Source organism: Streptomyces sp. GLSS-08, assembly GCF_056387915.1.
Window position 1 is genome coordinate 170,514 of sequence record NZ_JBWJAQ010000012.1, and the last position, 56,531, is coordinate 227,044.

A 56,531-nucleotide genomic window follows, 5' to 3' on the forward strand; every position below is an offset into this window, starting at 1 on the left:
AGGGCCCGGGCGATCCCGAAGTCGATGACACGCGGCCCGTCGATCGTGACGAGCACGTTGGACGGCTTGAGGTCCCGGTGGATCAGCCCGGCCGCGTGGATGTCCCGCAGGGCCGACGCGAGCCCGGCGGCGAGGATCCGCACCGACCGCTCGGGCAGGGGACCGTGGTCCTGTCCCACCACCGTCTGCAGGGAGGGCCCCGCGACGTACCCCGTGGCGACCCACGGAATGGCGGCCTCGGTGTCCGCGTCGAGCACCGGCGCCGTCCAGTACCCGCCCACGCGCCCCGCGGCCTGCACCTCCTGCCGGAAGCGGGCCCGGAACTCCTCCTGCTCGGCGAGTTCCCGGCGGACGAGCTTCACGGCGACCGTGCGGCCCCGGCCGGAGCGGGCCAGGTACACCTGCCCCATCCCGCCGGCCCCGAGCCGCGCGAGCAGCCGGTAGCCCCCGATCCTCTGCGGCTCCCCTGCCCCCAGCTTCTCCATCGTTGCGCCGCCTTCCCCCGTACGTGAGCAACAGCCCGAGGATAGTGCGCCGCCACGGGGCGGTGGGCGGGGTGGTCTCTACGGTTGCGTAACAGCGGGCGCCGGCCCCGGTGCCGCCGGGCGGGCGGGCCCGCACCCCCGACAACCTGTCGCGGAAAGCCCCCGACCGCAGACAGGACGCCGATGTCGTGTCCGCACCGCGGACATCTACCCTCGCGGCATGACCCCTCAGCCCAACCCCCAGACCGGCGCCGCCGTGAAGGCCGCGGACCGCGCGCACGTCTTCCACTCCTGGTCCGCGCAGGAGCTCATCGACCCGCTCGCCGTCGCCGGCGCGCAGGGGTCGTACTTCTGGGACTACGACGGCAAGCGGTATCTGGACTTCACCAGCGGGCTCGTCTTCACCAACATCGGCTACCAGCACCCCAAGGTCGTCGCCGCGATCCAGGAACAGGCCGCGACCCTGTCCACGTTCGCGCCCGCCTTCGCCGTCGAGGCCCGGTCGGAGGCCGCGCGGCTCATAGCCGAGCGGACCCCCGGCGACCTGGACAAGATCTTCTTCACCAACGGCGGGGCCGAGGCCGTCGAGAACGCGACGCGCATGGCCCGGCTGCACACCGGCCGCCCGAAGGTGCTGTCGGCCTACCGCTCGTACCACGGCGCCACCTCCACCGCGATCAACCTCACCGGTGACCCGCGCCGCTGGCCCAACGACAGCGGCGCCGCCGGAGTCGTCCACTTCTGGGCGCCCTTCCTCTACCGCTCCCCCTTCCACTCCGACAGCGAGCGGCAGGAGTGCGAGCGGGCACTCCAGCACCTGGAGGACACCATCGCCTTCGAGGGACCGGCGACCGTCGCGGCCGTCATCCTCGAGACCGTCCCGGGGACCGCGGGCATCATGACCCCGCCGCCCGGCTACCTCGCCGGAGTCCGCGAGATCTGCGACCGGTACGGCATCGTCCTCGTCCTCGACGAGGTCATGGCCGGGTTCGGGCGCACGGGCGCCTGGTTCGCCGCGGACCACTTCGACGTGACGCCGGACCTGCTGACCTTCGCCAAGGGTGTGAACTCCGGCTACGTGCCGCTGGGCGGTGTCGCCATCTCGGGCGCGATCGCCGAGACCTTCGCCCGCCGCCCCTACCCCGGCGGCCTCACCTACTCCGGGCATCCGCTGGCCTGCGCCGCCGCCGTCGCCACCATCAACGTGATGGAGGAGGAGGACATCGTCGGGCAGGCCGCCAGGACCGGCGAGAACCTGATCGGTCCCGCCCTGCGCGAGCTCGCCGAGCGGCACCCGAGCATCGGCGAGGTCCGCGGCACCGGCGTGTTCTGGGCGCTGGAGCTCGTCCGGAACCGGGAGACCCGCGAGCCGCTGGTGCCGTACAACGCGGCCGGGGAGGCCAACGCGCCGATGGCGGCGTTCGGGGCGGCGGCGAAGGCCCACGGACTGTGGCCCTTCATCAACATGAACCGGACCCACGTCGTGCCGCCGTGCAACATCAGCGAGGCGGAGCTGAAGGAGGGCCTCGCGGCGCTGGACGCGGCGCTGTCCGTGGCGGACGAGCACACCGTGTGACATCCCGCCCGCACCCCCGGGGGAGGACGAGGCTGTCCGGGCCGATTCTCCTGGGCCCGCGACCCCACCGCGTAAGGTGACGTGCTCGTAGACACAGACGAGCGACGACCACGTACCCGTACGCGATGGGGGAGCCAGACACCATGCCCGGCACCGGCGGCAGCGGCGCCGTAACCCGTAGCACCCTGCGGCAGCAGATCGCGGACGCCCTCCGCGACGAGGTGCTGGCCGGCCGGCTCCAGGCGGGGCAGGAGTTCACGGTGAAGGAGATCGCCGACCAGTACGGCGTCTCCGCGACCCCCGTCCGCGAGGCCCTCGTCGACCTGTCGGCGCAAGGCCTCCTGGACGCGGCCCAGCACCGCGGCTTCCGCGTCCACGCGTACACCCTGGACGACCACCGGGGCATGATCGAGGCCCGGAGCATGATCACGGACGGCATGTTCCGGAGCCTGGCCGACGGCTCCCCGGCCTCCACCGACCAGCCCCGCGCCCTCGCCGCGCTCGCCGGTGTGCGCCGCCGCGGCGAGGAGGCCGCGCGGGCGGCCGTGGCCGGCGACCTGAACATCCTGATCGGCTACGACCTGCGCTTCTGGCGCGAACTGAGCGGACTGTTCGGCAACGCCTACCTCGCCGACTTCCTGCACCGCATGCGCGTCCAGTCCTGGGTCTGCACGGTGCAGCACCTGCGCCGGGTGACCGACCTCAAGGGGCACCTGTGGTCGGGACACACGGAACTCGTGGACGCGCTGACGCGCCGCGAGCCCGAGCAGGCGCACGCGATCGTCACCGCGTACAACGCGCACTCCCTCGCCGTCGTCGAGCGGCTGGCCGCCGGATGAGCGCGCCGCAGTGCACGGACCTCGTGGAGGACAGGCCGGCCGTGGACGTGGACCTGACGGTCGTCGTCCCCGCCTATAACGAGGAACGGCGGCTCGGGCCGACACTGGACGCGATCGTCACGCACCTGAGCGAGAACGAGGGCCGCTTCGGGCAGTGGGAGCTGATCGTCGCCGACGACGGCTCCACGGACGGGACCAAGGACGTCGCCGCCGAGGCCGGTGCCCGCGACCCCCGGGTCCGGTTCGTCACGAGCCCCCGCAACCGCGGCAAGGGCCACGCGCTGCGCCTCGGGGTCGCCGCGTCCCGCGGCCGGCGCGTGCTGGTCACCGACGCCGACCTGGCGGCCCCGATCGAGGAGCTGGAGCACCTCGACAAGGCGCTCGCCGACGGCCGGGCCGCGGCGATCGGCTCGCGGGCCACGCCGGGCGCGTCGATAGAGGCGCACCAGCACCGGCTGCGGGAGCTGCTCGGCCGGGCCGGGAACCTCCTGATACGCAGGGTCGCGGTGCCCGGCATACGCGACACCCAGTGCGGCTTCAAGCTCTTCGACGGCGACCGCGCCCGCGAGGCGTTCGCCGCCTCCCGGCTCAACGGATGGGGCATAGACGTCGAGATACTCCAGCACTTCCGCCGCTCCGGCTGGCCGGTGGCCGAGGTCCCGGTGCGCTGGGCGCACCAGTCCGGTTCAAAGGTACGGCCCCTCGACTACGGCCGGGTCCTCGCCGAACTCTCCCTCCTCAAACTCCGCTCCGCCCGCCCCGCGGACCTGCTGGCCGCCGTCCTCTTCCTCCTCATGTCGGTCGCCCTGTACTCCGGCCGCTGGGTGAACCCCGACGACCGGTACCTCGTCGACTCGCTCCAGGACCAGAACCAGTGGGAGTGGTTCTTCGCCGTCACCGCCGACAGCGTCCGCCACCTGCACAACCCGCTCTTCACGACCTTCCAGGGCTTCCCGGACGGCGTGAACCTGATGGCCAACACGGTCATGCTGGGCCTGTCGGTGCCGTTCACGCCCGTCACCCTGCTCCTCGGCCCGGCGGTCGCCCTCAACCTGGTGATGACGCTCGGCCTGGCCGCCACGGCCGCCGCCTGGTACTGGCTGATCGTGAAGCGGGTCGTACGGCAGCGGGGCGCGGCCTTCCTGGGCGCCGCGCTCGCAGCCTTCGCTCCGCCGATGGTCAGCCACGCCAACGCGCACCCCAACTTCGTGATCCTGCTGATGATCCCGCTGATCATCGACCGGGCCCTGCGGCTGTGCGCGGGCACCCGGGTGGTCCGCGACGGAGTCGTCCTCGGGCTGATGGCGACGTACCAGATCTTCCTCGGCGAGGAACCGCTGCTGCTCGCGTCGATGGGCATGGCCCTGTTCGCGCTCGCCTACGCGGCCGTCCGCCGGGACGTCGCCAGGGCGTCCTGGCGCCCGCTGCTCAAGGGCCTGGGCGTGGGTGCGGCCGTCTGCCTGCCGCTGATCGCCTTCCCGCTGTACTGGCAGTTCGCCGGGCCGCAGAGCTACAAGAGCGTGCTGCACGGCGACAACGCGGGCAACAGCCCCCTCGCGCTGCTGTCCTTCGCCGAGCGCTCGCTGGTCGCCGGGAACGCGGAGACCGCGGGCGCGCTGTCCCTGAACCCCACCGAGCAGAACGCCTTCTACGGCTGGCCGCTGGCCGCGCTCGCCTTCGCGGTCGTCGTACGGCTGTGGGACCGGGCGCTCGTCAAGGCGCTCGCCTTCACCGTGCTGGCGGCGGCCGCGCTGTCGCTGGGCCCGCGGTTCCGCATCCCGCTGACCGACGTGGTCCTGCCCGGGCCCTGGGCGGCGCTGGCCGGCAAGCCGCTCTTCGAGTCGGTCATCGAGGGGCGGGTGGCGATGGTCTGCGCGCCCGCGCTGGGCATGCTGGTGGCGCTCGCGTTCGACCGGCTCGTGCGCACCCGCGCCCTCGCCACGCAGTACCTGGGGATGGTGGCCGTCGCCGCGGCGCTGCTCCCCCTCGTCCCGGCGCCGCTGAAGTCGGTGGACCGCGCGGACGTCCCCGCGTTCGTCGCGGACGGCACCTGGAAGTCGTACGTCGGCGAGGGCGAGTCCCTCGTACCGGTGCCGCTGCCGGACCCGGTCAACGCGGACGCGCTGCACTGGCAGACCACGGCGGACCTCGGCTTCCGGCTGCCCGGGGGTTACTTCAACGGGCCCTTCGGCGAGGAGCGCGTCGGCATCTACGGCGCCGCGCCCCGCTACACGTCCAACCTGCTGCGGGAGATCGCCAACTCGGGCGCCGTCCCGGAGATCGGCGAGAACTGGCGGGCGCAGGCGCGCTACGACCTCGCGTACTGGAAGGCGGGGGTGCTGGTGCTGGCGCCGCAGCCCCGCCAGGACGCGCTGCGGGAGGCCGTCGACAAGCTGGTGGGGCACCCGGGCACGTTCGTGGACGGGGCCTGGGTGTGGGATCTGGACGGCGCCGGGGGCTTCAGCCGGCGAACGGAATGAGCCCAAGTCGCGCGGACCGGGAGTCACCCGGGCGCCGCGCGCATTACGCTTCCCTGACATCGTCGTACCGCTGTCGCGCAAAGAACCAGAGGAGCTGTCTGTTGGCCTGTGACCTGTGGCTGGTCCCGCTCGTCGACGTGTTGTGCCACACCCCCGACAACCCCTTCGCCGAGGAGCTCGCGCTCTACGACAAGGTGCTCGGCGAGGCGAAGCTCCCGCCGGTTCCGGTCTACGCGTACATGCCCGGGCTGACCGGTGAGGTGGCCCCGGTCGCGGGCTTCGACTACGACGCGCTGCACTTCCTGCGGCGGGCGTACCTGCTGCAGATGTGCGGCCTCGCGGTGACGCCGGTGGACGAACTGGGCGGCGACTACGAGCAGCTCCTCGAGATGTTCGAGACGAACGCCCAGCAGTCCCACCTGGTGTGGCACTACGACCACGCGGGCGCGTACGTGCCGGTCGACTTCCCGCACCCGCTGTCCAGCGACGAACTCCTCGCCGGCGGCGGCCCGCTCGGTTCGTCCCACGGCCTGCTGCGGGAGCTGGAGTTCGTCGGGCCGTCCATCGGCATCGACCCCGGCAACCCGCCCCTGGCGCCGGAACCGCCGCACGCGCCCACGGAGTTGGAGGAGCCGGCCGCGCCCGCCCCCTACGACGCGAGCCCGTTCGCCCGGGAACGGCACGTGTGGCTCGGGCTGCACGCGGCGGCCACGCGCAGCCTCGCCCAGGGATCGATGATCATCTTCAGCTGAGGGCGGCCCGGTTCAGTGGAGCTGGGAGAGCCCCTTCTGCAGGTCGTCCGCGTTCATGATGGGGAAGATCTCCACCTTGGCGTTGAGCTGGGTGAAGAACGGTTCACCGACGGGGGGCAGCTGGGAGCTGTCCGTCATGTCGAAGACGAGGTAGCAGGTCCGGCAGCCGCCCTCGGGACCGAAGTACGCGGCCTCCGGCCTCAGGTGCTCCATCGTCTCCTGGAGCAGCTGCGGCATCTTGCCGCTCGTCAGGGCCTCGTTGGCCTTGTCCGTGTCCATCGTGGCTTTGAGCATGACGCGCATCGCACTCACCTTCTCCTGGCTGACGCACGCACTCCTACACCGTTCAGCGTATGCCCGGTCCGTCCTGCGTGCCCCCGCGGAAAAGGGCGCCCCGAGGGGCGCCCTTCCCGTGGTCCTGGGGGACGGTCAGACGAACGAGTTGATCTCGATCGTCTCGTCCCGGCCCGGGCCGACGCCGATCGCGGAGATCGGGGCGCCGGACATGTCCTCCAGCGCCTTCACGTACGCCTGGGCGTTCTTCGGCAGGTCCGCGAAGGTCTTGGCCTTCGTGATGTCCTCGGACCAGCCGGGCAGGGTCTCGTAGATCGGCTTCGCGTGGTGGAAGTCGGTCTGCGAGTACGGGAGTTCCTCGACGCGCCTGCCGTCGATCTCGTAGGCCACGCAGACGGGGATCTCCTCCCAGCCGGTCAGCACGTCCAGCTTGGTGAGGAAGAAGTCCGTCAGGCCGTTGACCCGGGTCGCGTACCGGGCGATGACCGCGTCGAACCAGCCGCAGCGCCGGTCACGGCCGGTGGTGACACCCCGCTCGCCGCCGATGCGGCGCAGCGCCTCGCCGTCCTCGTCGAAGAGCTCGGTGGGGAACGGTCCCGAGCCGACCCGGGTCGTGTACGCCTTCAGGATGCCGATGACCCGGCTGATCTTCGTGGGTCCGACGCCCGCGCCGGTGCAGGCACCGCCGGCGGTCGGGTTGCTGGACGTCACGAAGGGGTACGTGCCGTGGTCGATGTCCAGGAGCGTGCCCTGGCCGCCCTCGAAGAGCACGACCTTGTCCTGCTCCAGGGCCTGGTTCAGGACCAGGACGGTGTCCGCGACGTACGGCTCGAGCCGGTCCGCGTAGCCCAGCAGCTCCTCGACGACCTGGCCGGCCTCGATGGCGCGGCGGTTGTAGAGCTTGGTGAGCAGCTGGTTCTTGACCTCGAGGGCCGCTTCGACCTTCTGCGTCAGGATCGACTCGTCGTACAGGTCCTGGATGCGGATGCCGACGCGGTTGATCTTGTCCGCGTAGGTCGGGCCGATCCCGCGACCGGTGGTGCCGATCTTGCGCTTGCCGAGGAAGCGCTCGGTCACCTTGTCCACGGTGACGTTGTACGGCGTGATGATGTGAGCGTTGCCGCTGATCAGGAGTTTGGAGGTGTCGACACCGCGCTCGTTGAGTCCGTTCAGCTCGGAGAACAGGACCGAGGGGTCGACGACGACTCCGTTGCCGATCACCGGCGTGCACTCAGGCGTGAGGATTCCGGAAGGGAGGAGGTGGAGGGCGTACTTCTGATCGCCCACGACTACCGTATGGCCGGCGTTGTTGCCGCCCTGATAGCGCACCACGTAGTCCACGGATCCACCGAGCAGGTCGGTGGCCTTTCCCTTGCCTTCGTCACCCCACTGAGCACCGAGCAGCACAAGTGCGGGCACAGGCGTACACCCCTTCCGGGCGGGGCATGTCCAGGGTCGAGGACGTACGCTGCTGTCTTTGCTGTACGGCTGCGTACGCCGGCGACCACCTTTGGCCGCGACCGTCGGACCGGATGCCCCGGAATAGACGAAGCCCCTGGCGCAATAGCGCAAGGGGCTCTTGCACAAAGATGCTACCCGAGGAAGCGAGGCAGGACCGAGGTGGCGGCTTCCGACCAGCTCCTTGTGGTCATCGACCCGGTCGCCCGTCGCACCGACGGGGAGTCGGTACGGATCGCGAAAGACGTGCTCAGCGCGGGTGCGGCCACGAAAGTGTGCCTCCCGGACGGGCCCGAGGAATTCGCCCGGGCGCTGGCCCGGAGGGGGTCCCGGCGGGTGGTCGTCATAGGCGACGACCGCGCTCTGCTGCGTGCCGTGTCCCATCTGCACCGGCAGCGGGAGCTCGCGGCGTGCCCGCTGTCCCTGGTGCCGGTGGGCGGGGTGCTCTCGCTCGCCCGTGCCCTCGGGGTGCCCACGGGCGCCGTGGCGGCGGCCCGGGCCGTGCTCGACGGCACCGTACGCCGTCTCGACCTGCTGGTGGACGACAGCGACGGCGTGGTGATCGGCGGGCTGCGGATCCCCTCCCTGCCGTTCGCCGTCGGCCCGGCCGCCGCGGACTCCTCCCCCGCCGACTCCTCGGCCCGGCCGTGGCTGCGGACCTGCCAGTCCCTCGTCCGGACGCTGGCGACGCGGCCCTCGCGGGTGGCGTCGCCGGCGGGGCACGGTCCCACCCGGCTGCGGATCGAGGTGGACGGCGAGACGCTCGTCGATCTCCACCAGCCGGTGGAGGCGGTGTTGGTGACGCCCTGTGCCGGCGGGAGCGCGGAGGTGGAGGTGCGGCGGCTGTCGGTGGGCGCGGAGGCGTCGCCGCTGCGGGCGGTCGGGCGGCGCGTGACGGTGTCGGGAGCGGACTTCCGCTACCGCGCTGACTCGGTCATCACGGGCCCGGTGCGGACCCGGACGTGGACCGTCCGCGAGAACGCGTGGGGCCTGACGCTCCCGGGGTGAGCTGGGCCCCTACAGCTCCGGGCTGACGCTCCCGGGGTGAGCTGGGCCCCTGGGGCTCCGCTCCCGGACCCCGTCGGCCGGCACGGCCTCGTCAGCCGTCCGGCGGGGACGGCCGGCGCCGTCAGACCTCCACGCGCAGGCCGGCCAGGCCCCGGATCACGAAGTTCGGCCTGCGCTCCGGTTCGGACACCGGGCGCAGGGTGGGCGCCTGGACCAGCAGCGCGTCCAGGGAGGCGCCCAGCTCCAGCCGGGCCAGCGGCGCTCCGATGCAGTAGTGGATGCCCGCGCTGAAGGAGATGTGCGGGTTGTCCCGGCGCGCGAGGTCCAGCTTTCCGGGGCCGGCGAACACGGCCGGGTCGTGGTTGGCCGAACCGAAGAGCATCGCGATCTCCGAGCCGCGCGGGATCGTCGTGCCGTCGATCTCGATGTCGTCCAGCACCCAGCGCTCGAAGAGCTGGAGCGGGGTGTCGTAGCGCAACAGCTCCTCCACCGCCGTGGGGACGAGCGAGCGGTCGGCGCGCAGGGCCGCCAGCTGGTCCGGGTTGCGGAACAGCGACCACCAGCCGTTCACCGTGGCGTTGACCGTCGCCTCGTGGCCCGCGTTCAGCAGCAGGACGCAGGTGGAGATCATCTCCTGCTCGGTCAGCCGGTCGCCCTCGTCGTGCGCCGCGATCAGCCCGGAGACCAGGTCGTCGCCCGGCTCCTTGCGGCGGACCTCGATCAGCTCCCGCAGGTACTCGGTGAACTCGACCGACGCCCGGACCGCCTTCTCGGCCGTCTCCCGCGACGGCTTCAGCTCGTACATCCCGCAGATGTCCGCCGACCACGGCCGCAGCGGCGCCCGGTCCGACTCCGGGATGCCCAGCATCTCGGCGATCACCGCCACCGGCAGCGGCTCTGCGACATCGGTCAGCAGATCACCGCCGCCCGCGTCCACCAGGTCGGCCACCAGCCCGGACGCCAGCCGGTGCACGTAGGGCCGCAGCTCCTCCACCGTGCGCGGCGTGAACGCCTTCGACACCAGACGCCGGATCCGGGTGTGGTCCGGCGGCTCCAGGTCGAGCATCCCGTGGTCGTTCAGCACGTGGAACGGCTCGTGCTCCGGCGGCGGCGCCGTGCGCCCGAAGTCCTCGTGCGTGAACCGGTGCCGGTACGTACGCCCGAGGCGCCGGTCCCGCAGCAGCGCCGAGACGTCCGCGTGGTGCGGCACCAGCCACTGGCCGGTCGGCTCGTAGAAGTGCACGCGGCCCTGGGCACGCAGCTCGGCATACGCGGGGTAGGGGTCGGTGAGGAACGCCGGGTCCCAGGGGTCGAAGGCAGTCATGTCCGGACGCTAGCCCGCCGCACCCCCGGCTGACCAGGGGTGTCGGCCCGGGACGCCGTCGCGGGCGCCTGGGGGTCTCACCCCGGGTGCACCAGCCGCGCCTCGTACGCGAACACCGCCGCCTGGGTGCGGTCGCGCAGGCCCAGTTTGACGAGGATGCGGCTGACGTGGGTCTTGATGGTGGACTCGGCGACGACGAGACGGTTCGCGATCTCGGCGTTCGACAGGCCCTGCGCGATCAGCACCAGGACCTCCGTCTCGCGCTCGGTCAGCTCCCCGTACGCCGCCTGCGCTCCGGCCGGGAAGCGGGGCGTCTCCGCGAGCTTGGAGAACTCCGTGATGAGCCGCCTGGTCACCGAAGGGGCGAGCAGCGCCTCACCGGACGCCACCACGCGTACGCCGTCGGCCAGCTGGCGTGCCGAGGCGTCCTTGAGGAGGAAGCCGGAGGCTCCCGCCCGCAGCGCCTGGTACACGTACTCGTCCAGGTCGAAGGTGGTCAGCACCAGCACCTTCGCGGTGCCGTCGGCGGCGACGATCTCGCGGGTCGCCTCGATGCCGTTCAGCTCGGGCATGCGGATGTCCATCAGGACGACGTCCGGCGCCAGCTCGCGGACCCGCCGGACGGCTTCCCGTCCGTTGACCGCCTCGCCGACCACCTCGATGTCCGGCATCGCGCCGAGCAGCACGGAGAAGCCCTCGCGGACCATCACCTGGTCGTCGGCGATCAGTACCCGGATGGTGTTGGGGGCACCGGCGGCATTGGGGGCACCGGGGCCGCCGGTACCTTCGGCTGCGCTCGTCATGCCGTCTCCTCGGTGAGTGCCACGGGAAGGAAGACCGATACCTCGTACCCGCCGTCGTCCGTGCCGCCCGCGGTCATCTCGCCGTTCAGCATCGTGACGCGCTCGCGCATGCCGGTGATGCCGTGTCCGGCGCCGTGCGGGGACTTCCGGAGCGTCGGATGGGGCGCCGGGCCGTTGACTATGCGCAGGCCGAGCCCGCCGAGCACGTAGCCGATCTCTACGCGGGCCGTCGCCCCGGGCGCGTGCCGCAGCGTGTTGCTGAGTGCTTCCTGCACGATCCGGTACGCCGACAGCTCGACCCCCTGCGGCAGCTCGCGCACCGCGCCGGTGACCGCCTTGTCGACGGGCAGGCCGGCCTCCCGCACGTTGTCGAGAAGCGCGTCGAGGTCGAAGAGCGTGGGCTGCGGGGCGTCGGGGGCCTCGTAGTCCTCGGCCCGGACGACGCCGAGGACGCGGCGCAGCTCGGTCAGCGCCGCGACCGCGTTCTCCCGGATCGTGGCGAAGGCCTTCTCCAGCTCGGGCGGCGGGTTCTCCACGCGGTAGGGGGCGGCCTCGGCCTGGATGGCGACCACCGACATGTGGTGGGCGACCACGTCGTGCAGCTCGCGGGCGATGTTCGTCCGCTCCTCCAGCAGCGTGCGCCGGGACCGCTCGTGGGCGGTGACCGTCTGCTGGGCGGTCACCTCCTGCTCGGCCTGGCGGCGCACCTGGCGCACGGTGACGACCAGCAGCGCCAGCGCGGAGACGAACAGGAACGGCATGCTGTTGCTCCCGTAGTGGCCGCCGCCCAGGAGCGTCTCGGCGAGGAAGCCGTACGCCGCCGTCAGCGTCCACATCCACGCCCCGGTGCGCGGACGGGTCCGGGCGGCGACGACCGTCAGGACGACCAGGTGGGCGGCGAAGCCGGCGGGCGCCCAGGGCCACTCGGTCCACGCGTCGCTGAACGCGGCTACGAGCGCGGTGGCACCCAGGGACAGCCAGAAGGCGGCGACCGGCCTGACCAGGGTCAGCAGGACCGGGCCCACCGAGAGGATCACGATCAGCAGATTGGGGATGCCCTCGCCTACGTCACCGGACGCCACGGCGATGAGCAGCACCACCAGGGCCGCCGCCACGACCGTCGCGTGCGGGGTCCAGGCCGCGTACCGCCGGACCCGCCCGGGGAGCCGGCGGTTTGTGCGCATGGGCGCCAGGGGGCGGTAGGCGAAGGCGTCGTGGAACAGGTCCTGCCGCAGCCTCCGCAGGGCGTCCATGGCCAGCCGGAACTCGGGGCTGCGCGGCTCGGCGCCGGGCAACGGCATCGTCTTCGTCTGGGTCGTCTCGGTCACATACGGAACGGTAGGCGGGACGCGGGCCCGCGGTCGTCCCCAGTGAGGGGGGTCCTCCGGGATCCGTCTCAGGTACTACGGGCGGTGCCGGCTCCCCGGCGCCGCCGGAACGACCCGGTCAGCGCCCGGGAACGACCCGGTCGGAGCGCCCTGGGAAGGCCGGGTCACCGGCACTACGGGAACGGCCCGGTCACCCGCGCCCGGGGCAGCCCGGCACGCCCGCGTGCTCACCACGCCAGCTGGGCGATCTCCTCGGCCACCACGGCGCACGCGTCCGCCGCGGGGTCGATCAGCGGGAAGTGGCCGACGCCCTCCAGGAGGGTCAGGCCGACGACCTCGCCCGCCTTCGCCGCCGCGTCCGCGTACGACTCGGCGACGGCCTGCGGCACCACGATGTCGTCGCGGCCCTGGACGAGGGTGGTGGCGATGCCGGTCGGCAGGAGGAGCGCCGGGTCGGCGTACGGCCGGCGTTCCTCGAACCTGTCCGCGCCGCCGAGGAGTTGGGTGGCCGCGCCGGAGCAGACGTCCAGCTTCCCGGCGAGGCCGAAGTCGGCGACGGGGGCGAGCGCGACGACGCCGCGCAGCGGGGCCGGGCGCCCGGTGTACCAGGGGGCGTCGGCGGGGAGCAGGTGCCGGGCGGCGGCCCACAGGGCCAGGTGGCCGCCCGCGGAGTGACCGACGGCGACGGTCCGGCGCAGGTCGGCCGCGGGGAGTGCCTCCCGGGCGAGGCGCGGCAGGGCGTCGAGCGCCGCCGCGACGTCGTCGAAGGTGTCCGGCCAGCGGCCCGCGATCGGGGCCGTGCCGCCCTGCGCGGGGACGGTACCGCCCCGCCGGTACTCGACATTGGCGACGGCGAAGCCCCGGCCGGCCAGGAAGCCGGCGAACGGGGTCACGTGCCGGCGGTCGTGCGGGGCGCGCCAGGCACCGCCGTGCAGGACGACGACGAGGGGAGCGGGGGTGGTCGTCGCGGGGCCGCGCGGGGCGTAGAAGTCGATGACCTGGTCGGGGTGGTCGCCGTAGGCCGCGGTGGAGTCGGGTTCGACGGCCGGGTGCGAGAGGGCGGACGCCTCTTCGGCGGCGTCGCGGGCGACGGCGGCACGGCCTTCGTCATCGCGGGGGACGGCGTCGTCCGGCATGCTCCAACCTCTCAGCGGCGAAACGGAATTGGACGGGAGGACGGTGGGCCGCCGGAAAGCGGCCGACCGTTGGCGGGGACGGTATCAGGCCGGTGACGTGCGCGGACAGGTGGATGTCACGCTTAGTGAGGGTTAAACGGTCCTCCCGTTTCGTTACGCTGAGCGGGCGCGCGTCTCTGCCCACCCGGCCGAGTCCACGGAACCGCACCCTTCAGGAGGCCCCATGCCCGCCGAGCCCGGCACCGTACGCCCCGGGGGCCGCACCGCACGGGTCCGCGCCGCCGTCCTGCGGGCGGCCGGGGACGTCCTGGCCGAGCAGGGGTTCGCCCACCTCGACCTGGCGGACGTGGCCCGCCGCGCGGAGGTGGGCAAGACGACGGTGTACCGACGCTGGGGCAACGTGACCGGGCTGGTCGCGGACCTGCTCGCCGACATGGCCGAGCAGTCGCTGCCCCGCGCGGACACCGGGTCCGTGCTGGAGGACCTGCGGGCCAACGCCGTACTGGTGCAGCGGACGCTGGCCGATCCCCGGCAGGGCGCGCTGTTCCGCGCGGTCATCGCGGCGGCCACCTGTGACGCGCGCACGGCGCAGGCGCTGGCGCGCTTCTACGAGGTGCGGGTGGCGGAGTGGGTGCCGTGCGTCCAACGGGCGGTGGCGCGCGGGGAGTTGCCGCCGGGCACCGACGCGGCGCAGGTCGTACGAGCGGTGTCCGCGCCCCTGTACTACGCCCTGCTCACCACGGGGACGACCCCCGGTCCGGCGGCCGCGGACCGCGCGGCGCGGGCGGCGGTGGCCGCGGCGACGGCCGGGGTGTACGCGGCGCAGCCGTGACCCGACGCCGGAGGCGTACGCGGCCTGACCCGACGACCGAGGTACACGCGGCCTGCCCCGGCCGGGGAGGGCCGCGTACACCCCTGACCGGCCGGGATGCGCACGCGGTTTGACCGGCCGGGACGGGTATGCGGCCTGACCCGGCCAGGGGATACGGGCACACACAGCATGCCCCGCAAGGGGATCCGGGTGCACGCCCGGCCGGGCGGGGGCGTGAGGCCCCCGCCCGCGCCGCCACCGGCGCCCGCTACTCCAGCACGTCCGCCAGGACCCGGGCCGCCCGCTCGACGTCCGCGAATCCGACGTACAGCGGGGTGAACCCGAAGCGGAGGACGTCCGGGTGCCGGAAGTCGCCGACGACCCCCCGCTCGATCAGCCGCTTCATGACCTCACCGGCGTCCGCGCAGCGCAGCGCCACCTGGCTGCCCCGCTCCGCGTGCGCGGCCGGGGTCAGCGACTCGACCCGCCCCTCGGGCACGTACGCCGCGACGCACTCAAGGAAGAAGTCCGTGAGCGCGAGGGACTTGGCGCGCACCGCGTCGACACGGACGCCGTCCCACACCTCCAGGGCGGCCTCCAGGGCGAGCATGGAGAGGATGTCCGGGGTGCCGACCCGGCCGCGCAGGACACCGGAGGCGGGTTCGAACTCGGGCCGCATGCCGAAGGGCTGGGCGTGCGAGGTCCAGCCGGGAAGCGGCGAGTCGAAGCGGTCCTGCAAGTCCGCGCGCACATAGAGGTACGCGGGCGAACCCGGGCCGCCGTTCAGGTACTTGTACGTGCAGCCGACCGCGAGGCCGACCCCGTGCGCGTCGAGCCCGACCGGCAGGGCACCGGCGCTGTGGCACAGGTCCCAGACCGCGAGGGCGCCCGCCTCGTGCACGGCGGCCGTCAGCGCGGGCAGGTCGTGCAGCCGGCCCGTCCGGTAGTCGACGTGGTTGAGGAGCACCGCCGCCGTGCGGGGACCGAGTGCCCCGGGCACCTCGGCGGGGACCACCGGACGCAGGGTGCACCCGGTCATCCGGGCCGCCGACTCGGCGATGTACCCGTCCGAGGGGAACGTCGTGGCGTCGACCAGGATCTCGTCGCGTCCGTCCCCGGCGAGACGCACGGCACCGACGACCGCCTTGAAGACGTTGACGCTGGTCGAGTCGCCGACGACGATCTGCCCGGGTGCGGCACCGACCAGCGGGGCGATGCGGTCGCCGATCCGCTCGGGCGCGGTCCACCAGCCGCTCTCCTCCCAGGACCGGATGCGCAGTTCGCCCCACTGCCTGCGGACGACGTCGTCCAGCCGGCCGGGGACCGGCACGGGCAGCGCGCCCAGCGAGTTGCCGTCCAGGTAGACGGTGTCGTCGAGGACGAAACGGTCGCGCAGAGCGGCGAGTTCGTCGGCCGCGTCCAGTTCCTTGGCCCTGCCGCGCGGCTCAGACATGGGACCTGGCCGTCCACAGCTCCGGGAAGACGTTCTTCTGCGCCCGCTTCTCCAGCCAGGCCACCCCGGCGGAGCCGCCGGTGCCGGTCTTGGCGCCCATGGCGCGGCGGGTGGCGACGAGGTGGTCGTTGCGCCAGCGCCACACCAGCTCGGCGACGTCCGTCAACGCCTCGCCGAGGCGGGCGAGTTCAGCGCTCTCGTCGCCGGCGTAGAGCTCGGTCCACACGGCCTCGACCTCGGGCGAGGGCTCGTACTTCCGCGCGACGTCGCGCTCCAGCACGGCGGCGGGGACCGCGTGCCCGCGCCGGGCGAGCAGCCGCAGCACCTCGTCGTACAGGCTCGGCTCGTGCAGCGCCTTCTCCAGCTCGGCGTGGACGCGCGGCGCGCCGCGGTGCGGGACGAGCATGGACGCGGACTTGTCGCCGAGCAGGAACTCCATGCGGCGGTACATCGCGGACTGGAAGCCGGATCCGTCGCCGAGGGCGCTGCGGTAGGAGTTGAACTGGGCCGGTGTGAGCTGTCCGAGCGGCTTCCAGGAGGCGTTCAGCGCCTCCAGCTGACGTACGGAACGCTTCAGCGCGGCGACGGCGGTCGGCACGTCGTCCCGGCGCAGCGCACCGGCCGCGGTCTCCCACTCGTGGACGATCACCGTGAACCACAGCTCCATGACCTGGGTGGTCACCAGGAAGACCATCTCGCCGGGGTCGTCGGAGAGGGGGTGCTGGAGGTGGGTCAGGACATCCGCCTGTACGTAGTCCTCGTACGGCGTGGTGCCCTGGAAGTCGAGATGCGGGGTCTCGGGCTCCTGAGCCTTGTCGGGCCTGGTCTGAGCCTGTTGGGACATCGCTGTCTCCTGTTGCGTACTCCGGGTAGCGGTCCGCCCCTGCCGTTACCGGCACGGGGGCCCCGGTCCCCACCGGCATCCTCCGCAATCGTCCCCCGAAACCGCAAGGCCCGCCTGGTCACACCAGGCGGGCCCGTCTTCACACGACCGCTAGCCCAGGGTCTGGGCCGCCGCCGGCGAGGAGTCCTTCAGGAACTGGCTGCAGCGCTCGTACTCCTCCTGCTCGCCGATCGCCTGCGCGGCGCGGGCGAGGCCGTGCAGGGCGCGCAGGAAGCCGCGGTTCGGCTCGTGCTCCCACGGCACCGGGCCGTGGCCCTTCCAGCCGCTGCGGCGCAGGGAGTCAAGACCGCGGTGGTAGCCCGTACGGGCGTAGGCGTACGACTCCACGACGCTGCCACGCTCGTAGGCCTCGTCGGCCAGCCGGGCCCAGGCCAGCGAGGACGTGGGGTACTTCGCGGCGACCTCGGCGGGAGAGGTGCCGTTCGCGAGGTGCTCGCGGGGCTCCGGGTCGTCGGGCAGTTCGGTCGGGGGCGGTCCCCCGAGAAGGTTCTCGTGAAGGCTCATGCCCCCAGTCTGCGCCATCCCCCAACTCACGGAACCCCCTCCCCCGGGCGTCGGCAGGTGCCGCCCGCGCCCGCCCTCCCCCGCCACCCCGAGCGGCACGCCCGCCCGTACCGCCATCGGTACGACCGGTCACCCGCCCCTCCCCGCGAGGGCGACCCACCGGCGCCGTGGCGCACCCGCACCGGAGCCGAGGCGCACGGCCCTACTCCCGGCGCGACGACTCCAGCGGCGGCGCCGTCACCCACCCGTGCGTACGGCACTCCGGGCGCCGGCATTTCGGCCCCGGCCTCCGCACCGTCGCGCACGCCACCCCCGCCCCCAGCACCAGCACGCCCGCACACCACGGCATCGCCCGTCGGAACGCCGCGTCGAACTGCTCCGCCGACCGGTACGCCTCCGGACCCATCCCCGCCAGCAACGGCAGCGCCGCCACCGCGACCAGCCCCGCCGCCCGGGCCGCCGCGTTGTTGATCCCGCTGGCCAGCCCGGCCCGCTCGGTCTCCACGGACGCCAGCACCGTGGCGGTGAGCGGCGCGACGAGGCTCACCATGCCCGCGCCCATCACGAGCACCGCCGGCAGGACGTCGGCCACGTACGACGCGTCCGGCCCCACCCGCAGCATCAGCAGCATCCCGGCCGCGCACAGCAACGGCCCCACCGTGAGCGGCACCCGCGGCCCGATCCGCTGGGCGAGATCCCCGGAACGGGCGGAGAACAGCAGCATCAGCACGGTCGTCGGCAGCAGCGCCGTACCCGCCCCGAGGGCCGAGTACCCGGCGACGACCTGGAGCTGGAGCGCGGTCAGGAAGAAGAACCCGCCGAAGGCCGCGTAGACGCACAGGGTCACGAGATTGACCGCCGTGAACTGCCGGGACGCGAAGACGTCGGGCGGCATCATCGGATCGGGCCGCCGTTTCTCGACGAGCACGAAGGCGACGCCGGCGGCTACTCCGGCGACCGCGCTGACGGCGACGACGAAGGACCCGTTCCGCGCCTCGATCAGCGCGTACGTCACCAGGGCGAGCGACAGTGCGCCCAGCACCGCTCCGAGCACGTCGAAGCGCCCGTGACTGCGCCCGTCGGACGACTCGGGAACGTGCCGCACCGCGACGGGCGCGCAGAGAAGGGCCAGCGGCACGTTCAGGAGGAAGACCCAGCGCCAGCCGGGGCCGTCCACGAGCCAGCCGCCGAGGAAGGGCCCTACGGCCGCGCCGACGCCGCCGAAGCCGGACCAGAGCCCCACCGCCTTCGCCCGGTCGTCCGGGTGGAAGGACGCCTGGATGAGCGAGAGCGAACCGGGCGTGAGCAGCGCCCCGCCGACCCCCTGGAGGGCGCGGGCCGCGACGAGGACGCCCGCGCCGGGCGCGAGACCGCAGAGCAGGGACGCCGCCGCGAACCACACCACACCGATCACGAAGATCTTCCGGCGTCCGAAGCGGTCGCCCAGGGCACCGCCGAGAAGGATCAGTCCCGCGAGAGTGATGAGGTACGCGTTGACGGTCCACTGGAGCGCGGCGAGATCGGCGTCGAGGTCACGGCCGATGCGGGGCAGGGCGACGTTGACGACGGTCGAGTCCAGCAGGGCCATGCTGGAACCCAGGACCGTGGTGAGCAGGATCCACTTCCCCCGGGGGGAGGTGATCCGGACGGCCGGTGTCTCCAGCGGCGGAACAGCCATGGAACCGATCATCCCGCGCCGATGGCCCCGAGGCCAGGTCTGCGGCCCCCCGGACGCCCGCCGCCGTCACGGCCACCACCGCACCCGCCCACCGTCACACACGAAGGGCCCGGCACCCCCACGGGTACCGGGCCCTCCGTCACGAACCGGTGGTGACCGCCGGACGACTACTTGATCTTCGTACCGGTGGACCGGAGGTTCCCGCAGGCCTCGGTGACACGCTTGGCCATGGATGCCTCGGCCAGCTTGCCCCAGGTGCGGGGGTCGTACGTCTTCTTGTTGCCGACCTCGCCGTCGACCTTCAGGACACCGTCGTAGTTGCGGAGCATGTGGTCCGCGACGGGCCGGGTGAACGCGTACTGCGTGTCCGTGTCGAGGTTCATCTTCACCACGCCGTTCTCCAGGGCGGTGGCGATCTCCTCGGCCGTGGAGCCGGAGCCGCCGTGGAAGACGAAGTCGAACGGGGACTGCTTGCCGTACTTGGCGGCGACGCCCTCGTTCAGCTCCTTCAGGAGCTCGGGGCGCAGGACCACGTTGCCCGGCTTGTAGACACCGTGCACGTTGCCGAAGGAGGCGGCCAGCAGGTAGCGGCCCTTCTCGCCGAGGCCCAGCGCCTCGGCCGTGCGGATGGCGTCGTCGACCGTCGTGTACAGCGAGTCGTTGATCTCGTGCGTGACGCCGTCCTCCTCGCCGCCGGTCGGGGTGATCTCGACCTCGAGGATGATCTTCGCGGCGCGGGCGCGCTCCAGCAGCTCCTGGCCGATGGCCAGGTTGTCCGCCAGGGTCTCCGCGGAGCCGTCCCACATGTGGGACTGGAACAGCGGGTTGCGGCCGGCCTTGACGCGCTCCTCGGAGACGGCCAGCAGCGGGCGCACGTACCCGTCGAGCTTGTCCTTGGGGCAGTGGTCCGTGTGCAGCGCGACCGTGACCGGGTACTTCTCGGCGACGATGTGGGCGAACTCGGCCAGGGCCACGGCACCGGTGACCATGTCCTTGCTGTACTGGCCGCCCAGGAACTCGGCACCGCCGGTGGAGATCTGGATGATGCCGTCGCTCTCGGCCTCCGCGAAGCCGCGCAGCGCAGCGTGCAGGGTCTGGGTCGAGGTCACGTTGATGGCCGGGTAGGCGAACTTGCCTGCCTTCGCCCGGTCGAGCATCTCGTTGTAGACCTCGGGGGTTGCGATGGGCATCTGTCCGCTCCTTGTATGTGCGGGTGGCGTGGTGCTTACGGCCCTGACCTAGGGGGGCGACGTCATCGTCGTCCCCATCCTTCCAGACGGGGCCCGATGGTCCACCCACCGTGTCCGGCCTGTGGACAACTGGGCCCCGCCCCTGTGGACAACCCCTGTGGACAATCCTCAGTCGAGGCCCAGCTCGTCCTTGGAGAAGGCGAAGAGGTAGGGCACGTCGGCGCCCTCCTGGATCTTCTCGGCGGCCCCCGTCGCCCGGTCGACGATGGTGGCGACGCCGACGACCTCGGCACCGGCCTCGCGGACGGCCTCGACGGCGGTGAGCGGGGAACCGCCGGTGGTGGAGGTGTCCTCGACGACCAGGACACGGCGGCCCTTGATGTCCGGGCCTTCGACCCGGCGCTGCAGTCCGTGCGCCTTGGCGGCCTTGCGCACGACGAACGCGTCGAGCCGCCGCCCGCGCGCGGCGGCGGCGTGCAGCATGGACGCGGCCACGGGGTCGGCGCCCATGGTGAGGCCGCCCACCGCGTCGAAGTCGAGCTCCGCGGTCAGGTCGAGCAGCACCTGGCCGACCAGCGGCGCGGCCTCCCCGTCGAGGGTGATGCGGCGAAGGTCGACGTAGTAGTCCGCCTCGAGACCCGAGGAGAGGGTCACCTTGCCGTGCACCACGGCCTTGTCCTTGATCTGCTGCAGCAGCGCGCCGCGTGTGCCTGCCGGCGTTACTGCGTTGACGTCACTCATGCGAGCCAGCTTAGAGGCGCCGCGGGCCCGGTCCCGCCCCCGCCTCAGAGGCGTCGCCAGGTCCAGGTGGTGGCGGCTTCGAGGGGTTCGATCGGAGTGACGAGCCTCGGCAGGGAGTTGAGCCCGTCGGGCGGCCCGGTCTGCGGCTCCACGCAGACGGCGGCCTCCTGCTCGTCGTACACCACGACCCATTCCTCGCGGCTGGTGACCTTCAGCTCCAGCTGCTCCGGCCAGGTGATGGTGACGTCGACGCCGTCGGGCATCCCGAAGCAGTCGTCCCAGGGGCCGGGCTTCGGCTCGGTCCGCCGTCCGGTGGGCAGGTGGTCGTCGCCGCGCTCCTCCTGCCAGGCGGGCGCGAAGTCCAGCCGGGCGTCCCCGCCTGCGCCCAGGTTCCGGTTGAACCAGGGGTGCCAGCCGATCTGCGCCGGGAAGGAGGACTCGTGCGCCTCCACGGCCATGCTGAGCGTGAGGCTGTCCTCGGTCAGGGTGACGATCTGCGTGACGCGGCCGGGGTGGGGCCAGGGGTCGACGAGGTCGTACGTGATGACGGCCTCGCCGTCGCCGGCCCGCGCGGTGCGCCAGGCGCCGTCCCGGACCGTGCCGTGGATGGCGTGCGGCGGGGAGTTGAGGGGCAGCTGCCGGACGACGCCGCCGTCCCGGAAGCGCCCGTCCCGGGTCCGCCCGCACCAGGGCACCATCGGGAAGCACCCGAACTTCGCGCCCTGCCGCAGCAGTTCGACGCCGCCGACCCGTAGTCCGCCCACCCGTCCGCCGTTGCCCGGCTGTACGGTCACCTCCGCGTCACCCGCGGTCAGCGTGATGTCTTCGTTACTCACGCGGCCGACCCTACTGGCCGGACGGGGCCGCTTCAGCCCGTCCGGCGCTTCCGTCCCGGCCCGTCCGGCGCTCCGGGCCCCCCACGCCCCCGTCTCACCGGCCCGTCCGGCGCTCCGGACCCCCCACGCCCCCGCCGGACCTCACTGCACCGCACTTCACCGCCGCCTGCGCAGCGCCCGCCCGACGACCACGGCCGAGGCCAGCGCGAGTGCCGCGGCGGGCGCCGCCCACCGCAGCGTGGCACCGGCGGAGGCCGGGCCGGGCGCGGGCACCGGCGCGTACCGCCCGCGAGGCGGTGCGTGATCGACCTCCTCGGCGCTCCGCCCGATCATCGTCCGTCGCGCGTGCGCCGCCTCGGCGGGCGGTTCGTCCACCAGGTCCAGTTCCTCGCCCACGAGCTCGTCGTCCGCGAGGTCCTCCCCGAGTTCCTCCTCCTCGGCCTCCGCATCGGCGACGGAATCGAGGGAGGGCGCCGGCACGTCGGCCCCGTGCACCGGGGACGGGACGGCCCCGGACCCGGACTCGGAGCCCGCCTCGGACCCGGACCCGGACCCGGACCCGGACTCACCCGCGGGCGCACCCCCGGCGGCCGCCCCCGCTCCTGCCCCCGCGCCCGCCCCCAGATTCTCCGCGAACCGGTCCAGCAGCCGCGTCACCGCCGAGGCCACCGCCTCCGCGGGAAGCTCCTCGACCCGCCCGTCCGCCGTGGCCCCGCCGCCGAAGGCGACCGTCGTCCCGCCGTCCGCGGGCGTGAGCCGCAGGGTGAGGGCGAGCTTGACGGAGCCGGTGCCGCGGGACTCGGTCGCGTCGCCCTCGACGAAGTACGACCCGTCGTCCCGGGCGGTGACCCGCAGTGCCCCGCGGTACGTGATGCTGTGGCTTCCCACGCGGATCTTCAGCCGCCCGGAGACCGGCGCCGTCCCCGCGTCCTGCTGGAGTCCCGGGACCGCCCGGGCGACCCGCGCGGGGTCGGCGAGCGCCTTCCTCAGCCGCTCGGCCGCAACCGGAACGAACACCTCATGGTCCATGTCGGCCGAGCCTACCCAGCATGGCCCGAAGCGCACCCGTGCATCACGGGATTCCCCGGTTTCCGCGCCCGCGGGGGACTCAGTCGGCGTACCGCGGGTGGACCAGGGTGGAGGGCGGCAGGCCGGTGACGCGGGTGGCGACCGCGGCGCGGGCGTCGGCGGCCAGCTCCGCACCGGTGACGCCGTGCGGCCGGGGCTCGCCCGGGTCCCCGCGCAGCGGCGGGCGCGTACGGGAGGCGAGGACGAAGCCCCAGTCCCGTGGGGCGCGGGAGGCGCCGGTCCTCCGGTCGAGGCCCGCCGCGAGGCCGGAGCCGCGCCCGCCGACGCGGTACGGGGCGGTGCGCAGCCCGGCGGCCCGCACGGTGGCGTCGACCGTCCAGAAGGTCCGGGGCCGGGAGTGGACGGGGCCCGCGTGCACCACGAGCCGCCCGCCGGGTGCCAGGACGTGGCGGGCGAGGCCGTAGAACTCCTGGGAGTAGAGCTTGGTGCTCGGCGTGATGCCCGGGTCGGGCAGGTCCGAGATCACCACGTCGTACGTGGCGCGGGTGCGGCGCAGCCAGTCGAAGGCGTCGCCGACCGTGACGTGGACGCGCGGGTCGTCGAGGGCGTGCCGGTTGAGCGCGGACAGGGCGGGGTTCCGGCGGGCCAGCCGCACGACCCCGGCGTCGAGTTCGACCACGTCGACCTGGCGCACCCCGGGGTGGCGCAGCACCTCGCGGGTGGCGAGTCCGTCGCCGCCGCCGAGGACGAGGACGCGGGCCCGGGGCCCGTGCAGCGCTGGGTGGACGAGCGCCTCGTGGTAGCGGTGCTCGTCGCGGCCGCCGGCCCGGAGCCTGCCGTCGAGGTAGAGGCCGAGGGGGTGGCCGCGGGTGCCGCCGGTGAGGACGACCTCCTGGACGCCGGTCCGCAGGGCGACGCGCACGTCGCCGCCGTACACGGCGTTGCGGGCGGCCCGTTCGAAGTCGTCGGCGAGGACGGCGGCGGTGGCGAGGAGCGCCAGGACGACGAGGTCGGCGGCGAGCAGCAGGCAGCACGCGCGCCGGGTGAGGTCCTGCCGGAACAGGCCGAGGACGAGCGCGCCGCCGGCGATCACGTTGACCGCGCCGGTGAGCAGGGCGCCGGTGAGCTGGCCGCACAGGGGCAGCAGGAGGAAGGGGAAGGCGAGGCCGCCGACCAGTGCGCCGACGTAGTCCGCGGCGAAGAGGTCCGCCACCGCGCCGCCCGCGTCCTGGTGGCGGATGCGCTGGATCAGCTCCATCAGGAGCGGGACCTCGGCACCGATGAGGAGGCCGATGGCCAGCGAGAAGGCCACCACGAGGCAGTGCGATCCGCTCGCCCAGACCCCGCCCCGGTCGCCGGTCCAGGCGAACATCGCGTACAGCGCCATGGCGCTGCACCCGCCGACCAGGGCGAGGGCGGCCTCGACCGCGCCGAAACCGGCCGCGGCGCGGCAGCGCAGCCGCTTCGCCGCGAGGGAGCCGATGCCCATCGCGAAGACCATCACGGAGAGGACGACGGACGCCTGCGTGACGGAGTCGCCGGTCAGGTAGGAGGCGAGGGCGACGAGTTCGAGTTCGTAGACGAGGCCGCAGGCGGCGCAGACGAAGACGCAGGCGAGGACGAAGAAGCGTCCGGTGCCGGGCCGCACGGGCAGCCGCGCCCGGCCCCCCTCGTCTCCCGGCGGGGGCGCGCCGGGCTTCGGGGCTCCTCGTGCTCGCGCGACACCGCGAGTGGGGGAGGGCACGTGCGGATCGATCACATTGCGTACGCTACGTGACGATGACGGCACACCTCGTCACCCACACGTGTGGAACCTGTCCGCCTGTGCGACAACCCGGCGCCGGGACCGAGGTGCCCGGCGGCTGTGCCCCGGATCCCGAAAACGGGCCGTCCGGCGCGTCGTTCAGGCGGCGGACGGACTGAGGGACGTGACGCGCGCGCTCACTTTCGTACGGGTGGCGACGAGTTGGCCGTCCTGCGGGTAGGCGTGCCAGGTGTGCCAGTGCACATGGCCCTCGTGGTGCCGGGCGAGCAGGGCGGTGAAGGCGTGCGGACTGCCGGGGAAGACGCCCGCGAGGCCGTGGGGGTGGTCGGCGACCAGGGCCAGCAACTCCTGGGCGCGTCCGGCGAAGGAGTGGGGCGGGAGTGTCTCGACGCGGGCCGCGAACTCGTACTCCCAGTCGCCGATCCGCTTCGCGACGCCGAGCGGCAGCGGGGTACTGCTGCCGGGAATGCACGCGACGGTCTCCGAGCAGCGACCGCCTTCCCGCTCGAGGAGCACCTGGTGGGAGGCGCCGAGCAGCCGCAACTGCAGTTTCATGTCCGCGAGTTCGAGGTCGAGGGTGGCGAGCGCCGACAGCGGCTCGAGGCCCAGGGTCCAGGCGAGGTCGGCCGCCCGCGTGTCGGTGTACGAGGTGGTGAGGGTCGTGAGCATGGGTCGGCTCCGCTATAGCGCAAAGGGAGTTGGGGAGGGAGGCCTGTGCAGCCGGTCGATGCCGGGGAGATCGGCCAGGTCGGTCCGGGTCGGCGGGGACAGATCCGAGGGCCGCGTTGGTGATTTAGAGGGAATCATGAACTGTGGCGCGACCACAGCGCTTTTACCCAACTTCGTAGGATTTCCATCCCCCCGAGGGCTACACAGTTCAACTGTTCAACTACGGCGTACGCCTGGCGCGCGGACGCCGCCTGCATGAGCCGCCGCCCCTGCGCCCCGAAAGGCTGACGTGCCGAGCGCGGCGACCCCCTCCGCGCGGTTGACGTGGCCGGCGCGCCGGACCGGGCCGGAACGCCGGAGTGCCCGTCGGGGGACGTCCCCCGACGGGCACTTCGGCGTGTGCGGATGCGCTTCCCCCGAAGGGAGCTCGGCTGCCCCGTGTCAGCTGCCTCCCCCGCATCCGCCCCCGCCGCCGCACGACGACCCGCCTCCGCAGGACGAGCCGCTGCTGCACGACGAGCCGCCACCGCAGGAGTGGCCGTGGTGGCCGCCGCCGGACGACCCGCAGGACGCGGCCGTTCCGCCCCCGCCGGCCCACCAGCTGCCGCTGCCGCGGCGGGAACGCGCGCCGCGGCCCTTCGACCCGATGACCGACTTGTTGCGACTCCGGCCCGCGGCCGTGAAGAGTGCGACCAGAGCGATCAGGCCAACCGCCAGGATGATGCCTGTGAACATGGCGTCATCCTCCTTTCACTTCCCCCGAAGCGGCCCCCCGTGGGCTGCGTGGAGGGGGGATGCCCTCACGGCGCGCGCACCAAAGCAGAGTTGAGGAAGTCCAGAGGGTTCTCCCGAGGAAAAAGCCCCTGACCTGCACATAATGGCAGGTCAGGGGCGGTCTGAGTCTCACTGGGCCGTCTCTGGGCCGTGATCTACCTGAGAAATGCGCTTGAACACGGAGTCGATGGCACGACGGGCACGCTCGCGGCTCTCGGGCATCAGGTGGGCGTACACCCGCAACGTCAGCCCTGGATCGGCATGCCCCATGTACTCGCTGACGGCCTTGATGTTCTCGCCCGCATCCAACAACGCGGAGGCGTAGAAGTGCCGCAGGGCGTGCATCCCGTGCTCACGCGCCGACTCGTACTTCCCGTTCTCATCCGCTTCCGGCGGGATGAGGCCCACGTCCGCGAGAGCGGGCTGCCACTCCTTGCCGTTGAAGTTGCTCCGCCACACCATGCCCCCTTGCTCAGCCGTGAAGATCAGCCGGGCGGACACCTTCGGGCCCTCCGGCACGTCCCACGGCAACGTGATCTCTACGGGCTTGAAGGCGTCCATGTGCGCCCATAGGGCTTCCGCAACGGAGTCGGACAGAGGCACGTCCCGCTTCTTGCCGCCCTTGGGGAGGGCGAACACCGGATGCCCTTCCACGTGCTTGATCTGCCGGACCACGTGAAGTGTGCGCCCGTCGGCGCCGATGGCGTCTTCGGCCAGGCCGAAGACCTCGCCCTGGCGGAGGCCGCATCCGGCTCCGACGTTGACCATCGCTTGGTACCGATCCAGAAGGGCCGCGCGAACAGCGAACACCTGGTCGGGAAGCCACGGGATGACGGGATGCGCATCGGGCTTGGGCCACCGCACGGTCCGCGCGCCGCACGGGTTGCGCGACAACAAGGTGTCATCGACAGCGGCGGACAGGACGGCCTGAACGTCCGCGAAGATGTTCCGGGCGTAGGAGGCGCTGACACCGGGCTTCGCTTTTAAGGCCGCGACAAGTTCCCTGATGTGCTCCGGCCGAAACGTCCCGATCGGCCGGGAGCCCAGCACCGGGTAGGCATGCAGCCGGAGGCGCCGACCGAGTTCTTTCCGGGTCATCACACTGGGCGTCTTGCTGTCTAACCACTTGTCGGCGTACTGCCGGAACGTGATCTGCATGGAGCCCGGGTCGGTGTACTGGCACGTGACATGTCCATCTCGACAGTGCTCAGCCACTTCTCTGCTGTTCAAGACCGAAATCAACTCAGCCGGTAAGTCCGTTCACGTCAAGTCCGATCGCCACGGGAGCGGCCTGCGCTACCGGGCCCCCTACGTGGGCCCCGATGGCACCGAGAAGTCCAAGAGCTTTCCCGATCGTCAGAAGCGCCCATTCGCCAGCAGCCGCCGCCTCCGCGCACCGGTCGTGGCGGTCGACCCCCGTCGCACCGCTACGAGACCCACCCGCGCATCGCGCGCGGAGCCTGACAGAACCCCCGGACCGCTGACAAAACTGACACTGACCTGCACCGAGTTTTGGATCTTTGACAGAACTAAATTAATTGCTGACAGAACCCCATCGGGGGAGGTTCTGTCACAGGGCGTCCCCGGCAACAGCCTCGGACTCGAAGGGCAGGTCCTCTCCCGAAAATTTTGGTTTACGCCTGAACTATGAAGCTCAAATTTCCCTCAGAAGATCAAAAAAGCCTTGGCGTGTCCATGATTCTGACATAATCTCCAGGTGCTCGACCGCCCAGGGGGGGCGGTTGCAAACAGAGAGGATGTCTTGTGGACATCCGAGCAAAGCGGAACCTGACCACTTCCGCAGTGGTACTCCTTTTGTGTGGGGGCCTGGCCGGACCAGCCGCAGCAGCTCAGAGCACGGATCCAATTCCGGTGGACGACACGGTGATAAACACTGTTCCGCCGGCGGAACCTGAAGAGGCAGTGACCGACGTTCCCGACGCGGGAAATGGAATGCCGGACGAGCCCACCGTGACTCCGGCACCTCCCAAGGATTGGCCGAACGCCGAGTACTGCGGCCCTGGGCACGGCTATTACAAGCCGACGACTCAGGGCAAGAAGTACCACAAGGGGGTGGGCCCCACGCTGGCGAATTACAATGGCACGTCACGAACCGCCAGGTCGACCTTCACTTCCGAAGTAACTGGTGAAGTCGGAGTAAGTGTGTCGACCGGTCTTCAGGTGAGCATCGACACGATGCTGGTCAAGATCGAGGGCAAGTTCGACGTTGCCCTGTCCGCGAATGTTACTGCGAAGTTGGGCAACCGTATCAGCGTGGATACACCGTCCCACAGAACGACCAATGCCAAGTACGGTGTCTACCGACTGAAGCACACGGGCGTCAGCTACTACATATACAGCAATTGCAACACAAGCACCCACAAAACCATTACCAGCTACAGCCCTTACAAGGCCGGCTGGTACCTCTGGGAGAGCTGATGCCCGCAGTCGCCCGATTGACCCGTGACCCGATCTCCGTTGCCATCTGCTTGATACTGGGTGGTTTCGCGCTCAATGGATGCTCAGGGAGTGATCAGGCGAACAGCCCGGCCAGCAGTACCACGCCTGCGATGACGGTGTCAGCAACGCCCGGGAAGAGTTCCGGCAGAGCGGAACATGTCGAGGGAGAGAGTGTCACCAAAGCTCCCAAGCTGGTGTCTGGGGTGCCACTGGCCCAAGCGGCTTCTGCCCGGGGCAACCGCGAACTCGAACTTGGGCACATCACCTCCCAGCCATTGGCCGTGCTGGTGAACTGTCAGGGGAAGGGCACTCTGAAAGTCGAGGTTCGACCGATGGGACTCAGCTTCCCAGTGGAATGCGTGTCCACCGAAGTCAGCAGCACGTACAACGAAATGCGTCTCAAGAAGGCCAGAGAGCACGGCGTCGTGTCCGTGACTGCTCCCTCCTCCGTCCGATGGTCGCTCACCGTGGGCCAGTAGGCGCGAAGTAAAACCGACAGGGGTTGTCTGGCCGCATACCAGACAACCCCTCTCGGCGCGGCCTGCCTCCCGTCTGCGCCCGGTTGGCCGCGCCCTGCGACGCGCTCAGCGACTGCGGGAGTGAAGTGGGAAACACCCTCTACGGCTGGGGCGGTCGGCTACGGCTTAGGCAGTCACGCTCCACATTTACAGAAAGCCGATGTTGGCGCAATCGTCTACCCCAACTCTCCAACTAGGTTATTCCATTCTAGAGACGATTTCGGAGACGGGCAGATAGCAGTGACCAGTTTGGCTGGCATGCTTCCTCTTGTGAGTCATCAGGTCGTCCAGGCGGATGCGTTGGTCCAGCACGGCCATAAAGTCGCCGCCATCCATCGTGATGAACGGCGTACTAAGGCTGTAAATCGCCAGGGCATCGGAGGTGAAACCGCTCATGCTGACGTATAGGCCGAGGGTGTTCTTGCCTTTGCGCTCGATGTTGGTTTTAAAGACGTCCAGCTCCCGCCGGCCGATGCGCTCCTTCCACCACTTGGCCTCAAGAACGTAGTAGTCAGTGTCGAAGGAGAACGCGCCATCGATCTGCTCGTACTTCATGATGTAGGCCGCCCGCGGCTCCAAGTCGTACAGGGCGAACAGCTCGTTGATGAAGCCCTCGAAGTCCGTCCCCCGCTGGTGCTTGTCGGTTGCCGAGTGCATCATGATGAACCGTTGCTTCACATCATCATGAGCTTGGGCGAAGACCCGGCCGTCCTGGTCCTTCTTCGCACTCTCGGCTATGGCCGCCGCGTGCTGCTCGTGTTCCTTAATGATGTCCTGCTGCTTGCCTGTCCAGCGCCGCAGTTCCGCGACGGCCGCCGTGGCCTTGGCCACCATGACGTCACCGTCGACCTGTCGTTCGAGGTTCGGAAACCGGTCCATGGCGGCGACGTCGAGCATGAGCCCCACGGTCACGTCCAGGTACCGGGTCTCGTTGGCCCGCAGCAGCTTGACCAACTGGCCGGAGACTTCGCGCTTGGTGGCCTGGAAGTTGAGCTGCGGCAGGAGCTCGCTGTAGTCCTTCAGCATCCCGCGGACATACAGTTCAAAGGGGTCTTTGTTCCAGTAGATCAACCAGAGTGCATCGGCCAGTGCGTTGTACGCGCTGGGGTTGATCGTCTTCTTGCGGGCACCAGGCTGTTGCACCTGCCCCCTCCTCCACACGCACTGTCACCGATCCATCACAGTACCGCGCGATCAGTCGATGACCAGCCTGTACGACAAGGCTTGATCCAAGGGACCGTGATGACCCGTCATTCAGCGGGTGCAGGAGGGCCGATGACGCAAGCGGATGGCGTGTGACAGAGGCGGCTTGTCCTGGCTGTCATCGAGACGTACTGACGAGCCTCAGGCCCGGAAGTGGGCCGCCACGTCGTCGAGCATGTCCAGGTAGTCGCCCGCACCAACAGTGCCCCCCAGCCGCCTTGGAGCCGTGCAGCGCCGCTGTCAGGACGATGCCGCGCGACTCTGCTGGCCTGCCTCGGTTCCCCGCTCTGAAAGTGCCACCGATTGCCGTGCGCACAGGCGTTGCGGAAGTGCCGCACGAACTGAAGCAACGGGCTTGTCCTGTCACTCAGCCCGGCGCGCTGGATGGCATCACCTAGGCGGGCTGCACCATGCATCGCCGCGAAGTTCAGCAGGTCCTCGCCGAGTCCAGCACCCGCAGTTGAGCTGGCCTTGGCGAAGATGTCTGTCAGCCGCTCCGCAGAGTGCGGCGTACCGTCATTGCGGTAGATGACCAGCGGTGAGTCAGTGGTTTGCTCATACAGCTCGCGGTAGATAGCCATGAGCGGCTGACGGGGGTCGGCTAGCGGGTTCGTCAGCCAACTGCGCGATGCGTTCCGCCTCGATGCCCATGACCCGGCATGTTGGGGCTCTCCTCCTCCTGGCTTGTGGACTATCTGCGCACTCAGCTCACCAGATCTGCCACGACTGAGGCCCACCACGTGCTGCGTCATCTTGGCCCCAAGGGGCCTCCAGAGCCGTGTGCGCCACGGCTCCGGAGGCAGGGACGCCACACACTGCGGCGGCCACCCTCCGGCGGCCTGGGCCGTCTGTGGGCCGTCCGAGAGCGGCAACGCAGACAGATGACGACAGTTGCCGACCGCTCTTACCCTGCTCAGGGGCAATACACGGGGTGTCACCTCAGGTGCCAAACCCCAAAGCAGAGTTGAGGAAGTCCAGAGCTTCGGCGCAGGATGGCGGTCATGACCTTCAGCGCACGCCCTCTCCTGAACCGCCGGCTCGCCGAGTTCGGTACGACGATCTTCGCGGAGATGTCGGCCCTCGCCCTGAGCACCGGAGCGATCAACCTCGGCCAGGGCTTCCCCGACACGGACGGCCCGCGGGAGATCCGGGACGCGGCGGCGCGGGCGCTCACGGAGGGGCGCGGGAACCAGTACCCGCCGGGTCTTGGCGTGCCCGAGCTGCGGACGGCGGTCGCGGCGCACCAGCAGCGGCGCTACGGGCTGTCGTACGACCCGGACACCGAGGTCCTCGTCACGGCCGGCGCGACGGAGGCGGTCGCCGCGGCTCTGCTGGCGCTGGTGGAGCCCGGTGACGAGGTGGTCGCGTTCGAGCCGTACTACGACTCGTACGCGGCCTGCATCGCGATGGCGGGCGGGACGCGGGTGCCGGTGACGCTGCGCCCGCACGAGGGCGTGTTCCGGCTGGACCTCGACGAGCTGCGGGACGCGGTCACCGACAGCACGCGACTGCTGCTGATCAACACTCCGCACAATCCGACGGGCACCGTGCTCACCCGTGAGGAGCTGGCCGAGATCGCGAGGCTCGCCGTGGAGCGGGATCTGATCGTGGTCACGGACGAGGTGTACGAGCACCTCGTCTTCGACGGCGCCGAGCACCTGCCGCTGGCGTCCTTCCCGGGGATGCGCGAGCGGACGGTGAGCATCAGCAGCGCGGGCAAGACGTTCTCGTTCACGGGCTGGAAGGTCGGCTGGGTGACGGCGTCGCCCGGCCTCGTCGCCGCGGTGCGTTCGGCCAAGCAGTACCTGACGTACGTGGCGTCGGGGCCGTTCCAGTACGCGATCGCCGAGGCCCTCGCGCTGCCGGACGCGTACTTCGAGGGCTTCCGCGCGGACATGCGGGCCAAGCGGGACCTGCTGTCCGCGGGGTTGGCGGACGCGGGCTTCGGGGTCTTCCGGCCCGCGGGCACGTACTTCGTCACCACCGACATCCGGCCGCTCGGGGAGACCGACGGTTTCGCGTTCTGCCGCTCGCTGCCGGAGCGCGCCGGGGTGGTCGCCATTCCGAACGCGGTCTTCTACGACCACCGGGAGGAGGGCGCCCCGTTCGTACGGTTCGCGTTCTGCAAACGCACGGAGGTGTTGACGGAGGCGGTGGAACGGCTCCGCACGGCATTCGCGGGCTGACCGCCGCCCTGCGGGACTGGTCGACGCGTTCCCCGCCGCCTGCCACGCCTCGCCCACCCGGCACTTTCGCGCCGAGGGCCCTCATGTCGGCGCTTGCCGCACCAACAGGGACGGACGTACAATTTTCTGTACGTGGGAAGGAGGGTTCGATCGTGAAGACCATGACGTATTCCGAGTCACGCGCGCGGTACGCCGAGGTGCTCAACTCCGTCACCGACGACCGCGAAGAGGTCGTCATCACCCGGGCCGGACATGAGCCGGTCGTCATCGTCTCTCTGGAGGACTACGAGTCCCTGAAGGAGACGGCGTACCTGCTGCGCAGTCCGGCCAACGCCCGGCGCCTGCTCGCGTCCATCGATGAGCTGGAAAACGGCGGCGGCACCGTGCGCGAGCTGGCGACCGACGCATAGGGGCCGCGAGTTGAAGATCACCTTTCCTTCCCGTGCCTGGGAGGACTACCTGTGGTGGCAGCTCCAGGACCGGAAGATCCTTAAGCGCATCAACACACTCATCGCGGACATCACCCGGAACGGCAACGAGGGCATCGGCAAACCGGAACCGCTCAAGCACGGATTCCAGGGCTACTGGTCGCGCCGCATCAACGACGAGCACCGGCTGATCTACAAGGCCACCGAGGACAGCGTCCTGATCGCGCAGTGCCGCTACCACTACGAAAGCTGACGGGACCGGGGTCAGGCACAGCGCCCTTCTCGCGACCTGCCCCACGCCGCACGCGAATAGGTGTGCGAACAACGCGGTCTTCTACGACCCCGGGAGGAGGGCGCCCCGTTCGTACGGTTCGCGTTCTGCAAGCGCACGGAGGTGCCGGCGGAGGCGGTGCAGCGGCTCAGGACCTGCGAGCGGGACTCCGGACGGACATACCCGACCTGCTTGCGACGCGGTCGCCCCGTCAGGTGGACAAGACCGTGGCCGCCCCCTTCGGCGCCTGCGGCGAAGTAGTCAGCCGTCACTCGGCCGGTCAGTCAGGGCCAGGTGCGCTCGATGCGGTCGTGCCGCACGGCGTACGCCGCCGGACCGCCCTCCTCGACAGCCCCGTGCATCGCGTCACGGCGTGCGACGAGCCGCTCGACCATCTCGACGCTGCGAAGCTGCTGGTTGTCCAGGTAGAACAGCACCGCCTCGCGGTCCAGGACGGGCCGGATCTCCAGGTCCCGGGTCTTGATCCGCCCGTCCTTCGACAGTGGGACCCAGGACCGGTCGAGGCCGTAAGTGATCCACTCCTCGTCGGCCACGTCCTGTCCGTCGTCGGGAAAGACGTCCCCGATGCGGTGAACCGTCCACCCGCAGGCCCTCAGTCCTTCCGCGACGCGGCGACCGAGATTGCGGTCGAGGAAGTACTCAGGCGGCAAGGTGCACCACTGCCTGGCAGAGCGCGTCCACCTGCTCAGGCGTCATGTCGTAGTCGTACGCGATGTCCTCGACGGTCTCCCCGGCCTCCCACAGGTCGGTGATGGCCTGCACCGTGACGCGGTTGGCGGCCACCACGGGGAGACCGTGGCCGAACCTCGGATCGATCACGACGGGGACCGAGGCCGGGTACTGCCTCAGGCGCAGGCTGGAGGGGAAGTCGTCGCCCGGCTCCCAGGTGAGGTAGCGGAGATGGTCGGAGACCACCTCGTGGATGGGAACCTGGCCGTCGCGGGCTCGGCGGAGATCCCCCCAACCGTGCTCGATGAAGATGTCCACGCCGTCCGTGGCGATCCGCTTGGACACGAGACCGTAGGGGGTGTCGAAGGCGTCCCGCACGGCGGCGGCCGCCTCCCTGATCTCGCTCATGCGGAGCCCCAGGGAACGCAGGGAACGAAGAACGTGCGCCTCGGCCACCGCGATGAACGGCACCGACGGCTGCCCCTTGCGTACCGGCTCGACCTGGTGGACCAGTGGCGCTCCGGCGGCCTTGCCCCTCAGCCACGAGGTGAGGGTCGACTGCGGGATCTCGAGGAAGGCGGCGGTCTCCGCAGGCGTCAGCAGTCCATCCCTGAACCTGTCGACCATGCCCCACCTCCTCCTGGCGCCGGATTTCGCATCGTGCCACATCAAGCCTCCCATCTGCGGGCGGGCATATACCCGGTCATTGCCTCAGCCGGTCGCGCGGAGTTGGTCGCGGGTCCGGCAGTCCCGGCAGCGGCCTGGCTCCGCCGTGCGGAATCCCCGGTCGCAGCCGTCGCAGTTCCGCATGGGCACGACCGCCGGACGTACGGGCGGTTCCGCGCTTCTCGCCGGCAGCGGCAGGGGGGTCTCCTGGAGCCGGTAGGCGAGGAGGCCGGCCGGGCGGGCCAGGAAGCGGTCCGGGAGCCGTGCGGTGAGGTGGTCCGTGATCTGCGTGGGCAGGAGGCCGGCCGCGAGCCACCGGCTGACGGCCGGGGCGAGGCGGGCGGCTTCCGGCGCGGACACGATCAGGCGGGGGTCGGCCCGGCGCAGGGCGGCGAGTACGGCGATGGCCCGGGGGTCGACGTCGGCGACGGTGGCGGCGTCGGCGAGTGGCAGCGGTGTCCTTGCCCCGGCCGGTAGGGGCGCGGGGGCCTTCTCTTCCGCGGGCGCGGGCGTTGGTGGGACCGCCGCGGCGACGGCATGCCTTCGGGGTCGGCGGGGCCTCGGCGGCTCGGGAGGCGCGTCCGGGTCCGGAGCGCCGCCGGGGACGTCGTAGAAGTACGTCCGGGTACGGACCTGGCCGGTGGGCGTTCGCTCGCGGCGGCGCTCCAGGTATCCGGCCGTCTCCAGCTCCCTGAGCGCCCGCGAGATGAGGATCTCGCCCTCGCTGAAGTGCTCGCACAGCGCGGTGATGCTCACGGGGGAGCCGTCGGGCAGGGAGGAGATGTACGCCGCGACGCCGACCGTGACCGCGCTGCCGCGTCGCTGGGCGAGGGCGTTGGAGATCACCGTGAAGTCGGCCGTGAGGCGGGTGCGGACGTGGATCACGCCGGACGTCGGAGCTCCGACGTCGGCGCGCACGGGCGCGTTAGACTGCGGGTCAGCCATCGGGAAGGTCTCTTCTTCCTGATCGGTCAGGCCCTCGATCGGGATTGCAGTCCCGGCCGGGGGCCGTATTCGTTTGCGGTTGTTGCGGCGAACGTAACGGCCCGTATCCCGCCCCGGCAAGCCGGTCACCCGGACGGGTGACGCGGGCCTCTCGGCCGGGGAGGGCGGGTGGGCGGGTGGTTCTTTCCCCCGGTTCTTTCAGGAGGTCAGCGGCCGACCGGACCCTCGCGGACAAGGGCCCGGCAAGCCCGGAAGACGGAGGGCGACCAGGCCCCGGCCACCTCAGGAACGGTGGTGCCCGGCCTTCAACTCGCCTATGAAGGCGTCCCAGGCGGCAGCCTCGAAGCACAACGCCGGACCGTGCGGGACCTTGCTGTCACGCACCGGAACGACGACCCGGAACCCGCCGGCCACCTCGACGCAGTTGCCGCCCTCCTGATTGCTGTAACTGCTCCTGCGCCAGGCGGCGGCGCTCAGATCGGGACGGGACATTCGCTTCACGGTTGTAGCCCTCCATCGCGGATCGGATCATGTCGAGCGACATGAGCGGGGGCAGGGCATTAGCCCGTAGCCGATCGTAGGTCACCGTGAAACGCTTGACCTCGGCCGGATCCTCGATGAGCTGGCCGTAGTGCGCCCCTTCTGTGTAGGCGACTTCGGACTCGTCCGGCAGCGTCAGAACCGTCAGGGAACCGCCCATCGCGTCGTGCTCGCCCTGGTCGAATGGCAGCACCTGAACGGTGATGGAGTGCTCCTCTGCCAGGTTGAGCAGGAACTCCAACTGCGCGCTCATAACAGTGCGTCCGCCGATCGGGCGGCTGAGGACCGCTTCGTCGAGCACTACCCACAGCTCCGGTCTGTCGGGCGAACCGAGTCGTTCCTGCCGCGTCATCCGGGCGGTGAGCCGCTCCTCCAACTGCTCGTCACTTCTGAGCGTCAGGCCGACGCCCAGAACGGCCCTCGCGTACTCCTTGGTCTGCAACAGACCGGGCACCACGTGCGCCGCGTACTCACGGATGGAAACGGCCCGTTGCGAGTAGGCGATGAACGCCCGCGACCAGTCCGGGAACGCCTCCCGGTACACGTACGGCCACAGCTCGACGAGCAGATCGTCCGCGCCGAGCGCCGCGTCCAGCGCACGCGCCAGGTCCAGCGTCGGTTTCGCCCCGGACGCCCGCTCGATCTGCGTGATCCGCGTGCTCACCACGTGCGTTCTGTCGCCGAGTTCGGCCTGGGTCAGTCCGGCCGCCGTACGGAGCCGGCGCACCCGTGCGCCGAACAGCGCGGCCATCGACGTACTGGGGTCGATCCCGTTGGCCAAAGCGTCACTTCCGTTCCTTACGGGCTGAAAAGTAAGGCTGTGTCACCTGTCGAGCGTAGGGCGACCGGACGACTCTTGAGCACGGAACGTGACGACTCGCATGCGTCACGGGATGCCTCGGCTCGACGGACAGGGACGGACACCGTGCTGACAGGAACGACCGCATCGGACCACGGGGCGTGCGAAGTCCCCTCGCTGACGGCGCAGTTCGCGTCGTCCCCGCGGGGCGCCCGGCTCGCCAGGCGGCTCGCCGTCCGGCGCATGGAGGACTGGGGTCACCCGCCGGCGTCGGACGTGTCGTGCGCGGTCGCCCTCGTCGTCGGCGAGCTCGCCGCGAACGCCGTACGGCACGGCCGGGTCCCCGGCCGCGGCTTCGGTCTCGGGCTCGCTCTCCACTCGGCCGCGGGTCTGGTGCGCGTCGAGGTCGCGGACGCCGCCTCCGGAAAGCACCCGCCCGCGGAGCCGCCCGGGTCGGACCCGGAGGGCGAGTCCGGCCGGGGACTGTTCCTGGTGGACGTCCTGGCCGTGCGCTGGGGGTCGGAGCGTCGTCACCCCGTGGGCAAGACGGTCTGGGCGGAGCTGTCCACCCGGGCGGACCTCCCCGGCTGAACGGACGCCGGCACCCGGAACGGGGGTTTCTAGCACCGTGGCGGCCGCTCTCGCGCGCGGCGCGCCGGACCGGCGCGATCCGTACCCGCACGGCGGGGTGATGCTCGCAAATGCCCCGTAAGGGACGCACAGTTCGGATGTGACCCACGCGAGTACGATCCCCGCCCCCGCCAGGGAGTCCGGTGCCGGGGGCCGCGGCCGCCCGGTTCCCGTCCCGCGGCGGCTGTTCACGACGGCGGCAGGCGCGCTCGGACTGTTCGCCGCCGCCCGTCTCACCGGTGTCCTCGTGCTGTCCGTGGCCGCCTGGACCCAGGGAAAACAGCCGCTCGCCCTGCTCGGCCGGTCCTGGGACTCGGTCTGGTACCTGGGAATCGCGGCGCACGGCTACGGGCACACCCTGCACGTCGGTCCGGTGGTCGCCCGCAGCGACCTGGCGTTCTTCCCGCTCTACCCGGCGCTCGTCCGCTCCGTCACCGCGCTGACGCCGCTCGGCGGCGGCGCCGCGGGCCTGGTGGTCGCCTGGACCGCGGCCGCGGCCGCCGCGTACGGGATCTACTTCGTCGGGGCGCGGCTGCACGGCCCCGCCGTCGCCACCCTGCTCGTCCTGCTCTGGGGGCTGCTGCCGCACTCCGTGGTGCTGTCGATGGCGTACACGGAGCCCGTGCTCACGGCCTTCGCCGCCTGGTCGCTGTACGCGGTGCTGACCGGGCGGTGGGTGTGGGCGGGCGCGCTCGCGGCGCTGGCGGGGCTGGCGCGGCCGAACGGGGTAGCGGTGGCCGCGGCGGTCGTGGCGGCGGCGGCCTGCGAGATCGTCCGGGCGCGCGGCCGCGACGTTTCCCACAGCCTGTGGACGGGCGTGGCGCTCGCGCCGCTCGGCTGGGGCGGCTACGTCCTGTGGGTCGGCCGCCGCGAGGGTGATCCGCTCGGCGGCTACTTCGCGGTGCAGCGGCTGTGGGGGTCCCGCTTCGACTTCGGCCGCGGTTCCCTGGGCTTCGTGAAGCACCTGCTGCTGCACGGCGGCCGTTTCGTCTTCCCCATGACGATGGTGATCGTGGCGGCGGCCATCCTGCTGTTCGCGCTGCTCGTCGCGGACCGCGCCCCGCTGCCCCTGCTCGTGCACAGCGGCGTCCTGCTGCTGATCGCGCTGGGCGGCTCGGGCTTCTTCGAGTGCAAGCCGCGCTTCCTGCTGCCGGCGTTCCCGCTGCTGCTGCCGCTGGCGGGCGCGCTGGTGCGCACGGCAAGAGCCCGGCCGTGGCACGCGACACTGGTGGTCGGCGCCCTCGCCGGGCTCTCGTTCGCCTACGGGGCGTATCTGGTGGCTGTCGCCCATACGCCCCTGTGAGTGGGGGCCGGGACTACTCCTCGTCGTCCCCGGGCTTGTCCGCCTCGTTGACTTCCTGTTCCAGGCCGAGCTGCTCGACGAGCCACTTGTCGAACTCGATGGCGGCCCGCACCCAGCTGACCGTCGACGAGACGAAGTGCTCCAGGCTGACGCCGGTGCCGATCAGCATCTGCGCCTCGCCGATGAGCCGGACGGTGCCGTCGTCGTGCGTGTGGCTGTAGACCTTCGGCCACAGGGTGCGACGGTTCCAGTCGTCGATGGACTCCAGCAGCGCGGGCTTCTCGTCGATCTGGTGCGGCCGGTCGTAGAACGTCCGGACCGAGAAGACCTGCTGGTCACCCTCACCGCGGAACATGAAGTACGTACGGAACTGCTCCCACGGCGCGACGAGGTCTCCCTCTTCGTCGACGAGGTGCTTGAGCTCCATCTGGTCGAGGAGCTGCTTCACGAGGTCCTGATCCGGGACGACGGGGCCCGCCGGTCCGCCGGGCTGCGGCTCGGGCTGGCCCCCGAAGTTCGGAATCGAGGACGGGTCGATGCTCACCGTGTATTTCCCTTCGTACGGATTACGCCATCCTCCCCCATGCGGGGCGGGGAGTGGCAACCCCTGGCGGGCCTGTCCGCCGGGGGCTGACACGATCTGGCCGATCTCCGCCGACGGGCGGGCCGGGCGCGCCTCGCCGTGGCCGGGCGGCTACGGCGTGCGCACGAGGTCCCGGGAGGGAACCCCCGCTGCGGGGCTCCCCCGCCGGGTACCCCGACGACCGCCGGGGACTACAGCGTCTTGCCGGCCGGGCGGTCCGCCGCCGGGCCCACGATCAGGCCGTCGCCGGCGGCGTCCACGCGGACGGTGTCGCCGTCCCTGACCTCGCCCGCGAGGATCTCCTTGGCGAGCCGGTCGCCGATCGCCGTCTGGATGAGGCGGCGCAGCGGCCGGGCACCGTAGGCCGGGTCGTTGCCCTTGTCGGCGAGCCAGGCCAGGGCCGCCTCGGTGACCTCCAGGGCGAGCCGCCGGTCGGCGAGGCGCTGGGCGAGCCGGTCGATCTGGAGCCGGGCGATGCGTTCCAGCTCCGTCCTGGTGAGCGCCGAGAAGACGACCAGGTCGTCGAGCCGGTTGAGGAACTCCGGCTTGAAGGAGGCCCGTACGACCTCCAGGACCTGTTCCTTCTTCTCCTCCTCGGTGCTGACCGGGTCGATCAGGAACTGGCTGCCGAGGTTGGAGGTGAGGACCAGGATGGTGTTGCGGAAGTCGACCGTGCGTCCCTGACCGTCCGTCAGGCGGCCGTCGTCCAGGACCTGGAGCAGGATGTCGAAGACCTCCGGGTGCGCCTTCTCGACCTCGTCCAGCAGGACCACGCTGTACGGGCGCCGGCGCACGGCCTCCGTCAGCTGGCCGCCCTCCTCGTACCCGACGTAGCCGGGCGGGGCGCCCACCAGGCGGGCGACGCTGTGCTTCTCGCCGTACTCGCTCATGTCGATGCGGACCATGGCCCGCTCGTCGTCGAAGAGGAAGTCCGCGAGCGCCTTGGCCAGTTCGGTCTTGCCGACGCCGGTCGGGCCGAGGAACAGGAAGGAACCGGTGGGCCGGTCGGGGTCGGCGATGCCGGCCCGGGTGCGCCGCACGGCGTCGGACACCGCGCGGACGGCCTCCGACTGCCCGATCAGGCGGCGGCCCAACTCGTCCTCCATGCGCAGGAGTTTCTGGGTCTCGCCCTCCAGGAGACGGCCGGCCGGGATACCGGTCCAGGCGCCGACGACGTCGGCGATGTCGTCCGCGCCGACCTCCTCCTTGACCATCGTGTCACCCTCGGCGGCCTCCACCTCCTCCTCGGAGGCGGCCTCCAGGTCCCTCTCCAGGTCCGGGATCTCGCCGTACAGCAGCTTGGACGCGGTGTCGAAGTCACCGTCGCGCTGGGCGCGTTCGGCCTGGCCGCGCAGCTCGTCGAGCTTCTCCTTCAGCTCACCGACGCGGTTGAGGGACTGCTTCTCCTTCTCCCAGCGGGCGGTGAGGCCGCGCAGCTCCTCCTCGCGGTCGGCGAGGTCGCGGCGCAGCTTGTCCAGGCGCTCCCGGCTGGCGGCGTCGGTCTCCTTGCCGATCGCCAGCTCCTCCATCTTCAGCCGGTCGACGGCGCGCTGGAGTTCGTCGATCTCGACGGGGGACGAGTCGATCTCCATGCGCAGCCGGGACGCCGCCTCGTCGACGAGGTCGATGGCCTTGTCGGGCAGGAAACGCGAGGTGATGTACCGGTCGGAGAGGGCCGCGGCGGCCACCAGGGCGCTGTCCGCGATCTGCACCTTGTGGTGGGCCTCGTAGCGCCCCTTGAGCCCGCGCAGGATCGCGATGGTGTCCTCGACGGTCGGCTCGGCGACCAGCACCTGCTGGAAGCGCCGCTCCAGGGCGGGGTCCTTCTCGATCCGCTCGCGGTACTCGTCGAGGGTCGTCGCGCCCACCATCCGCAGCTCGCCGCGGGCCAGCATGGGCTTCAGCATGTTGCCCGCGTCCATGGCGGAGTCGCCGCCGGCGCCCGCGCCCACGACGGTGTGCAGTTCGTCGATGAAGGTGATGATCTGGCCGTCGGAGTCCTTGATCTCGGCGAGGACGGTCTTCAGCCGCTCCTCGAACTCGCCACGGTACTTCGCGCCGGCGACCATGGCGCCGAGGTCGAGCGCGACGAGCCGCTTGTTCCTGAGGGACTCGGGCACGTCGCCCTTGACGATCCGCTGGGCGAGCCCCTCCACGACCGCGGTCTTGCCGACGCCGGGCTCGCCGATGAGGACGGGGTTGTTCTTGGTGCGCCGGGACAGCACCTGGACGACCCGACGGATCTCCTGGTCCCGGCCGATGACCGGGTCGAGCCTGCCCTCCCGCGCGGCGGCGGTGAAGTCGGTACCGAACTTTTCGAGTGCCTTGTACTGGCCCTCGGGATCCGCGGTCGTCACCCGGCGCCCTCCCCTGGTCGTCTGGAACGCGGCCAGCAGCTTCTTGGCACTGGCTCCCTGCGAGGACAGTACGTCCGCGGTGCGGCCGCCCTTCGCGGCGATGCCGATCAGCAGGTGCTCGGTGGACAGGAACTCGTCGCCGAGCTCCTTGGCCCGCTCGGCGGCGTCCGCGATGACGGCGAGCAGCTCGCGGTTGGGCTGCGGGGGCGCGACGGTGGAGCCCGCCACGCTGGGCAGCGCGGCCAGCACCCGCTCGGTCCCGGTGCGCACGGCGGCCCGGTCGGCGTCGACCGCGGCCAGCAGGTCGGTGATGTTCTCGTTGTCCTGGCCCGCCAGCAGAGCGAGCAGCAGGTGGGCGGGGGTGAGGTCCGGGTGGCCCTCGGACACGGCCCGGGTGCTGGCCGCGTTGATCGCGTCCCGGCTCCTGTTGGTCAGCTCGGCGTCCACGGTCGCTGTCTCCTCCTCGCGTCAGTCGTCCTCATCCTGACTTCAGGAACGTACACAAAGTTGAGTCTATTCCACTCAAGAAGGTCCGCGGGACGAGAAGAGGTTAAGTTCCCGCCATGGCTGCATACCCCGTGAACCCGCGCGACCCCGACGCCGCCTATCTCGGCTTCTGGCAGGAGCGTCACCTGTGCACCCTGACCACCCTGCGCCCCGACGGCTCCCCGCACGTGGTGCCCGTCGGGGTGACCTACGCGCCGGAGGAGGGGCTGGCCCGGGTGATCACGAACGGGTCGAGCACGAAGGTGGCCAACATCCTGGCAGCGGGGGCGGGCGGCGCCCGGGTCGCGGTGTGCCAGGTGGACCGGCGGCGCTGGGCGACGCTGGAGGGGCTCGCCGTCGTGCACCGGGAGCCGGAGCGCGTCGCGGAGGCGGAGCGGCGCTACGCGGAGCGCTACGGGCGCGTCCCCTCACCCAACCCCGCCCGGGTGGTGATCGAGATCGAGCTGACCTCGGCGATGGGGCGCGGCTGATCTCCGACCCGGCCGACCGGGCGGCTTCGGGCGGCCGGGCGGCCGGGCGGCCGGGCGGCGTGCCTCGCCCCATGCGCCTCGCCCGATGCGGAATCACCCCGATTTTTCGCCCGAAACTGCAGCGGCGTCACCGTGTTCAGGTCACGGTGACGCCGCTGCCGGGGGGAAGCACCTGCGCGATCTACTACGACGGGGGAATCGCGTCAGGCACTGCGGGGGGTGGCTGAGATGGTTCGTACAGCCGGGGTCTCCGGCTCGACCAGCTGGTGGTCACGCTGGTCCAGATTCACAAAGATCATGCCGTACCGGATGGCGCACCGTACTGGCTGCGGCGCCCCCCGAGGCCGCCGCAGACACCGGAACGCCCGGACGTCGTCGTCCTCGTCCCGGGTGACGACCACCGGCTCCCCGAAGACCGTCACCATCAACGAGTCACCGCTGTGGGGGATGGCGGTGGCCAGGTCGATGAAGTGCCAGCCGGACCGGTAGGCGGTCGCCATCTCCCGGCGGAAGGAACGGTCGTCGGGTGGGATGGTCATGCCGCCACGCCCTTGGGGGAACCGACGCTCCACGAGAGGTCCCCCTGCACGCTGCTCCAGGACAGATCCGGCGGGGCGATGCTCCAGGACAGGTCGCCGGGCACGGCGTCGGTCGTGCTTGACACGTGTGCATCGGCAGGCTCACTGCTCCAGGAAAGGTCCAGGGCGCTCGCGGCACTGAAGACCATCCCAGCGGAGAAGGCGACAGCGAGCACCGAGCGAACCATTCTCTTGCACATAGTCGGCTTCGTCCTCACTTCCTTGGATACTCTCCCCCGCCGTCCTCCAAGACGATGGCTCATTCAGTCAGGCAAACACCACAGGGTCGATGCATCATGTTCCTGCACGTTCAGGACCCTGGGGGGTGGAGCTTTGCCTACAAAGAACTCACATCGGACACATCCTCATGCCGAGACTGAACTGTGCGACGAGGGCAAGCGTCTTTATGCCACCGCGCTGCGCTCGGGGCGCATCGCGCGCCAGGAGGTGGAACCCGCTCCCTGCCTGATGGAATTCGCGCTGCTGCACCCCGATCCGGACGACCCCCTGTGGCTGCGGCCGGTGCCGCCGGCGGCCGCGCTCGCCCAGCGCCTGCACCCCATAGAGCGGGAGATCCAGGAGCGTAGGAGCCTCGCGGTGGAGTTGACCGACTCCTTCGAGCCATTCATGGCCATCACCGCCCAGGACCCGCCGACCACGCACGCCATCACCGTGCTCGAAGGCATCAACCGCATCAACTCGGCGATCGAGGTCGCGATGGCCGAGTGCCACTCGGAGATCCTCACCGTCCAGCCGGGCGGCGGCCGCAGCGAGCACTCCCTCATCGAGGCCCTGGAGCGCGGCCGGGCGGTCATCGCCCGCGGCATCACCATGCGCACGCTCTACCAGCACACCGCGCGGCACAGCCAGGGCACGCTGGCCTACGCGGAGCACATGACCAAGGGCAACGTCGAGATCCGGACCCTCGAGGAGCTCATCGAGCGGCTGATGATCTTCGACCGCACGGTGGCGTTCATCCCGGCGCGCGGCGACGGCCAGATGGCCCTCGAACTGCGCCACCCCGGCCTGGTGGAGTACCTCGCGAAGGTCTTCGAACAGCTCTGGGCCCGCGGCGTCCCGCTTCTGGAGGAAACCCCGTACGCGCCCCCCACCGACGGCATCACCGGCGTCCAGCGCTCCATCGCCAAACTGCTCGTCGAGGGCCACGTCGACGAGGCCATCGCCCGCCGCCTCGGCATGAACGTCCGCACCTGCCGCGCCCACATCGCCAAGCTCGCCGCCGCGCTCGGCAGCGGCAGCCGCGCCCAGCTCGGCTTCCTGATCGCCCAGTCGGGCATCCTGGACCCGGACCACTGACCGCCCCCGGCGCGAGGGCCCGTCCCGGGGCTCAGCGGGCCGTGGGCGCGTCCCGGGTCGGCGCGGCGACCGGGAGCAGCTCCGCCGGCTCCGCGGCCCGCGGCGGCCCGTCGAGGCCCGCCTGGGCGATGCGCACCCCCAGCTGCGTGCGGCTGGCGGCGCCGAGGGTCTCGGAGAGCCGCGCGATGTGCGCCCGGCAGGTGCGGACGCTGATGCCGAGACGCTCGGCGACCACGGCGTCCTGGTGGCCCTCCGCGAGCAGCGCCGCGATCGACCGCTCCCGGTGCGTGATGCCCTCGATGCCCGTGGAGGGCAGCGACGCGGCCAGCGGGATGCCCAGCCGCCAGAGCCGCTCGAAGACCGTGACCAGGTAGTCCACCAGGGCCGGGTGGCGCAGCTCCAGGGCGATCGTGCGGTCCGCGTTCGCGGGGATGAACGCCACCTTGCGGTCGAAGACGATCAGGCGCTCCACGACCTCGTCGAGCGTGCGGGCCTCGGCCGCCTCCCCCATCAGCTCCATGTACGTGTGCAGGCCCTGCCCGTGCCGCGCCACATGGGTGTACAGGTCGCGCATCCGGACTCCGCGCCGGCGCAGTCCCAGCGCCCGGTGCAGGCCCTCGGACAGTTCGTCCTCACGGCGGATGCCGCCCGGCTGCACCGTCAGCACCTCGGTGCGGCACGCCTCGGTGGCCGCGTCCATCGCGGCCCGGATCCGCGGCAGTCCGTCGAGCACCCGGATGGCGACGCCCTCGGCCGGCGCCCGGACGCGTCCGCCGAGCCCCGCGTACCACTCGAACGCGGCCACCGCGTCGCCCACCCGCGCCTGGCTCGCGGTGACTTCCTCGTACATGCCCCGCAGCAGCCGCGTCATGACCTCCTGCGGCGACGTCGGCACCAGCCAGCCCATGTCGTCGGGGTCCGGGTGCAGCAGCGCCAGCTCCAGCAGGCACGGCACCGCGTCGGCGTCCGAGCGCAGCACGCGACCACGCCGTACGGCCCGGGAATACACGCGGTCCCCGGCCTCGCACAGCCGGTCAGCACCGTGCGGATGCGTGTCCGTCCCGTGCCCCGCCATCTCCCACCCCTGGCTCCAAACTCCTGGCTCCAGCGTCTTGCGCGATGCAACGCCTCGGCGTCTTCCGCAGCGACACTATGCGCGGCCCCGTCCGCCATCGCAACACGCCTCTTCCCGCCGCCTGCCCCCGATCGCCCCGACACATCGGTAAATGTCCCCACCTCCGCAACGGACTCCTGCAACAAGCTGACCGGGTCGTCCCCGCACCGGCCCGCACACCCGCCCGTACGCCCGGGTTCCGCACGAGCCGTGCAGTGGCCGGATCTCTGCGCCGGGGGTGCGGGGCGGGGACCGGGTACGGGCGTCAGGACGCAGGCGCGAAGACGAAGAAGCCGTCCTCGGTGCCGAGGTAGCCGTACCGGGAGGCGTCGGCGAACAGCGGGACGTGGTCGGCCGGGAGGCTCTTGGCCAGGACCTCCTTCGTGCGCGCGTCGACCGCGACGACGGTGTCGTCCTCGGTCGTGCCGTACAGGACCGAGTCGTCCGCCGAGAACCGGAGGGGTGTCAGCGGCTTCTCACCGGCTCCCTGGGCCCAGAGCTGTTTGCCGGTCGCCGCCTCCCGTACGACGACGCCCTCGTCCGTGGCGGCCGCCACCAGGTTGCCGGAAGGGGCGAAGAGGGGCTCCCGCACGGTCGGGTAGGAGGCGCCGGCCTCGGCACCGCCGTCCAGCTCGTACCAGGCGTCGATCCAGACATCCGAGGCGGCGGCCGTCTGCCAGGCGGTGAGGACCTTGCCGTCCGAGACGCGCAGCACCCTGACGCCCTCGGACATCCGGTCACCGTCGTCCGTGTACTTCACGCCCTGCGGCGGCTTGACGTCGGCGCTGCTCCAGACCTTCCGCCCGGTGGCGAGGTCGGAGAGGGTGACCTGCTCCGGCTCGTACTGGAAGTCGGAGGCGTTCTCGAAGCCCGCGTAGTACCTCCCGGTGATCAGCGGCGCGAACGCCGACGCCCCGGTGGCCTCGCCCGTCTCGGGGAGGAACGCGCAGTCGGCCTGGGAGCCGGTGCAGTCGACCGTGCGGGTCTCACCGCCGTCGACGGGGGTGAGGCTGAGCGTGTTGTCGGCGACCCCGACGCGGTAGCCCTCCAGGAGAAGGACGGCAGGGTAGGTGGACTGCCCCACCATCCGGTTGACGTCCTGCGGCAGTTCGCTGGTGCCCAGCTTCTTCCCGGTGGCGTCGTACAGCGTCGCCGTCGAGGTCACGCTCTCCTCGGTCAGCCCGTCGGACCCGGTCGTCGCGGACGTGCCGACGGCGAGGGCGGGAGCACCGTCGTGCCAGGTGGTGGCCGTGACGGAGTCGGACTTCACCTTCATCGTCCTGCGCACGCCGCCGGTCTTCGCGTCCCGGAACTCCAGGACGAGGCTCTCCGGTTCGTCGGACATGTGCAGCACGAGGTCCTTGCCCTGCTCGGGCTCCCCCGCCGCGTCGAAGTCCGTGACGTAGGCGCCGTCCGCGTCCTTCGCGAAGACGAACGTCTCGCCGAGGTCGAGCATGCCGGGGGCGCTGCCGCCCTCGGCGGCGGGCAGGCTCCACGCGGCCCGCTCGGCGAGTCCGGGCAGGCGGGGGCCCTTGTAGGCGGGGCCGGCCGGGGCCGCGCCGCCGGAGCCGGCCGAACCGCCGGAGGCCGCGCCCTTGTCCGCGGGCTCACCGGTCGTGTCGCCCGAGCCGCAGCCGGCGAGCAGACCCAGCGCGAGCGCCAGCCCCGTCACCGCCCCCGCGCCCCGCGGCCGTCGTGCTGCCCGTCGTATCTCTTCATTGACTGCGCGCATCGAGAATGCGTCTCCCCGTGATCATGATGTGGCAGCGCGCAACCCTAGACGATCTCGGAGTCGTCCATGAGCCGCCCGCCGCCGGGGAGTCCCGTTCGTCCGGCTCTCGACCACGGGGGCGCGGGCGACTTCACGAAATCTCCGCACGCGCCCGGCGCAGGCCCGGTCAGGCCCGCGCCCGGCTCACGACTGGTTCAGACCGATCGCGGAGCAGTCCGCCTTGAACTTCGGCGTGCAGATCTGCTTGACCGTGTAGAAACCCTCCTCCACGACGGTCTCCCTGATGTTCTTCTTGGTCAGGGCGACCACGGGCACCAGCTGGGCCGGGACCTTCTTCGTGGTGGGGCTGTCGACCGTGTCGCGGGTGAGTGCGTCGAACTCGATGGAGCGGCCCTGGACCTTCGCGACGGCCATCTGGGCGGCGGCGCTTGCCTCCTGCGGGTACGACTTGTAGACGCTCATGAACTGGTCGCCCGAGACGATGCGCTGCACGGCGGCCAGTTCGGCGTCCTGACCGGTGACCGGCGGGAGCTTGTCGGCGCCGGTCTCCTTCAGTGCCTCGATGACGGCGCCCGCCATCCCGTCGTTGGCGGAGTAGACACCGGCGATGTTGTCCAGGCCGACGGCCGTGATGGCCTCTTCCATCCGGATCTTGGCGTTCTCCGGCTTCCAGTCCGTGACGTCGTACCTCTTGGCGATGACCACCTTGCCCTGGAGCTCGGACAGCGCGCCCGCCTTGAACTGCGCGGCGTTCGGGTCGGTGACCGAGCCGTTCATCATGACGATCTTGCTGGTGGCGGCGCCGGAGCCCAGCGTCTCCACGAGGGCCCGGCCCTGCACCTCGCCGACGAGCTCGTTGTCGAAGGAGATGTACGCGTCGATCGGCCCCTGCGCCAGGCGGTCGTACGCGATGACGGGGATGCCCGCGTCCTTCGCCTTCTGCACGCTGCTCGCGATGGACTTCGAGTCCACCGCGTCCAGCAGCACGACGTCGACCTTGTCGGCCACCATCTGCTCGAGCTGGCTCTTCTGCCTGGCCGCGTCCTGCTCGGCGTTGGCGTACTCGACGCGGCCCTTGTCGTGGGTGAGCTCGGCGACCTTCTTCTCGATGATGGGGTGGTCGAACTTCTCGTAGCGAGAGTTCTCCTTCTCCGGGAGGAGCAGACCCACCGTGATGTCGTCGCCCTTCTTGGGGCCGGCGGAGCTGCCGTCGCCACCACCGATGCCGTCCACGACACCGCAGGCGGCGAGCGGGGCGGCCAGGGCAAATGCGCCCAAGGCCATGGCAGTACGACGCATACGGATTCGGGTGTTCACTTGATGTGCCTTCCGGACGAGGCCGCAGCTTTGCGACCAGGTGGCTGAAAGCCAACGCGGCGATCACCGCAGCGTCAAGGAGTAACCACTTAACGAGATGACAACGGCCTGGTGTGTGTGGCGTGTGAAGGTACCAACTCTCCGGACGTGCGGGAACGTTGCACCCTCTCCACCTCGTGGAACTTCCGGGCACCCGCGCCGCGACCTCCGACCGTCACGCACCGTGGCCGCGCGCGTACGTTTTCTGCCATGCGGGGTCAGGTGCGGCAGGCAGCCGAAGGGGCCGAGGAGGGCAGCCGAAGGGGCCGGGGAGGTGAGCACCTCCCCGGCCCCTTCGCACGCGCTCGCGCGGGCCTACTGCTCGGACGACCGCTTGGGCCGCCACACCACCAGCGCGCTGGTCTGCTGGACGTCCTGGTACGGCACCAGGTCCCGGCGGTAGGAGGCGTGGACGGCCGCCTCGCGCTGCCGCATCGCGGCGGCGGCTCCGTCGAGGGCCGCCTCCATCTCCGCGACCCGGGACTGGAGCGCGGCGACCTGGTTCTCCAGCTCGATGATCCGCTTGATGCCCGCCAGGTTGATGCCCTCGTCCTGCGACAACTGCTGGACGGTGCGCAGCAGTTCGATGTCGCGGGCCGAGTAGCGCCGGCCCCGCCCGGCCGTGCGGTCGGGAGAGACCAGGCCGAGGCGGTCGTACTGACGCAGTGTCTGCGGGTGCAGACCGGAGAGCTGGGCCGCCACCGAGATGACGTAGACCGGCGTCTCCTCGGTCAGTTCGTACGGGTTCCGTCGACGGCCGATTCCGTCCATGGCGTCCTCATGCTCCCTTCGCGGCCTGGAACAGCTCCGCCCGCGGATCCTCCTCCGCGGTCGCCTCGCGATACGCCTCCAGCGCGTCGCGAGCCTTGCCCGAGAGATCCGTGGGGACGGCGACCTCGACGGTGACCAGCAGGTCGCCGCGGGTGCCGTCCTTGCGGACCGCGCCCTTGCCCCGCGCCCGCATCGTGCGGCCGTTGGGCGTGCCCGGGGGCAGTTTCAGGGTGACCGGGGGCCCGCCCAGCGTGGGCACGCGCACCTCGCCCCCCAGCGCCGCCTCCGGGTAGGTGACGGGCACCGTGACGGTGAGGTTGTCGCCCTTGCGGCCGAAGACCGGGTGGGCGTCCACGTGCACGACGACGTACAGGTCGCCGGCGGGGCCGCCCCGTTCGCCCGGGGCTCCCTTGCCGCGCAGCCGGATCCGCTGGCCGTTGCTCACACCGGCCGGGATGCGGACCTGCATCGTGCGCGACGACTTGGCCCGGCCGCTGCCCCGGCAGACCTCGCAGGGGTTCTCCGCGATCAGGCCGCGGCCCTTGCAGTCGGGGCAGGGGTCGGTCAGCGAGAAGCCGCCGCCCGACCCGCGGGCCACCTGGCCGGTGCCGACGCACGTCGGGCACACGCGCGGTGTGCCGTTCGCGTCGCCGGTGCCCGAACAGGCCTTGCAGGGCGACTGGGAGGACATGCGCAGCGGGACCGTCGCGCCGTCCACCGCCTCCGTGAAGCTCAGCGTGACCTCGGACTCGATGTCCTGGCCGCGCCGCGGCTGGGTCCGGGCGCCCGTGCCCGCGCCGCCGCGGTTGAACAGGCCCCCGAAGACGTCGCCTATGCCGCCGCCGAAGCTGCCGCCCGCCGCCGTACCGCCCTGGGCGCCGCCTCCGAAGAGGTCGCCCAGGTCGAAGTTGAAGGAGCCGCCGCCGGCGCCGGGACCGGGCCGGAAGCCGCCGTTGCCGAAGAGGGCGCGTGCCTCGTCGTACTCCTTGCGCTTCTTGGTGTCACCGAGGACGTCGCTCGCCTCGGAGATCTCCTTGAAGCGCTCCTCCGCCTTCGCGTTGCCCTTGTTGGCGTCCGGGTGGAACTCGCGGGCGAGTTTCCGGTACGCCTTCTTGATCTCGGCCTCGGTGGCGTCCTTGGGGACGCCGAGGACCTTGTAGTAGTCCTTCTCGATGAAGTCCTTGGTGCTCATCCCCGACGTCCCTCCTCCCTCTTCCGTACAACGTCAGCCCTCGTCCGGGCCACCGCTCTCCTTGTCGTCGGCCGCCTCGGCGGACTCCGCTGAGTCCTCCTTGGTCGGCTGCGCCCCGGGCTGGGGTTCGGCCACGGCCACCCGCGCGGGGCGGATGGTGCGCTCGCCGATGCGATACCCGGGCTGAAGGATCGCCACGCAGGTCGTCTCGGTGACGTCCGGCGCGTAACTGTGCATCAGGGCCTCGTGGATCGTCGGGTCGAAGGGCTCGCCCTCCTTGCCGAACTGCTGCAGGCCCATCTTCGCCGCGACGGTCTCCAGCGACTCGGCCACCGACTTGAAGCCGCCGACCAGTTCGCCGTGTTCCCGTGCGCGGCCGATGTCGTCGAGTACGGGCAGGAGCTCGGTCAGGAGGTTCGCCACGGCGACCTCCTTGACCGCGACCCGGTCGCGCTCGACCCGGCGGCGGTAGTTCTGGAACTCGGCCTGGAGCCGCTGGAGGTCCCCCGTGCGCTCGGTGAGCGCGCTGCGGGCCTGGTCCAGCTGGGCCGTCAGGCCGGCCACCTGTGCGGTTGCGTCCCCGTCCGGGGCCGCCGCCGCCTCCTCCTCCTCGGGGGAGGGGGCGGCGGCCTGCGGCTCGGCGTCGTCTGAGGTGGCGCCGGAGGGGACGTCAGGCTTCTCTTCGAAACCCGGGGTCTCCTCCGTCACGCGGCACCGTCCTTGCGCTCCTCGTCGACGATCTCGGCGTCGACGACGTCGTCGTCAGCGGCCTTCGGCTGCTCGGCACCCTCGGCGCCACCGGCCGCCTGCGCGGCGTTGGCGTCGGCGTACATCGCCTGGCCGAGCTTCTGGGAGACGGCGGCGACCTTCTCCGTGGCCGTACGGATCTCGGCGGTGTCCTCGCCCTTGAGCGCGGCCTTCAGCTCCTCGATGCCGGCCTCGACCTCGGTCTTGACCTCGCCCGGGACCTTGTCCTCGTTGTCCTTGAGGAACTTCTCGGTCTGGTAGACGAGCTGCTCGCCCTGGTTGCGGGTCTCGGCGGCCTCGCGGCGGGCGTGGTCCTCCTCCGCGTACTTCTCGGCCTCCTGGCGCATCCGGTCGACCTCGTCCTTCGGCAGCGAGGAGCCGCCGGTGACGGTCATCTTCTGCTCCTTGCCCGTGCCCAGGTCCTTCGCGGTCACGTGCATGATGCCGTTGGCGTCGATGTCGAAGGCGACCTCGATCTGCGGGACGCCGCGGGGGGCCGGCGGCAGACCGGTCAGCTCGAACATCCCGAGCTTCTTGTTGTACGCCGCGATCTCGCGCTCGCCCTGGTAGACCTGGATCTGCACGGACGGCTGGTTGTCCTCGGCGGTGGTGAAGATCTCGGACCGCTTGGTCGGGATCGTCGTGTTCCGCTCGATGAGCTTGGTCATGATGCCGCCCTTGGTCTCGATACCCAGGGACAGCGGGGTCACGTCGAGGAGCAGGACGTCCTTGACCTCACCCTTGAGGACACCGGCCTGCAGGACGGCGCCGATGGCGACGACCTCGTCCGGGTTGACGCCCTTGTTGGCGTCCTTGCCGCCGGTCAGCTCGCGCACGAGCTCCGCGACGGCCGGCATACGGGTGGAACCGCCGACGAGCACGACGTGGTCGATCTCGGACAGCTGGATGCCGGCGTCCTTGATGACGTTGTGGAACGGGGTCTTGCAGCGCTCCAGCAGGTCGGCCGTCAGCTGCTGGAACTGAGCCCGGGTGAGCTTCTCGTCCAGGTGCAGCGGGCCCTCGGCGGACGCGGTGATGTAGGGCAGGTTGATCGAGGTCTCGGTGGACGAGGACAGCTCGATCTTGGCCTTCTCGGCAGCCTCGCGCAGACGCTGGAGAGCCATCTTGTCCTTGGAGAGGTCCACGCCGTGGCCGCTCTGGAACTGCTTCACCAGGTAGTCGACGACGCGCTGGTCCCAGTCGTCACCACCGAGGTGGTTGTCACCGTTGGTGGCCTTCACCTCGACGACGCCGTCACCGATCTCCAGCAGCGACACGTCGAAGGTGCCGCCACCGAGGTCGAAGACGAGGATCGTCTGGTCGTCCTTGTCGAGCCCGTACGCCAGCGCGGCGGCGGTCGGCTCGTTCACGATGCGCAGGACGTTCAGGCCGGCGATCTCGCCGGCCTCCTTCGTGGCCTGACGCTCGGAGTCGTTGAAGTAGGCCGGGACGGTGATGACCGCGTCCGTGACCTTCTCGCCCAGGTAGGCCTCGGCGTCGCGCTTCAGCTTCTGCAGGATGAAGGCGCTCATCTGCTGCGGGTTGAAGTCCTTGCCGTCCAGGTTGATCTTCCAGTCAGTGCCCATGTGGCGCTTGACCGAACGGACCGTCCTGTCGACGTTCGTGACCGCCTGGCGCTTGGCGACCTCGCCGACGAGCACCTCACCGTTCTTGGCGAAGGCGACGACGGACGGCGTGGTCCTGGCGCCCTCGGCGTTGGTGATGACGGTGGGCTCGCCGCCCTCCAGAACGCTGACGACGGAGTTAGTCGTGCCCAGGTCGATGCCGACCGCACGTGCCATGACAATTCCTCCAGCTGACTTGAGTGGAACGGACTCAAGTGTGCACCACTCCCGCCGCGTGGTCAACAGAGCTGAGTCGAGCGGACTCAATTCTTATCCGTTCCTTACGCGCAACGGGGGCGTGAGCTGGGGTTTTGTGCAGAGATCGGCGAGCGGAGGCCGCGAAATCCGACACCGGGTGCCCGGGGAGCACACGCCCATGCCGGGAGGGAATGCCGCAACAGGGCGTGAATGGCAGGATCCGGTTGTACCGGGCAGGCCGCGACCCGGCCGACGGGACGGCGCACAGCCGTGAGGCAAGCCTCAGCGACGCAGATCACCGCCCGCCTGGCTACAGTGCGGCGCTAGAAATGGGTAGTCTCAGACGGACTGCATAAGTTACCGCTTAGTAATCACTTTCGAAGCACCACCTCGCAGGCCCGAGGAGCCCCCGAATGCAACTCGCCGCGATCATCGTGTCGCTGGTCCTGACCGTGGTCGGCGTCGCGCTGCTCGCACGCGCCATCGGCCAGTTCGTCCGGCACTTCAAGCTCGGCCAGCCCGTCCCCGCGGGCACCCGGACCGACAACCCCTACCAGCGCAGCGTGACGCTGGTCAGGGAGTTCCTCGGGCACACCCGGATGAACCGCTGGGGCGTCGTGGGCGTCGCCCACTGGTTCGTGGCCATCGGCTTCCTGACGCTGCCGCCGACGATCGTCAACGCGTACGGCCAGCTCTTCCAGGCCGACTGGACGCTGCCCGTCCTCGGCGACTTCCTGCCGTACGAGCTGTACATCGAGTTCATCGGCACCATGACAACGCTCGGCATCGTCACGCTGATGGCCGTCCGGCTGCTGAGCCTGCCCTCGCGTCCCGGCCGCAAGTCCCGCTTCGCGGGCTCCAAGATGGGCCAGGCGTACTTCGTCGAGTACGTCATCTTCACCATCGGTCTGGCGATCATGATCCTGCGCGGCCTCGAGGGCGCGCTGCACGGCGTCGACCACTACGAGGCCGCCTACTTCACCTCGTACCCGCTGGTCCTCCTCTTCAAGGGCCTCGGCGTCACGACGCTGCAGAACCTGGTCTACCTGTTCGCGATGATCAAGCTGGGCACCACCATGATCTGGATGATCACGGTGAGCCTGAACACCAACATGGGTGTGGCCTGGCACCGGTTCCTCGCGTTCCCGAACATCTGGTTCAAGCGGAACGCGTCCGGCGCGACCGCTCTCGGCGGGCTCCAGCCGATGACCAGCGGCGGCAAGCCGATCGACTTCACCGACCCCGGCGACGACGACGTCTTCGGCGTCTCCCAGGTGGAGCAGTTCTCCTGGAAGGGCCTCCTCGACTTCTCGACGTGCACCGAGTGCGGCCGCTGCCAGTCGCAGTGCCCCGCCTGGAACACCGGCAAGCCGCTCTCCCCCAAGCTCCTCATCATGTCGCTGCGCGACCACGCGCACGCCAAGGCGCCGTACCTGCTGGCCGGCGGCGGCAAGGACATGGAGGGCAACGAGAAGGCCTCGGCCGAGGCGCTGAAGGACGTGCCCGCCGCCGCCCTCGCGGAGGCCGAGCGCCCGCTGATCGGCACGCTGGAGGAGAACGGCGTCATCGACCCGGACGTCCTGTGGTCCTGCACCACCTGCGGCGCCTGTGTCGAGCAGTGCCCGGTCGACATCGAGCACGTCGACCACATCGTCGACATGCGCCGCTACCAGGTGATGATCGAGAGCGCGTTCCCGTCCGAGGCGGGCACGATGCTCAAGAACCTGGAGAAGAAGGGCAACCCCTGGGGGCTGGCCAAGAAGCAGCGCCTGGAGTGGACGAAGGAGGTCGACTTCGAGATCCCCGTCGTCGGCCGCGACATCGAGGACCTGACCGAGGTCGAGTACCTGTACTGGGTCGGCTGTGCCGGCGCCCTGGAGGACCGCGCCAAGAAGACCACCAAGGCCTTCGCGGAGCTGCTGCACATGGCGGGCGTCAAGTTCGCGATCATGGGCGGCGACGAGAAGTGCACCGGTGACTCCGCCCGCCGCCTCGGCAACGAGCCCCTGTTCCAGGAGCTCGGCATGGAGAACGTGTCCGCACTGAACATGGCCTTCGGCGAGGAGACGGACGACGAGGGCCACGTCACCGCCGAGTCGAAGAAGCCGAAGTCGGCGAAGAAGATCGTCGCCACCTGCCCGCACTGCCTCAACACCCTCGGCAACGAGTACCCGCAGCTCGGCGGCGACTACGAGGTCATCCACCACACCCAGCTGCTCCAGCACCTCATCGACGAGGGCAAGCTGCTGCCGGTGACCCCGGTGGACGGTCTGATCACCTACCACGACCCCTGCTACCTGGGCCGGCACAACAAGATCTACACGCCGCCGCGCGAGATCATGTCGGCCGTCCCCGGCCTGCGTCAGCAGGAGATGCACCGCCACAAGGAGCGCGGCTTCTGCTGCGGCGCCGGCGGTGCCCGGATGTGGATGGAGGAGCGGATCGGCAAGCGCATCAACAACGAGCGCGTCGACGAGGCCCTGTCCCTCAACCCGGACATCGTCTCCACCGCCTGCCCGTTCTGCCTCGTCATGCTGACCGACTCGGTCAACGGCAAGAAGAACGACGGCAAGGCCAAGGAGTCCGTCCAGGTCGTCGACGTCGCCCAGTTGCTGCTCGACTCCGTCAGGACACCGGTCGACCCGGCGGGTCCGGCCGAGGCCGAGAGCACGCCGGAGCCCGAGCCCGTCAAGTGACGGCGGGATCCGCCGCGTAGCGGCCGCACCGCGTTCGGCCTCCGAAGCACCCCAAGTCCCCGGCCCGCCCGGGGACATGGGGTGTTCGCGTCGGTACCGGGCCGCGCATCCGCCCGTACAGGGCCATCAAGTGCGGGTCGGGGCGGTGCCGACCTGCTCGGCAGCCACGGCGACGAGGCGGCCGACGCGCGGGCGTTCGCGATGTTCGGCGGCCCGCGGGGCCGGGGCGCCGCCCGCGTCCTGGACCTGCCGCGCGGCTTCCGCCCGCTGGCCGCCGCCGACTTCGACGGCGACGTCCGTGGACCTGCTCGACGGCGGCCGGGGCGGCACCGGAGACACCGGTTCCCGGAAGCCCGGCACCCCGAACCCGCACGGCTGGAACGCCTTCGGGCACCGGCTGCCGCTGCTCGACGTCGACGGCGACGGCGACGGCCACGCGGACGCGGTCGTCTTCGGCCCGCGGTACGAGAAGGGCAGGGGCGCGTTCCTGGTGCTGCACGGCTCCGACGCCGGCTTCGACCCCGAGCGCGCGCGGATGTTCACGCCCGGCGACCTCGGACTGCGGGTGCGGCCGGTCTAAACGCCGCCCAACGCGTCGGCAGGCAACCGGTGTTCATGTCCGCGGACACGGATTTCGCCACGTGCACCCCGCCATGTGCTCACCCGCCACCTGCGCCCCACCACGCGCAGAAGTTTTCCGCGTCCACGTACAACCCTTGCGCCCCAGCACGTGTCTCCTGTTCGCCGACCGCCCCGTGACGCCCAGGACAACTCCAGGCAAACGCGGGCGACGCGCACCCCATCGACTGCGG

The 56,531-nt window shown here is 71.0% G+C and carries 52 protein-coding genes and 1 pseudogene (1 of these 53 only partly in view); 17 read left to right on the forward strand and 36 right to left on the reverse strand.

Going from position 1 to position 56,531, the window contains the following annotated elements; genetic code table 11:
* Positions 1-485: the start of a serine/threonine-protein kinase gene (locus AC0ZLC_RS22420; RefSeq protein WP_476753725.1), read on the reverse strand. It extends 1,591 nt beyond the left edge of the window; only the first 485 of its 2,076 coding nucleotides appear in the window; the start codon lies at positions 483-485; the stop codon falls past the left edge of the window.
* Between the two features lie 220 nt (positions 486-705).
* On the opposite strand from AC0ZLC_RS22420, the gene AC0ZLC_RS22425 reads away from it, so the two are divergent.
* From AC0ZLC_RS22425 to AC0ZLC_RS22440, 4 genes are all read left to right on the forward strand, one after another.
* A complete protein-coding gene (locus AC0ZLC_RS22425) occupies positions 706-2,061 on the forward strand; it encodes an aminotransferase class III-fold pyridoxal phosphate-dependent enzyme (RefSeq protein WP_476753726.1) in 1,356 nt (451 codons plus the stop codon).
* A gap of 143 nt (positions 2,062-2,204) precedes the next feature.
* A complete protein-coding gene (locus AC0ZLC_RS22430) occupies positions 2,205-2,900 on the forward strand; it encodes a GntR family transcriptional regulator (protein WP_476753814.1) in 696 nt (231 codons plus the stop codon).
* Positions 2,897-5,380, forward strand: coding sequence for a glycosyltransferase (locus AC0ZLC_RS22435; protein ID WP_476753727.1), 2,484 nt, complete (start codon positions 2,897-2,899; stop codon positions 5,378-5,380). The genes AC0ZLC_RS22430 and AC0ZLC_RS22435 overlap by 4 nt, the downstream gene beginning before the upstream one ends.
* 101 nt (positions 5,381-5,481) lie before the next feature.
* A complete protein-coding gene (locus AC0ZLC_RS22440; protein ID WP_358854807.1) occupies positions 5,482-6,132 on the forward strand; it encodes a hypothetical protein in 651 nt (216 codons plus the stop codon).
* A gap of 12 nt (positions 6,133-6,144) precedes the next feature.
* Here the strand turns inward: AC0ZLC_RS22440 and AC0ZLC_RS22445 are convergent, their stop codons facing one another.
* Both AC0ZLC_RS22445 and AC0ZLC_RS22450 read right to left on the reverse strand, forming a co-directional pair.
* Positions 6,145-6,435 carry a hypothetical protein gene (locus AC0ZLC_RS22445; protein ID WP_476753728.1) on the reverse strand — a complete coding sequence of 97 codons (291 nt, stop codon included), beginning with the start codon at positions 6,433-6,435 and terminating at the stop codon, positions 6,145-6,147.
* Positions 6,436-6,561: 126 nt separating this feature from the next.
* Positions 6,562-7,845 (reverse strand): adenylosuccinate synthase, encoded by a 1,284-nt coding sequence (locus AC0ZLC_RS22450; RefSeq protein WP_476753729.1) that lies wholly within the window; start codon positions 7,843-7,845, stop codon positions 6,562-6,564.
* Positions 7,846-8,046: 201 nt separating this feature from the next.
* Here AC0ZLC_RS22450 and AC0ZLC_RS22455 point away from each other — a divergent pair, with 201 nt between their 5' ends.
* Positions 8,047-8,892 (forward strand): diacylglycerol kinase family protein, encoded by an 846-nt coding sequence (locus AC0ZLC_RS22455; RefSeq protein WP_476753730.1) that lies wholly within the window; start codon positions 8,047-8,049, stop codon positions 8,890-8,892.
* Between the two features lie 121 nt (positions 8,893-9,013).
* Here AC0ZLC_RS22455 and AC0ZLC_RS22460 read toward each other — a convergent pair whose 3' ends face one another.
* The 4 genes from AC0ZLC_RS22460 to AC0ZLC_RS22475 form a co-directional block, all read right to left on the reverse strand.
* Positions 9,014-10,216: a cytochrome P450 gene (locus AC0ZLC_RS22460; RefSeq protein WP_476753731.1), complete on the reverse strand. Its 1,203-nt coding sequence runs from the start codon at positions 10,214-10,216 to the stop codon at positions 9,014-9,016.
* A gap of 77 nt (positions 10,217-10,293) precedes the next feature.
* Positions 10,294-11,019 (reverse strand): response regulator, encoded by a 726-nt coding sequence (locus AC0ZLC_RS22465; RefSeq protein ID WP_476753732.1) that lies wholly within the window; start codon positions 11,017-11,019, stop codon positions 10,294-10,296.
* The gene (locus AC0ZLC_RS22470) at positions 11,016-12,347 is read right to left on the reverse strand and encodes a sensor histidine kinase (protein ID WP_476753733.1); all 1,332 of its coding nucleotides are present in this window, start codon (positions 12,345-12,347) and stop codon (positions 11,016-11,018) included. The genes AC0ZLC_RS22465 and AC0ZLC_RS22470 overlap by 4 nt, the downstream gene beginning before the upstream one ends.
* Before the next feature lie 227 nt (positions 12,348-12,574).
* Positions 12,575-13,483: an alpha/beta hydrolase gene (locus tag AC0ZLC_RS22475; protein WP_476753734.1), complete on the reverse strand. Its 909-nt coding sequence runs from the start codon at positions 13,481-13,483 to the stop codon at positions 12,575-12,577.
* A 223-nt stretch (positions 13,484-13,706) separates the two neighbouring features.
* Here AC0ZLC_RS22475 and AC0ZLC_RS22480 point away from each other — a divergent pair, with 223 nt between their 5' ends.
* Positions 13,707-14,315 carry a TetR/AcrR family transcriptional regulator gene (locus AC0ZLC_RS22480; protein ID WP_476753735.1) on the forward strand — a complete coding sequence of 203 codons (609 nt, stop codon included), beginning with the start codon at positions 13,707-13,709 and terminating at the stop codon, positions 14,313-14,315.
* Between the two features lie 247 nt (positions 14,316-14,562).
* Here the strand turns inward: AC0ZLC_RS22480 and kynU are convergent, their stop codons facing one another.
* The 12 genes from kynU to AC0ZLC_RS22540 all read right to left on the reverse strand — a co-directional run bounded on the left by kynU (position 14,563) and on the right by AC0ZLC_RS22540 (position 26,995).
* Positions 14,563-15,747 (reverse strand): kynureninase, encoded by a 1,185-nt coding sequence (kynU, locus tag AC0ZLC_RS22485; protein WP_476753736.1) that lies wholly within the window; start codon positions 15,745-15,747, stop codon positions 14,563-14,565.
* The gene (locus AC0ZLC_RS22490; RefSeq protein WP_476753737.1) at positions 15,740-16,591 is read right to left on the reverse strand and encodes a tryptophan 2,3-dioxygenase family protein; all 852 of its coding nucleotides are present in this window, start codon (positions 16,589-16,591) and stop codon (positions 15,740-15,742) included. The genes kynU and AC0ZLC_RS22490 overlap by 8 nt, the downstream gene beginning before the upstream one ends.
* 150 nt (positions 16,592-16,741) lie before the next feature.
* Positions 16,742-17,155, reverse strand: coding sequence for a DUF3151 domain-containing protein (locus AC0ZLC_RS22495; protein WP_476753738.1), 414 nt, complete (start codon positions 17,153-17,155; stop codon positions 16,742-16,744).
* A gap of 202 nt (positions 17,156-17,357) precedes the next feature.
* Positions 17,358-18,833, reverse strand: coding sequence for an MFS transporter (locus tag AC0ZLC_RS22500; RefSeq protein ID WP_476753739.1), 1,476 nt, complete (start codon positions 18,831-18,833; stop codon positions 17,358-17,360).
* 167 nt (positions 18,834-19,000) lie between these two features.
* Positions 19,001-20,023 (reverse strand): class II fructose-bisphosphate aldolase, encoded by a 1,023-nt coding sequence (gene fbaA / locus AC0ZLC_RS22505; RefSeq protein ID WP_358854794.1) that lies wholly within the window; start codon positions 20,021-20,023, stop codon positions 19,001-19,003.
* A 168-nt stretch (positions 20,024-20,191) separates the two neighbouring features.
* Complete coding sequence (pyrE, locus tag AC0ZLC_RS22510; protein ID WP_476753740.1) at positions 20,192-20,764, reverse strand: orotate phosphoribosyltransferase; 573 nt, start codon at positions 20,762-20,764, stop codon at positions 20,192-20,194.
* Between the two features lie 44 nt (positions 20,765-20,808).
* Complete coding sequence (locus AC0ZLC_RS22515; RefSeq protein WP_476753741.1) at positions 20,809-21,600, reverse strand: aldose epimerase family protein; 792 nt, start codon at positions 21,598-21,600, stop codon at positions 20,809-20,811.
* Between the two features lie 156 nt (positions 21,601-21,756).
* Positions 21,757-22,629: an SRPBCC domain-containing protein gene (locus AC0ZLC_RS22520; protein WP_476753742.1), complete on the reverse strand. Its 873-nt coding sequence runs from the start codon at positions 22,627-22,629 to the stop codon at positions 21,757-21,759.
* Positions 22,630-22,708: 79 nt separating this feature from the next.
* Positions 22,709-24,388 carry a polyamine aminopropyltransferase gene (locus AC0ZLC_RS22525; protein WP_476753743.1) on the reverse strand — a complete coding sequence of 560 codons (1,680 nt, stop codon included), beginning with the start codon at positions 24,386-24,388 and terminating at the stop codon, positions 22,709-22,711.
* 144 nt (positions 24,389-24,532) lie between these two features.
* Positions 24,533-25,063: a DUF2617 family protein gene (locus AC0ZLC_RS22530; protein WP_476753744.1), complete on the reverse strand. Its 531-nt coding sequence runs from the start codon at positions 25,061-25,063 to the stop codon at positions 24,533-24,535.
* Positions 25,064-25,504: 441 nt separating this feature from the next.
* Complete coding sequence (locus AC0ZLC_RS22535; protein ID WP_476753745.1) at positions 25,505-25,798, reverse strand: hypothetical protein; 294 nt, start codon at positions 25,796-25,798, stop codon at positions 25,505-25,507.
* 168 nt (positions 25,799-25,966) lie between these two features.
* Positions 25,967-26,995 (reverse strand): tyrosine-type recombinase/integrase, encoded by a 1,029-nt coding sequence (locus tag AC0ZLC_RS22540; RefSeq protein WP_476753746.1) that lies wholly within the window; start codon positions 26,993-26,995, stop codon positions 25,967-25,969.
* Between the two features lie 61 nt (positions 26,996-27,056).
* Between AC0ZLC_RS22540 and AC0ZLC_RS22545 the strand changes: the two are divergent.
* Together AC0ZLC_RS22545 and AC0ZLC_RS22550 are read left to right on the forward strand one after the other, a co-directional pair.
* Positions 27,057-27,203, forward strand: a pseudogene (locus tag AC0ZLC_RS22545) (site-specific integrase); the annotation flags it as partial.
* A gap of 506 nt (positions 27,204-27,709) precedes the next feature.
* Positions 27,710-28,276 (forward strand): hypothetical protein, encoded by a 567-nt coding sequence (locus AC0ZLC_RS22550; RefSeq protein ID WP_476753747.1) that lies wholly within the window; start codon positions 27,710-27,712, stop codon positions 28,274-28,276.
* Positions 28,277-29,013: 737 nt separating this feature from the next.
* Here AC0ZLC_RS22550 and AC0ZLC_RS22555 read toward each other — a convergent pair.
* A complete protein-coding gene (locus tag AC0ZLC_RS22555) occupies positions 29,014-29,958 on the reverse strand; it encodes a restriction endonuclease (RefSeq protein ID WP_476753748.1) in 945 nt (314 codons plus the stop codon).
* A 1,052-nt stretch (positions 29,959-31,010) separates the two neighbouring features.
* On the opposite strand from AC0ZLC_RS22555, the gene AC0ZLC_RS22560 reads away from it, so the two are divergent.
* The 3 genes from AC0ZLC_RS22560 (at position 31,011) to AC0ZLC_RS22570 (ending at position 32,885) form a co-directional block, all read left to right on the forward strand.
* Positions 31,011-32,204 carry a pyridoxal phosphate-dependent aminotransferase gene (locus AC0ZLC_RS22560; RefSeq protein ID WP_476753749.1) on the forward strand — a complete coding sequence of 398 codons (1,194 nt, stop codon included), beginning with the start codon at positions 31,011-31,013 and terminating at the stop codon, positions 32,202-32,204.
* A gap of 152 nt (positions 32,205-32,356) precedes the next feature.
* Positions 32,357-32,614, forward strand: coding sequence for a type II toxin-antitoxin system Phd/YefM family antitoxin (locus AC0ZLC_RS22565; protein WP_388925984.1), 258 nt, complete (start codon positions 32,357-32,359; stop codon positions 32,612-32,614).
* A 10-nt stretch (positions 32,615-32,624) separates the two neighbouring features.
* Positions 32,625-32,885 carry a Txe/YoeB family addiction module toxin gene (locus tag AC0ZLC_RS22570; RefSeq protein ID WP_476753750.1) on the forward strand — a complete coding sequence of 87 codons (261 nt, stop codon included), beginning with the start codon at positions 32,625-32,627 and terminating at the stop codon, positions 32,883-32,885.
* A 302-nt stretch (positions 32,886-33,187) separates the two neighbouring features.
* Here the strand turns inward: AC0ZLC_RS22570 and AC0ZLC_RS22575 are convergent, their stop codons facing one another.
* From AC0ZLC_RS22575 to AC0ZLC_RS22595, 5 genes are all read right to left on the reverse strand, one after another.
* On the reverse strand, positions 33,188-33,574 hold the full coding sequence (locus AC0ZLC_RS22575; RefSeq protein ID WP_476753751.1) for a PIN-like domain-containing protein: 387 nt from the start codon (positions 33,572-33,574) through the stop codon (positions 33,188-33,190).
* Positions 33,564-34,220 carry a DUF433 domain-containing protein gene (locus tag AC0ZLC_RS22580; protein WP_476753752.1) on the reverse strand — a complete coding sequence of 219 codons (657 nt, stop codon included), beginning with the start codon at positions 34,218-34,220 and terminating at the stop codon, positions 33,564-33,566. The genes AC0ZLC_RS22575 and AC0ZLC_RS22580 overlap by 11 nt, the downstream gene beginning before the upstream one ends.
* A gap of 84 nt (positions 34,221-34,304) precedes the next feature.
* Positions 34,305-35,204 (reverse strand): hypothetical protein, encoded by a 900-nt coding sequence (locus AC0ZLC_RS22585; protein WP_476753753.1) that lies wholly within the window; start codon positions 35,202-35,204, stop codon positions 34,305-34,307.
* Positions 35,205-35,486: 282 nt separating this feature from the next.
* Entirely contained in the window at positions 35,487-35,618 is a 132-nt protein-coding gene (locus AC0ZLC_RS22590; RefSeq protein WP_476753754.1) for a DUF397 domain-containing protein, read from the reverse strand.
* On the reverse strand, positions 35,581-36,495 hold the full coding sequence (locus AC0ZLC_RS22595) for a helix-turn-helix domain-containing protein (RefSeq protein WP_476753815.1): 915 nt from the start codon (positions 36,493-36,495) through the stop codon (positions 35,581-35,583). The genes AC0ZLC_RS22590 and AC0ZLC_RS22595 overlap by 38 nt, the downstream gene beginning before the upstream one ends.
* 177 nt (positions 36,496-36,672) lie before the next feature.
* On the opposite strand from AC0ZLC_RS22595, the gene AC0ZLC_RS22600 reads away from it, so the two are divergent.
* On the forward strand, positions 36,673-37,134 hold the full coding sequence (locus AC0ZLC_RS22600; RefSeq protein ID WP_476753816.1) for an ATP-binding protein: 462 nt from the start codon (positions 36,673-36,675) through the stop codon (positions 37,132-37,134).
* A 139-nt stretch (positions 37,135-37,273) separates the two neighbouring features.
* Positions 37,274-38,476, forward strand: a complete 1,203-nt coding sequence (locus AC0ZLC_RS22605) for a hypothetical protein (protein ID WP_476753755.1) — start codon at positions 37,274-37,276, stop codon at positions 38,474-38,476.
* Positions 38,477-38,489: 13 nt separating this feature from the next.
* Here AC0ZLC_RS22605 and AC0ZLC_RS22610 read toward each other — a convergent pair whose 3' ends face one another.
* Together AC0ZLC_RS22610 and clpB are read right to left on the reverse strand one after the other, a co-directional pair.
* Positions 38,490-39,020 (reverse strand): YbjN domain-containing protein, encoded by a 531-nt coding sequence (locus tag AC0ZLC_RS22610; RefSeq protein ID WP_355789325.1) that lies wholly within the window; start codon positions 39,018-39,020, stop codon positions 38,490-38,492.
* A gap of 230 nt (positions 39,021-39,250) precedes the next feature.
* Positions 39,251-41,863, reverse strand: coding sequence for an ATP-dependent chaperone ClpB (gene clpB, locus AC0ZLC_RS22615; protein WP_476753756.1), 2,613 nt, complete (start codon positions 41,861-41,863; stop codon positions 39,251-39,253).
* 116 nt (positions 41,864-41,979) lie between these two features.
* Here clpB and AC0ZLC_RS22620 point away from each other — a divergent pair, with 116 nt between their 5' ends.
* On the forward strand, positions 41,980-42,393 hold the full coding sequence (locus tag AC0ZLC_RS22620; protein WP_476753757.1) for a pyridoxamine 5'-phosphate oxidase family protein: 414 nt from the start codon (positions 41,980-41,982) through the stop codon (positions 42,391-42,393).
* 203 nt (positions 42,394-42,596) lie between these two features.
* Here the strand turns inward: AC0ZLC_RS22620 and AC0ZLC_RS22625 are convergent, their stop codons facing one another.
* Both AC0ZLC_RS22625 and AC0ZLC_RS22630 read right to left on the reverse strand, forming a co-directional pair.
* On the reverse strand, positions 42,597-42,932 hold the full coding sequence (locus tag AC0ZLC_RS22625; RefSeq protein ID WP_358850782.1) for a hypothetical protein: 336 nt from the start codon (positions 42,930-42,932) through the stop codon (positions 42,597-42,599).
* Positions 42,929-43,057 (reverse strand): hypothetical protein, encoded by a 129-nt coding sequence (locus AC0ZLC_RS22630; protein WP_476753758.1) that lies wholly within the window; start codon positions 43,055-43,057, stop codon positions 42,929-42,931. Before AC0ZLC_RS22630 ends, AC0ZLC_RS22625 begins: the two co-directional genes overlap by 4 nt.
* A gap of 361 nt (positions 43,058-43,418) precedes the next feature.
* Here AC0ZLC_RS22630 and AC0ZLC_RS22635 point away from each other — a divergent pair, with 361 nt between their 5' ends.
* Positions 43,419-44,288, forward strand: coding sequence for a helix-turn-helix transcriptional regulator (locus AC0ZLC_RS22635; RefSeq protein WP_476753759.1), 870 nt, complete (start codon positions 43,419-43,421; stop codon positions 44,286-44,288).
* 31 nt (positions 44,289-44,319) lie between these two features.
* Here AC0ZLC_RS22635 and AC0ZLC_RS22640 read toward each other — a convergent pair whose 3' ends face one another.
* The 7 genes from AC0ZLC_RS22640 to dnaK form a co-directional block, all read right to left on the reverse strand.
* On the reverse strand, positions 44,320-45,363 hold the full coding sequence (locus tag AC0ZLC_RS22640; protein ID WP_476753760.1) for a helix-turn-helix transcriptional regulator: 1,044 nt from the start codon (positions 45,361-45,363) through the stop codon (positions 44,320-44,322).
* Between the two features lie 304 nt (positions 45,364-45,667).
* A complete protein-coding gene (locus tag AC0ZLC_RS22645; RefSeq protein ID WP_476753761.1) occupies positions 45,668-47,134 on the reverse strand; it encodes a PQQ-binding-like beta-propeller repeat protein in 1,467 nt (488 codons plus the stop codon).
* A 183-nt stretch (positions 47,135-47,317) separates the two neighbouring features.
* Complete coding sequence (locus tag AC0ZLC_RS22650; protein WP_476753762.1) at positions 47,318-48,418, reverse strand: sugar ABC transporter substrate-binding protein; 1,101 nt, start codon at positions 48,416-48,418, stop codon at positions 47,318-47,320.
* A 387-nt stretch (positions 48,419-48,805) separates the two neighbouring features.
* On the reverse strand, positions 48,806-49,261 hold the full coding sequence (locus AC0ZLC_RS22655; protein WP_476753763.1) for a heat shock protein transcriptional repressor HspR: 456 nt from the start codon (positions 49,259-49,261) through the stop codon (positions 48,806-48,808).
* Between the two features lie 7 nt (positions 49,262-49,268).
* Positions 49,269-50,453 carry a molecular chaperone DnaJ gene (gene dnaJ, locus AC0ZLC_RS22660; protein WP_476753764.1) on the reverse strand — a complete coding sequence of 395 codons (1,185 nt, stop codon included), beginning with the start codon at positions 50,451-50,453 and terminating at the stop codon, positions 49,269-49,271.
* A gap of 33 nt (positions 50,454-50,486) precedes the next feature.
* Positions 50,487-51,161 (reverse strand): nucleotide exchange factor GrpE, encoded by a 675-nt coding sequence (gene grpE, locus AC0ZLC_RS22665; protein WP_476753765.1) that lies wholly within the window; start codon positions 51,159-51,161, stop codon positions 50,487-50,489.
* Complete coding sequence (gene dnaK, locus AC0ZLC_RS22670; protein ID WP_358850791.1) at positions 51,158-53,002, reverse strand: molecular chaperone DnaK; 1,845 nt, start codon at positions 53,000-53,002, stop codon at positions 51,158-51,160. Before dnaK ends, grpE begins: the two co-directional genes overlap by 4 nt.
* A gap of 434 nt (positions 53,003-53,436) precedes the next feature.
* Between dnaK and AC0ZLC_RS22675 the strand changes: the two genes are divergently transcribed.
* Together AC0ZLC_RS22675 and AC0ZLC_RS22680 are read left to right on the forward strand one after the other, a co-directional pair.
* The gene (locus tag AC0ZLC_RS22675) at positions 53,437-55,719 is read left to right on the forward strand and encodes a (Fe-S)-binding protein (RefSeq protein ID WP_476753766.1); all 2,283 of its coding nucleotides are present in this window, start codon (positions 53,437-53,439) and stop codon (positions 55,717-55,719) included.
* A 298-nt stretch (positions 55,720-56,017) separates the two neighbouring features.
* Positions 56,018-56,299, forward strand: coding sequence for a hypothetical protein (locus tag AC0ZLC_RS22680; protein WP_476753767.1), 282 nt, complete (start codon positions 56,018-56,020; stop codon positions 56,297-56,299).
* Positions 56,300-56,531: the final 232 nt, after the last annotated feature.

Coding starts and splice junctions, on each gene's coding strand:
- AC0ZLC_RS22425 (WP_476753726.1), top strand. CDS start 706: ATGACCCCTCAGCCCAACCCCCAGACCGGCGCCGCCGTGAAGGCCGCG.
- AC0ZLC_RS22430 (WP_476753814.1), top strand. CDS start 2,205: ATGCCCGGCACCGGCGGCAGCGGCGCCGTAACCCGTAGCACCCTGCGG.
- AC0ZLC_RS22435 (WP_476753727.1), top strand. CDS start 2,897: ATGAGCGCGCCGCAGTGCACGGACCTCGTGGAGGACAGGCCGGCCGTG.
- AC0ZLC_RS22445 (WP_476753728.1), bottom strand. CDS start 6,435: ATGCGCGTCATGCTCAAAGCCACGATGGACACGGACAAGGCCAACGAG.
- AC0ZLC_RS22460 (WP_476753731.1), bottom strand. CDS start 10,216: ATGACTGCCTTCGACCCCTGGGACCCGGCGTTCCTCACCGACCCCTAC.
- AC0ZLC_RS22465 (WP_476753732.1), bottom strand. CDS start 11,019: ATGACGAGCGCAGCCGAAGGTACCGGCGGCCCCGGTGCCCCCAATGCC.
- AC0ZLC_RS22475 (WP_476753734.1), bottom strand. CDS start 13,483: ATGCCGGACGACGCCGTCCCCCGCGATGACGAAGGCCGTGCCGCCGTC.
- AC0ZLC_RS22480 (WP_476753735.1), top strand. CDS start 13,707: ATGCCCGCCGAGCCCGGCACCGTACGCCCCGGGGGCCGCACCGCACGG.
- kynU (WP_476753736.1), bottom strand. CDS start 15,747: ATGTCTGAGCCGCGCGGCAGGGCCAAGGAACTGGACGCGGCCGACGAA.
- AC0ZLC_RS22490 (WP_476753737.1), bottom strand. CDS start 16,591: ATGTCCCAACAGGCTCAGACCAGGCCCGACAAGGCTCAGGAGCCCGAG.
- AC0ZLC_RS22495 (WP_476753738.1), bottom strand. CDS start 17,155: ATGAGCCTTCACGAGAACCTTCTCGGGGGACCGCCCCCGACCGAACTG.
- AC0ZLC_RS22500 (WP_476753739.1), bottom strand. CDS start 18,833: ATGGCTGTTCCGCCGCTGGAGACACCGGCCGTCCGGATCACCTCCCCC.
- fbaA (WP_358854794.1), bottom strand. CDS start 20,023: ATGCCCATCGCAACCCCCGAGGTCTACAACGAGATGCTCGACCGGGCG.
- pyrE (WP_476753740.1), bottom strand. CDS start 20,764: ATGAGTGACGTCAACGCAGTAACGCCGGCAGGCACACGCGGCGCGCTG.
- AC0ZLC_RS22520 (WP_476753742.1), bottom strand. CDS start 22,629: ATGGACCATGAGGTGTTCGTTCCGGTTGCGGCCGAGCGGCTGAGGAAG.
- AC0ZLC_RS22530 (WP_476753744.1), bottom strand. CDS start 25,063: ATGCTCACGACCCTCACCACCTCGTACACCGACACGCGGGCGGCCGAC.
- AC0ZLC_RS22535 (WP_476753745.1), bottom strand. CDS start 25,798: ATGTTCACAGGCATCATCCTGGCGGTTGGCCTGATCGCTCTGGTCGCA.
- AC0ZLC_RS22540 (WP_476753746.1), bottom strand. CDS start 26,995: ATGCAGATCACGTTCCGGCAGTACGCCGACAAGTGGTTAGACAGCAAG.
- AC0ZLC_RS22560 (WP_476753749.1), top strand. CDS start 31,011: ATGGCGGTCATGACCTTCAGCGCACGCCCTCTCCTGAACCGCCGGCTC.
- AC0ZLC_RS22580 (WP_476753752.1), bottom strand. CDS start 34,220: ATGGTCGACAGGTTCAGGGATGGACTGCTGACGCCTGCGGAGACCGCC.
- AC0ZLC_RS22585 (WP_476753753.1), bottom strand. CDS start 35,204: ATGGCTGACCCGCAGTCTAACGCGCCCGTGCGCGCCGACGTCGGAGCT.
- AC0ZLC_RS22595 (WP_476753815.1), bottom strand. CDS start 36,495: ATGGCCGCGCTGTTCGGCGCACGGGTGCGCCGGCTCCGTACGGCGGCC.
- AC0ZLC_RS22620 (WP_476753757.1), top strand. CDS start 41,980: ATGGCTGCATACCCCGTGAACCCGCGCGACCCCGACGCCGCCTATCTC.
- AC0ZLC_RS22625 (WP_358850782.1), bottom strand. CDS start 42,932: ATGACCATCCCACCCGACGACCGTTCCTTCCGCCGGGAGATGGCGACC.
- AC0ZLC_RS22640 (WP_476753760.1), bottom strand. CDS start 45,363: ATGGCGGGGCACGGGACGGACACGCATCCGCACGGTGCTGACCGGCTG.
- AC0ZLC_RS22645 (WP_476753761.1), bottom strand. CDS start 47,134: ATGCGCGCAGTCAATGAAGAGATACGACGGGCAGCACGACGGCCGCGG.
- AC0ZLC_RS22650 (WP_476753762.1), bottom strand. CDS start 48,418: ATGGCCTTGGGCGCATTTGCCCTGGCCGCCCCGCTCGCCGCCTGCGGT.
- AC0ZLC_RS22655 (WP_476753763.1), bottom strand. CDS start 49,261: ATGGACGGAATCGGCCGTCGACGGAACCCGTACGAACTGACCGAGGAG.
- dnaJ (WP_476753764.1), bottom strand. CDS start 50,453: ATGAGCACCAAGGACTTCATCGAGAAGGACTACTACAAGGTCCTCGGC.
- dnaK (WP_358850791.1), bottom strand. CDS start 53,002: ATGGCACGTGCGGTCGGCATCGACCTGGGCACGACTAACTCCGTCGTC.
- AC0ZLC_RS22675 (WP_476753766.1), top strand. CDS start 53,437: ATGCAACTCGCCGCGATCATCGTGTCGCTGGTCCTGACCGTGGTCGGC.